The following is a 56,108-nucleotide window of genomic DNA, read 5'->3' as shown; positions in this document are numbered from 1 at the left end:
ATGAGAGTTCGAGGATGGGACGTGGCCGACGATAACCGGGACGAAAACCTGGGTGCGCTGTCGCAATTGCAGGCGATGCTCGACACCGTGCCCGACGGCATCGTCATCATCGATGACCGGGGCCGGATCCGGAGCTTCAACCCGGCGTGCGAGCGGCTGTTCGGCTGGACCGCGGCGGAGGTGGTCGGCCGCAACGTCAGGATGCTGATGCCGCCTCCCTATCGGGAGGAGCATGGCGGCTATCTCGAGCGCTATCACCGGACGGGGGAGCGGCGGATCATCGGCATCGGCCGCGAGGTGACCGGCCAGCGCAAGGACGGCTCCTGTTTCCCGATGGATCTGTCGGTCGGCGAGGCGAAGCAGGACGGCGCCCCCGTCTATATCGGCATCATCCGCGACCTGACCGCGTCCCGGCAGGCGGAGGCGGCGCTGCGCGAGCGCGAGGCGCGGCTGACCTCCATCCTGCAAACGGTGCCGGAGGCCATCATCGTCATCGACGAGACGGGCCTGATCGAATCCTTCAGCCCGGCGGCCGAACGGCTGTTCGGCTACGCGGCGGCGGAGGTGGCGGGCCGCAACATCAGCATGCTGATGCCGTCCCCCTACCGCGAGCAGCATGACGGCTATCTCGAGCGCTACCAGCGGACGGGGGAGCGGCGGATCATCGGCATCGGCCGCGTCGTCTCCGGCCAGCGGCGCGACGGCTCGGTCTTCCCGATGGAGCTGGCGGTGGGCGAGGTGCTGCTCGGCGGACGGCGCTGCTTCACCGGCTTCGTCCGCGACCTGACCGAACGGCAGGCCACCGAGCGGCGGTTGCAGGAATTGCAGTCGGAGCTTCTGCATGTCAGCCGGGTCAGCGCCATGGGTCAGATGGCCTCGACGCTGGCGCATGAGCTGAACCAGCCGCTGACCGCCGTCATCAACTACGCCAAGGCCGCCAAGCGCCTGATGGAGCGGCCGGAGACGGTGGCCAAGGCGATCGACATGGTCGACAAGGCCAGCGCCCAGGCCACCCGCGCCGGGCAGATCATCCGCCATCTGCGCAGCTTCATCGAGAAGGGCAAGACGCACCGTTCCGTCGACTCCCTCAACAAGGTGGTGGAGGAGGCGAGCGCGCTCGCCCTGGTCGGCGCCAAGGAGCGGGGGCTGCATGTGCGCTTCGACCTCGACGCCACCGATCCGCAGGTGATGATCGACAAGGTCCAGGTCCAGCAGGTCATCCTCAACCTCGTCCGCAACGCCATCGAATCCATGGCGGGGGCGGGCGCCGCCGGCCCCGGCGTCCAGCGGGTGCTGACCATCCGCACCGGCCCCGAACCGGGGGAGGCGGCGTTCCGCCGCGTCCTGGTCGGCGACAGCGGCCCCGGCGTGCCGGAGGAGGTGCGGGCCCAGCTGTTCCAGCCCTTCGTCACCACCAAGGCCGGCGGCATGGGGCTGGGGCTGTCGATCTGCCGGTCGATCATCGAGGCCCATGGCGGGCGCCTGTGGCTGGAGCCGCCGCCGGCTCCGCCGGCGACCGGCGCCAGCTTCGTCTTCACCGTTCCGCTGGCCGATCCCCCGGCGGACGCCGTGGCCGATCCTCCGGACACCTCCCCGGACGCTCCGGAAATCGACGATGCCCGCTGACACCGGACCACAGATGACCACCGACCTCACCGTCTTCATCGTCGACGACGACGACGCCATCCGCGATTCCGTCCAGGTCCTGCTGGAATGCGCCGGCTTCCGGGCGGAAGGCTACTCCACGCCGCTCGCCTTCCTCGACTCCGACGCCCCGTCGCGGCCGGGCTGCCTGCTGGTCGATGTGCGCATGCCGCAGATGAGCGGCCTCGACCTCCAGGAGCGGCTGGTGCGCGACGGCCATGCTCTGCCGGTGGTGGTGATGACCGGCCATGGCGACGTGCCGCTCGCCGTGCGCGCGATGAAGGCGGGGGCGGTTGATTTCGTCGAGAAGCCCTTCGAGGAGGAGGCCCTGCTCGCCGCCGTGCGCTCCGCCCTGGCCCGCGTGGCGGCCGGCGGGGCGCCGGCTTCGCCGTCGCCGCCCGTCGCCGCCGAAGCGCCGTCCCCGCCGCCCTCCGCCCCGCCGGAGGTACTGGCCCGCCTGTCGGCGCTGACGCCGCGGGAACTCGACGTTCTGCGCTGGCTGGTGGCCGGCAGGTCGAACAAGGTCATCGCGTTCGAGCTGTCGATCAGCCCGCGCACCGTGGAGATCCACCGTGCCCGCGTGATGGAGAAGATGCGGGCCGACAGCCTGCCGACCCTGGTGCGCATGGCGATCGCCGCCGGGGTGGTTCCGGGCGGCGCGTGATCTGCATCAAAAGCGCGCCGCATACGCAATCGTCCTTATATCGGCACTCCCCGCCGCATTTTATCTTCCATGACGCGCCGCTTCGTCGGCGCCGTCGTGTTTGCAGGGAAGTGCGGAGGCCGTCATGGATCACCTGGACAAGGGACCGGGCACTGGACCGGCCGGAGAGCCGGGTGCCGGCATCGTCCACATCGTCGACGATGACGAGCCGGTCCGCGACTCCCTGAAGGCCCTGCTGGAGGCGTTCTCCTTCGATGTCAGGGATTTCTCCTCCTGCCGCGAGTTCCTCGACGGCTTCGACGGCGATCCGCGCGGCTGCCTCGTGCTCGACCTGCACATGCCGGTGATGAGCGGGCTGGAGTTCCTGGAGCGCCATCGCGGCGACCTGCACGGGATGCCGGTGATCATGGTGTCCGGGCGCGGCGATCCCGCGACCTTCGCCCGGGCGAAGGAGGCCGGCGTCGTCGCCGTGCTGGAGAAGCCGTTCGACGAGGACCAGCTGATCGACATGCTGACCGGCCTGCTGCCTGATTCCGTCTGATTCCGTCCGACATGGCGGGCGCCTGCGGCCTTATACGTAGGTACAGTTACGTACGCAAACTTCCTTAGGTACATCACCGCACTGCACAGGATGGCGGGGGAGCGGTAGCGTCGGGCCATCGGATGCGGACCGAACCGGACCGCATCGCTCCGTCAAGGCCGAGGTTCCGATGTCCACGCACGCCGCCATTGCCGCCCACGCCAGCCGCGCCGTTCCTGGTTATCTGGTTTCCGCCCTGGCGTCGTCGCCGGCCGCCGGTCCGGGGGCCATGACCCAGGATCTGCTCCCGCAGCCGGCCACCCAGCCGGCTACTCCCGCCGACCGCTTCGCCAGCCTGGGCCATGCCAAGGTCCATGAGCGCGAGACCACGCTGTTCCGCGAGGGCGACGCGGCGGGGTCGGTGTTCCGCGTGCTGAGCGGCATGGTCCGTCTCTACAAGATGCTGCCGGACGGCCGGCGCCAGATCATCGGCTTCCTGCAAGCCGGCGAGATGATGGGGCTGGCCTTCGCCGACCAGTATCTCTACACCGCCGAGACGGTGACGGCGACCACGATCCAGCGCATCCCGCGCCTGGAGCTGGACGCCCTGATGGATGCCCAGCCCGCCTTCGCCCGCCGGCTTTTGTCGACGACCACGTCGGAGCTGATGGCGGCGCAGGACCAGATGGTCCTGCTCGGCCGCAAGACCGCCGCCGAGAAGGTCGCCACCTTCCTGATGCGGCTCGGCGACCGCAAGGGCGCCGGCAAGGGAGATGGCAAGGGAGACGGCCGCACCATCGATTTGCCGATGAGCCGCGGCGACATCGCCGACCATCTGGGGCTGACCACCGAGACGGTGTCGCGCACCCTGACCAAGCTGAAATCGACCCGCCTGATCCGCATCCTCGTCGGCGGCAAGCTGGAACTGCTGGACCGCGACGCGCTGGCCGACCTCGCCGGCGGCTTCTGACCTCCCACACCCGCGAAAAATCCCCTCCCCCCTTTCGGGAAGAGAGGATTTTCCCTCACTCAAGCCTTCGGTCCACCGCCCTCACTCCGCCGGCTGCGCCCCGGCATGCGCCGGCGCCTCCGCCCGCCGCTCCGCTCCGGCCAGCTTGCGCAGCAGCACATAGAACACCGGGGTCAGCACCAGGCCGAACAGCGTCACCCCGATCATGCCGGCGAACACCGCGACCCCCATGGCGTGCCGCATCTCGGCACCGGCGCCGCTGGAGGTGACCAGCGGCACCACGCCCATGATGAAGGCGATGGAGGTCATCAGGATCGGCCGCAGCCGCATCCGGCTGGCCTCGATCGCCGCCTGCACCACGCCGCGCCCCTCATGCTCCAGCTCGCGGGCGAATTCGACGATCAGGATGGCGTTCTTCGCCGACAGGCCGACCAGCACCATGAAGCCGATCTGGGTGAAGATGTTGTTGTCGCCGCCGGTCAGCCACACCCCGAACAGGGCGGACAACACGCTCATCGGCACGATCAGCAGGATGGCGAGCGGCAGGGTCAGGCTCTCATACTGCGCCGCCAGCACCAGGAAGACCAGCAGCACGCTGATCGGGAACACCCACAGCCCCGCATTGCCGACCAGGATCTTCTGATAGGTCAAATCGGTCCATTCCAGCTTGACGCCGCGCGGCAGCACGTCGGCCGCGATGCGCTCCGCCGCCGCTTCCGCCTGTCCCGACGAATAGCCCGGCGCCGGCCCGCCATTGACGTCGGCGGCGGTGAAGCCGTTGTAGCGCACCACCATCTCCGGCCCATAGCCCGGCTGCACCGTGACCAGCGACGACAGCGGCACCATGGTCCCCGCCGCGTTGCGCGTCTTCAGCAGCCCGATGTCGTCGGCGCTGTCGCGGAACGGCGCGTCGGCCTGCACCCGCACCTGGTAGACGCGGCCGAAGGCGTTGAAGTCGTTGACATAGAGCGACCCCAGATAGATCTGCATGGTGTCGAACACCTCGGCGACATTGACGCCGAGCTGCTTGGCCTTCACCCGGTCGAGATCGACGTCGAGCTGCGGCACGTTGATCTGGTAGGCGGAGAAGGACGGCCCCAGCTCCGGCGTCTGCGCCGCCCGTTTGACGAAGGCGTTCACCGCCTCGCTCAGCGCCTCGTAGCCGAGATTTCCCCGGTCCTCCAGCTGCATCTTGAAGCCGCCGAGCTGCCCCAGCCCCATCACCGGCGGCGGCGGGAAGATGGCGACGAAGGCTTCCTTCAGCCCGGCATAGCGCCGCTGCAAATCCATGGCGATGGCGCCGGCCGCCAGCGACGGGTCATGGCGTTCGGCGAAGGGCTTCAGCGTGACGAAGACGATGCCGGCGCTGGAGCTGTTGGTGAAGCCGTTCACCGACAGCCCCGGAAAGGCGACGGCGCTCTCCACGCCGGGGCGTTTCAGCGCGATGTCGGTCATCTCGCGGATCACCGCCTCCGTCCGGTCGAGCGAGGCGCCGTTGGGAAGCTGGGCGAAGCTGATCAGATACTCCTTGTCCTGCATCGGCACGAAGCCCGACGGTACCGCGCGGCCGAGCAGAACCGTGGCGCCGATCAGCAGGGCATAGACCGCCAGCATGACGCCCTTGCGCCGCACCACCCCGCCGACGCCGCGGCCATAGCCGTCCGACGCCTTGTGGAACACCCGGTTGAACAGCCGGAAGAAGCCGCCGAAAACCCGGTTCATCCCACGGGTCAGCCAGTCCTGCGGCTGGTCGTGGCCGCGCAGCAGCACCGCCGACAGCGCCGGCGACAGGGTCAGCGAGTTGAAGGCGGAGATCACGGTGGAGATCGCGATGGTCATCGCGAACTGCTTGTAGAACTCGCCGGTCAGGCCGGTCATCGCCGCCAGCGGCACGAAGACGGCGACCAGCGTCAGGGCGATGGCGATGATCGGGCCGCTGACCTCCTGCATGGCGCGGATGGTGGCGTCGCGGGCCGACAGGCCCGACGCGATGTTGCGCTCGACATTCTCGACCACGACGATGGCGTCGTCGACGACGATGCCGATGGCCAGCACCATGCCGAACAGCGACAGCGCGTTGATCGAGAAGCCGAAGGCCAGCAGCAGCGAGAAGGTGCCGACGATGGAGATCGGCACCGCCAGCAGCGGGATGATCGACGCCCGCCAGGTCTGGAGGAAGACGATCACCACCAGCACCACCAGCGCCACCGCTTCCAAGAGCGTGTGCACCACCGCCTCGATGGAGGAGCGGACGAACTGCGTCGGGTCGTAGACGATGGAATAGGCGACGCCGTCGGGCATGTCGTCCTTCAGCTCCGCCATCACCTTGCGCACCTCGTCGGAGATGGCGAGCGCGTTGGCGTCCGGCGTCTGGGTGATGCCGAGCGCCACCGCCGGCTTGTTGTCGAGCAGCGAGCGCAGGCCATACTGCGCGGCGGCCAGCTCCACCCGCGCCACGTCGCGCAGGCGGGTGACGCCGCCGTCGCCGCCGGTCTTCAGCACGATGTCGCCGAATTCGTCGGCGGTCTTCAGCCGGCCGCGCGCGTTGATCGACAGCTGCAACGGCACGTCGGGCGGCGAGGGCGAGGCGCCGATGACGCCGGCCGCCACCTGGACATTCTGTTCGCGGATGGCGTTGACGACGTCGGTGGCGGTCAGCCCGCGCTGCGCCACCTTGCCGGGGTCGAGCCAGACCCGCATGGCGTAGTCGCCGGCCCCCCACACCTGCACCTCGCCGACGCCGGCGATGCGGGTCAACCGGTCCTTGACGTTCAGCACCGCGTAGTTGCGCAGATAGGTCATGTCATAGCGGTCGTTGGGCGACAGCAGATGCACGACCATGGTCAGCGTCGGCGAGCTCTTGACCGTGGCGACGCCCAGCCTTTGCACGTCGGCCGGCAGCCGCGGCATCGCCTGGGCGACGCGGTTCTGCACCAGCTGCTGGGCCTTGTCGGGATCGGTGCCCAGCTTGAAGGTGACGGTCAGCGCCAGATTGCCGTCGCTGTTGGCCTGCGACTGCATGTAGAGCATGTTCTCGACGCCGTTGATCTGCTCCTCCAGCGGAGAGGCGACGGTCTCGGCGATCACCTTGGGGTTGGCGCCGGGGAACTGGGCGCGCACGACGACGGATGGCGGCACCACCTCCGGATATTCGGAGATCGGCAGGCGGAACACGGCGATCGCCCCCGCCAGGAACAGCGCCACCGACAGCACGCCGGCGAAGATCGGCCGGTCGATGAAGAATTTCGAGATGTTCATCTGGGGTCTCCCAGGGTGCACGCTTCGGTTCCCTCTCCCGGGGCGGGAGAGGGCTGATAAAGGCGCACGCCCGTCTTGTTCGTGTCTTAGCGGGCCGCCGTCTGGGTCTTTTCCGTCCCCATGGCGACGGTCTTCGGCGTCACCGTCATGCCCGGCCGGGCGTGCTGGGTGCCGTTGACGACGACGCGCTCGCCGGCCGACAGGCCGTCGGTGACCACGCGCAGCCCGTTCTGCGCGGTGCCGAGCTTGACCGGCCGGTATTCCACCTTGTTCTCCGCCGTCACCACCAGGACGAACTTCTTGTCCTGGTCGGTGCCGATGGCGCGGTCGTCGACCAGCAGCGCGTCATAGGGCTTGGTGCCCCCCACCGTCACCCGCGCATAGAGCCCCGGCACCAGCGTGCCGTCGTCATTGTCGAAGCGGGCGCGCACGCGGATGGTGCCCGACACGCTGTCCATCCGGTTGTCGACATGCTCCACCATGCCGGAGCGCGAATAATCCTCCTCGTTGGCGAGGCCGAGCCGGACCGGGATCGTGCCGGAATCGCGCATCGGCGCGATGTGGCGCAGATAGGTCTGCTCGTCGACATCGAAGGAGGCGTAGATCGGCGACTGCGACACCAGCGTCGTCAGCGGCTCCGCCGCCGCCCCGGCCGCCACCACGTTGCCGACCGTGCGTTCGGCCCGCGACACCCGGCCGGACACCGGCGCCGTCACCCGCGTGTAGCCGAGATTGAGCCGCGCGATGTCCAGCGCCGCCTGCGCCGCCTTCAGGTTGGCGGCGGCCTCGCGGGCGGCGTTGTCCTTCTGGTCCATGGTGCTGCGCGAGATGGTGTCGTCGCGCACCAGCTTCTGGGCGCGGTCGAGGTCGGCGACGGTCAGCCGCACCCGCGCCTGGGCCGCCGCCACCTGCGCCTCGGCCCGCGCCACCTCCGCCTCATAGGGGCGGGAATCGATGGTGAACAGCACATCGCCCTGTTTCACCAAGGCGCCGTTGCGGAAATGCACGGCGACGATGGTTCCGGGCACCTGCGGCCGGATGTCGACGCGGTCGACCGCCTCCAGCCGCCCGGAATAGGACTGCCAGTCCGTCACCGGCCGGGCGAGCACGGTGGCGACATCCACCTCGGCCGGCGGCGGGGCGGGCGATGCGGTTTGCGCTTCGGCCGGGCTGCGCAGGGTGGCGGCGCCGGTCAGCGCCGCCACCGAAACACCGGCCGCGATCAGGAGGGAGAGTGTCTTGCGGGACATGGCCTTTACCTTTGGCTCGAAGTGTCGGGACGGGCGCCGGTCAGGCGGCGCCGGAAGAAATCGGCGGCGGCGGCGAGCGCCGGCGGGTGGTGGGCGAGGCCGGCATGGCTGACCCCCTTGAAGCGGGTGACCTCGGTCGGCACCCCGGCGTCGATCAGCCGGGCGGCGTAGCTTTCCGCCTCCGGCCGCAGCGCGTCGTTCTGCGCCGTGGCGATCAGGACCGGCGGCAGCCGGCCGAGCCGGCGCGATTCCAGCGGTGCCGCATAGGGATGCAGCCGCAGCGCCGCCTCCGGCAGATAGGCGCGGTAACAGCGGGCGCAGTCCGTGGCGCTGCCCTCGCCGTCCTCTTCGCCATGGGCGAGCCGCGTCAAGCTGGGATCGAGCATCGGCCCGAGCAGCGCCTGCGCCGCGATCTCCGGCCCGCCGCGGTCGCGGGCGAGCAGGGTGAGCGACACCGCGACATGCCCGCCGGCATCATGGCCGGCGACGCCAAGCGGCCCGGCCCGCTCCGCCAGCCAAGTGGCGGCGGCATGGGCATCCTCGATGGCGGCGGGAAAGGGATGGGCGGGGGCCAGCGCATAGCCGACCGCCACCACCAGCGCCGGAATGCTCTCCGCCAGCGTCGCGGCCGTGATCTCCACCTCCTCGACGGAGCCGGAGGTGAAGCCGCCGCCATGGAAATACAGCAGGCCGGGCAGCGGCCCTTCCCCTGCCGGCCTGAACAGGCACAGCGGAACCTCGCGGCCCTCCACCCTCAGCGACGCGCGTGAACGATCCATCCCGATCCGGCGACCAGCGCCCCTCCTGCAATGCGGTAAGAGGGATAGTGGCTAACCGACCGGCCAGGATAAAGCCGCCGCGCCTGGGAACAGAATTCAGCCGGGACGAACAATCGGGGCGGGGCGGGGGTGGCTGTTTGTGGGGGATGGGCTATTCGGGTGGGGCGCCGTCCTGGCGCGAAGGGAGCATGAGCCCTCTCCCCCTCGGGGAGAGGGTGAACCGCACCGGGTTTGCTGGGATAGTGTCCGCGAACGTGGTGGAAATTCGGATGCGCGCTGAGGTGGCCATTGTTCAGGCGGCCTTTGGTGGAAAGGTGATGGCCGGTTGGCTTTCACTGGCCGGCGTCAGCTCGGCCATGGCCTCGACCTGCATGTAGCGGTTCTGGGTCTGCCATTCGTCATTCTGTTCGAGGAGCACCGCGCCGATCAGTCGGATGATGGATGCCTCACTTGGGAAGATGCCGACGACGTCGGCGCAGCGTTTGACCTCCTTGTTCAGGCGTTCCAAGGTGTTGGTGCTGTGCAGCTTGGTGCGATGCTGGGCGGGAAAGCCCATGTAGGCGAGCACGTCATGCTCGCTGCTGTCCATGAAGGAGGCCAGCTTGGGCCATCGGTCGCGCATCTGCTCGGCGATATGTCGGAAGGCTTGGTGAGCGGCTTCGGCGTCGGGCTGGAGAAAGGCCTGGCGCAGAGCGGCGGCGGCCATGGAGTTCTGGGCCTTGGGCACATAGGCGAGCGCGTTGCGCATCCAGTGGACTCGGCAGCGCTGCCAAGTGGCGCCCATGACACGGGCGATGGCGGCCTTCAGCCCTTCATGGGCATCGGAAATCACCAGCTTCACGCCCTTCAGGCCGCGGGCCTTGAGTTTCTTGAGAAAATCGCTCCAGAACACCTCGGCTTCCGACGGGCCGATGTGCAGGCCGACGATCTCGCGCTTGCCCTCGGTGTTGGCGGCCACGGCGATTATGGCGGCGACGGAGACGATGCGTCCCCCCTCGCGCTGCTTGAGGTAGGTGGCGTCCAGCCACAGGTAAGGCCAGTCGCCCTCCAGCGGACGGTCGAGGAAGGCGTTGACCCGCTCGCCGATGTCTCGGCACAGCTTGGAGACCGTCGACTTCGAGATCCCCGACAGCCCCATCGCCTGGGCCAACTCGTCAACGCGGCGGGTCGAGACACCGCCGATCCAGGCTTCCTGGATCACCGCCACCAGGGCTTTCTCGCTGGTCTTGCGGGCTTCGAGAAAGGGGGGGAAGTAACTGCCCTGACGCAGCTTGGGGATGCGCAGGTTCAGCGTGCCCAGGCGCGTATCCAGCGCCCGGTCGCGGTAGCCGTTGCGGTAGGTCTGCCGCTCGGCGCTCCGTTCGTGACGCCCGGCGCCGATCTGGCCTTCGACGTCGGCTTCCATCAGCATCTGCAGCACCGTCTCGGCGACGGCGCGCAGAAAATCGCCGTCGCCGGCCTTCTGGAGCAGGTCTGCCAGTGCCATACTGTCCTCGGTCATTGGGGTGGTCCTTCGGGCAAGAGGAAGTGCGCAACTCCACTCTAGCCGACCGGCCCAATGACCACCTCTTTCGCGCAAGGCGCCGCCCTGGGGGTGGGGCATGCCCCACCCCCAGGGCGATCACCAAATTTCCACCACGTTCGCGGACACTATCGGCGCTCGCGGTCCAGGAGCGCCAGACGGTGCTCGCCCTTCTGCGCGAGCCGCGCTTCGTCGATCTCGCCCCGGCGGAAGTCTACGCCACCCTGCTCGATGAAGGCGTCTATCATTGCTCCATCCGCACCATGTACCGCCTGCTGGCGGAGCATGACGAGGTCCGCGAACGCCGCGACCAGCTCCGTCATCCGGCCTACCGGAAACCCGAATTGCTGGCCAAGGCCCCGAACGAGGTCTGGTCCTGGGACATCACCAAGCTGATGGGGCCGATGAAGTGGTACTACCTCTACGTGATCCTCGACATCTTCAGCCGCCGCGTTGTCGGCTGGTGCGTCGCCGATGCCGAGAGCGCCACCCTGTTCAAGGCGCTGTTCGAGGAGACGCTGGCCAAACACACCGTCCCGCCCGGCCAATTGACCCTGCACGCCGATCGAGGCGGCCCGATGAAGGCCAAGGCCACCGCTCTCCTGCTCGCCGACCTCGGCGTCACCAAATCGCACAGCCGGCCACACACCTCCAATGACAACCCGTTCTCGGAGGCCCACTTCAAGACCATGAAATATCAGCCGCAATTCCCCAAGCGCTTCGGCTCCATCGAGGATGCCAGGGCCTTCTGCCGGGACTTCTTCACCTGGTACAACCGGGATCACCACCATGCCGGCATCGGCCTGATGACCCCAGACCAAGTCCATTACGGCCAAGCCGACGCCGTCCATGCCGCCCGCCAGCAAACCCTCGACCGTGCCTTTCGCCGCACACCGGAGCGTTTCGTTCGCAAAGCGCCTCAACCACCCGCAAAGCCAATCGAAGTCTGGATCAATCCGCCGCAAAAGCCGGAGAGCATCCAAGCCTAACCGGGAAAATTCATGAGGGTTGGCGGGTGTAGCGGCATCCGTTGAGCGGCCGTAGGATTTGGGTGCTGACGCCAACTCCTGCCGTTTCCGGAGCGCCCACCCGCCATGGTTGATCATACCCTGCCGCTGCCCGGCCTGTCACCCGTTGCTGGAAAGCCGGTGATCGGGCGCTTTGATGGCGGCCGCCTGTCCTCCGATGGCGGGCTGCTGGTGCTGCGGGAGGTGGCGAAGCGGCTGCGGATTGCCGATCGGCTGGCCGCCTGTATTGAGGACCCGCGCGATCCAACGCGCACCGTGCATTCGCTGGCCGACATCATCGGCTTTCGCCTGCTGGCCATCGCGGCGGGCTACGAGGACGGCAACGACGCCGGCAGTCTACGCTCCGACCTGCTGTTCAAGATGGCCCTGGAACGCCTGCCGTCCGAGCGTGACCTTTGCTCGCAAGCCACCATCTCACGCCTGGAGAACCTGCCGGATACCCGCGCCCTGCTGCGCATGGGCCGGGCTCTGGTCGATCTCTACTGCGCCTCGTTCCGCCAGGTGCCCAAGCGCATCGTGCTGGATGTGGACGACACCTTCGACGCGGTGCATGGCGGCCAGCAGTTGCGCCTGTTCAACGCCCATTACGACGAGTACGGCTTCCAGCCCATCGTTGTCTTCGACGGCAACGGCCGCTTTGTCACCGCTGTGCTGCGCCCAGCCAAGCGGCCCAAGGGGACGGAGATCCGGACCTTCCTGCGTCGCCTGCTCCGCGCCATTCGGGCAAACTGGCCCAAGACCGAGATCCTGCTGCGCGCCGACGGCCATTACGCCTGCCCGGAGGTGCTGGACTGGTGCGAGGCGGAGGGGCTCGACTACGTGCTCGGTCTGCCGACCAGCAGCACACTGCGCCGTCACGTCACCACGCTGGAGGCCAGCACCGCGGCGCGCTTCCAGGCCATGCCCGGAGCCGACAAGGTGCGCCGCTTCAAGGAATTCTATGACGGGGCCAGCACCTGGAGCCGGGTCCGCCGCATCGTCGCGCGCGTCGAGGCAGGAGACCAGGGCACCGACAGCCGCTTCATCGTCACCAACCTACGCCACGGCACGGGTCGCTGGCTGTATGCCGGCCTGTATTGCGCGAGGGGACAGGCGGAAAATCATATAAAAGCCTGGAAATCCCACCTTGCCGCAGACCGGACCTCCTGCACCAAGGCGACGGCCAACCAGTTCCGCCTGTTCCTGCACGCCGGGGCGTACTGGCTGCTGTGGAGCCTGCGCTCGCTGATGCCGAAACGCTCCCGCTGGCGCACGGTGCAGTTCGACACCTTGCGATTGCGCCTGGTGAAGATCGCCGCGCGCATCGTGGAGATGAAGGCGCAGATCAAGGTTCACCTGCCGACCAGCGCGCCCGATCAGGCGATCATCCACCTCGCCCTCGGCCGCATGCCCCGGCTCATCTGCTGAGCACCGGGGCAGCGTGCCCCAGCCGTCACCCAATCCCCTCCACCACCAACTCCGACACCGTCACGCCGCCGTCAGCGCGGCGGCCGACGACGCGCGCCCATACAGCCCAACGTTGATCATCTCAACGCGGCGACCAGACCGCTCGCCACCCTGGTGAATAAAGGCGGCTAATTCATAACTCGGGCTGTCTCACAGTCGTTGACACGTTCCGGACGGTTCGGTGTCGGACGGTAGCGAACACGCTCTCGATGGGATTGCTGGTCCGGATGTGATCCCAGTGTTCGGCCGGGAAGTCGTAAAAGGCGAGCAGCTCGGCGCGGTCCTTGGTCAGGCACTCCACCGCCTTGGCGTACTTGATCGCGTATTTCTTCACAAACGTCGCCATGGCGGTTTCCGCGGCGGCGCGGTCCGGCGCCATCCAGATCTCGCGCAAGTCCTGCTTCATCGCCGGCTGCACCGTTTTGGCCACCTTGTTCAGGACGTTGGCGGTTTTGTGCACCCAGCACCGTTGCTGCCGGGTGGTGGGGAAGATCTCCTCCAGCGCCTTCCAGAAGCCGAGCGCTCCATCGGCGATGGCGAGTTCCGGGGCGATGGTGAGGCCGCGCGCTTGGATGTCCACAAGCAGTTCGCGCCAGCTTTGCGCGCTCTCACGCACGCCGACCTGGAAGCCGACCAGTTCCTTCCGGCCCTCCGGGGTGGCGCCGATGATCACCAGCATGCACTCGGCCACCGGCTCCATGCGGGCCTGCAGGTAGACGCCGTCGGCCCAGATGTAGACGTAGCGCCGGGCCGACAGGTCGCGCCGTTGCCAGCGTGCGTAGTCGGCCGCCCACTCCTCCTTGAGCCGGCCGATCACCGAGGCTGACAGGTTCGGGGCGTCCTTGCCGAGCAAGGCGCTCAGCGCCTCCTGGAAGTCGCCGGTGGAGATGCCGCGCAGGTAGAGGATGGGCAGCAGCGCGTCCAAGCTCTTGGTACGCCGTGCCCAGCGCGGCAGAATCCCCGAGGTGAACCGGATCCGCTCGCCGTCATCATCGGCCCCGCGGTCGCGCACCTTGGCCCGCCGAACCTCCACCGGCCCAATGCCGGTCTGGATCGCGCGCTCCGGGCCGTAGCCATGTCGGACGACCCGCTCGCGGCCGTCCGGCAGCTTGAGGTCGTTGACACGTTCCGGGAGGCCAGGAAGCTTTCCACCTCCGCCTCAATGGCCTGTTCAAGCAATCGGCGCGCTCCCGCGCGCAGGATGGCCGTCAGTGGATCGCCGATCTCCTCCGGCTGACGTAACCGGACAACCTTGCTATCCTCGGTCATGGCGTATCGCTCCTCTGGAGGTTCGGGCAGGCTCGTCACCCGCCTCGATACGCCGCCTTCCTCACACCGTCATCACCCACTTTCCCGCATAGCTCGGGCATGCCCCACCCCCAGGGCGATCACCAAATTTCCACCACGTTCGCGGACACTATCGGCTTTCTCAGCAAATTGTTCGCAAAGCTTACTTTTCTATTGAAGCGGTGCCCCGATTCAGGCACTCTCGCTAAATAAGGCGAGTGCCTGAATTCGGGTTGTGGGCTGGCCATTCTCATAACCGCTAAGAATCCACTGAAAAATACGGAGCGGGCAATGGTGCACGATGCACTTGCAGTGTTCGGACTCAGCGGCAAAACGGCGATCGTTACAGGAGCCGCGTCCGGCATCGGTCGAGCCACCGCCACCTTGTTCACCGAAGTCGGGGCGCGGGTTCTGTTCGTCGATCTGGACGGCGAAGGAGCGCGTCAGGCGGCCGAGGAGGTCGGCGCCGATTGGGCGGCCTGCGACATCGCTGACGAAGCGGCCATCCGCAGCCTTTACGATCTTGCGGCCGAACGGCTCGGCCACGTCGATATCCTTGCCAACGTCGCCGCCTATCGGCGCAAGGCCGACACCATGACTATGCCGGCATCGGAATGGGACATCATGCATGCGGTCACCGCGCGGGGCACCTTTCTGATGATGCGCTCGGCGATCGACGCGATGCGCCGGCAGGGGACGGGAGGCTCGATCGTCAACGTGTCCTCGGTCAGCGCCAAGCACCCGACCATCTTCAGCAACACCCATTACGATGCGGCCAAGGCCGGGGTGGATGCGATGACCCGCGCTGCGGCCATCGAATTCGCCAGCGACGGCATCCGGGTCAATTCAGTGCAGCCGGGCGGCACCGCCAGCGGCGGGGCCAAGGCGATGACGGTGGAGCAGTTGCCGACGGGGCCAATGACCCAGCCGGGCAGGATTCCGCTCCGCCGCATTTCCGAGCCGGTGGAACAGGCCCGTGCCATTCTGTTCCTGGCCAGTCCGGCGGCCAGCTACATCACAGGGCATCATCTGACGGTCGATGGCGGCTACCACGTATCGTGACGCCTTTTCGTTGCCGCATGCCCTTGCCTCATCAAAGATGGAGGTGTTTCCGATGATCGCCGAAGCCGCACTCGGCCTGTTGCCTGATCCCAGCCTGCTGATCGGCGACCGCAGACTTGCCGAAGCGAGCGGCGGCCGGTATGAGCATATTTATGCTGCGACCGGCCGGCCGACCGGCACGATTCCTCTGGCCGGCGAAGCCGAGATCGATCTGGCCGTGGCCGCCGCCCGTGCTGCGGCGCCCGGTTGGGCGTCTCTCCCTGGCGACCAGCGCCGCAACTTGCTTCTGCGGTTCGCCAGCTTGCTGGAGCAGGAAGCCGACACGCTGGCCCGACTGTCGGTGATCGACAATTCGATCGCCATCGGCATCGCGAAATACGGCCCCTACGTCGCGGCGGATTCGTTCCGTTACAATGCCGGCTGGGCCGACAAGATCGGCGGCGAGGTCATCTCGACATGGCCGGCGGCGGCGCTCGACTACACCCATGACGAGCCCTATGGCGTCGTCGCGGTGATAGTGCCGTGGAATGGTCCGGTCTATGCAATGGGAATGGTTCTGGGGCCGGTGCTGGCGGCGGGCAATACGGTGGTGGTCAAGCCGCCCGAACTGGCCCCCTACGCGGTGCTTCGGTTGGGCGAGTTGTTCCTTCAGGCGGGGTTCCCGCCCGGCGTGGTCAACATCGTGCCCGGCGGGCCGGCGGCTGGCGCGGCGCTGACTGCCCACCCCGACGTCGACAAGATCCACTTCACTGGCAGCGGCCACACCGCCCAGCACATCCTGGCGAACGCGGCGAAGCGGATGACGCCGGTGCAACTCGAACTCGGTGGCAAATCGGCCTCCCTGGTGTTCGACGATGCCGATCTCGATGCGTTTTCCGGGCAGGCGCTGGCCGGCATCGTCAACAATTCCGGCCAGGGCTGCATCAACCCGACACGGCTGCTCGTGCAGTCCGGCATCTATGATGCGGTGATCGAACGGCTGCGTGGAATTGCCGACGTCCTGACCGTCGGCGATCCGACCGATGAGGCCACGGTGATGGGGCCGGTGGTGGACCAGAGGGCGGTCACCCGGATCATGGGCATGGTCGGTCGTGCGGGGGCCTGCGGCGCGCGGTTGCTGACCGGCGGGCACCGTCTGGGTGGAGCGCTGGCCGACGGTTATTTCATCGCGCCAACCGTGTTCGCCGATGTGCCGCCCGATGCCGAATTGGCACAGACCGAAGTGTTCGGCCCGGTGCTGGCGGTCACCCGTTTCGACACCGAGGAGCAGGGGGTCGCCATCGCCAATGGAACGGTGTTCGGTCTGGCTGGCTATTGCTGGACTCAGGATCTGAAACGTGCCCACCGCGTCGCCCGGTCGCTGACGGTCGGAAACGTCTGGATCAACGGGTTCACTGGCATTCCGGCCTCGGTCCCGTTTGGCGGTAACCGGCAGAGCGGCTATGGCCGTCTCGGAGGGATTCATGGCATTCGTGAGTTCCTGCGGCCGAAAAATGTGTGGATTGCCCTGTGACCGGGGAGCTTGTGCCCGACGTCATCATCGTCGGCGCCGGCAGCGCCGGGTGCGTTCTGGCTGCCCGGCTGTCGGAGGATCCGCGCCGTACCGTGATCCTGCTCGAAGCCGGTGGGAAAGGTGGTGGTCTGCTGGTCACCATGCCCGCCGGAAGCTTTGCCCTGATGGGCAGGGCCAACGCGGATTGGAATTACCGAACCGAGCCGGACCCGACGATCGACGGGCGGACTCTGACCTGGTCGGGCGGGCGCATGCTGGGCGGATCCAGCGCGATCAACGGCATGGTTTATTCGCGCGGTCAGCGCCAGGATTACGACCGATGGGTGGCCGATGGCGCTGCGGGCTGGAGCTGGGATGAGGTATTGCCTTATTTCCGCAAGTCGGAACGCATCGCCGGGCCGGACCGGATGGTTCGCAACGCTGAGGTTCACGGCTCCTCCGGCCCCCTTGTGGTCGGGCCGAGCGCGGTTCGCCATCCTTTGACCGATGCGGTGCGGGATGCTTTCGTGGCGGTCGGGATCCCCAGACGGGACGAGTATTGCGCAGGCGATCAGCATGGCGTCTATGATATCCTGACAACGGCGGTCGGTGGGCGGCGTTGCAGCACGGCCATCGCCTTTTTGGAGCCGGCGCTGAAGCGGCCGAACCTGCGCGTCATCACCGGCGCCATCGCCGACCGCGTGCTGGTGGAAGACGGGCAGGCTGTCGGCGTCGCGGTCCTGCGCGACGGCATGCCGATGGAACTGCGCGCCCGCGAGGTGGTGGTGAGCGCCGGGACCATGGGCTCCCCCGCCATCCTGATGCGTTCCGGCATCGGGCCGGCCAGTCATCTTCGCGAGTTGGGGCTTACCGTTCACGCCGATTTGCCGGTTGGGCGCAATCTTCAGGAACATAACGGCTTCGCCATCAGCAAACTGGTCGACCGGCCGACCTACAACAGCCCTGCGGGGCCGCTGACCATTGCTTCCAATCTCGTGCGCTGGCTTGTCGCGAAGAATGGGCCGATGGCTTCGGCGGCGGTGCATCTGATGGCCGGGTTCAAATCGAAACCGGATCTGTCGGAGCCGGACATTTCCTCCAGCTTCCTACCGCTGGCCATCGATCTCAGCACCGGGCGGCCGCGCCTGCATCCCAAACCGGGCATCACCGTCGGGGCCAACTGCATGCGTCCCGACAGCCGCGGCGAAATCAGGTTGCGCGACACGGATCCGCGCAGTCCGCCGGTGATTGAGCACCGGCTGCTCGGTGACGAGCGCGATGTCCGGCGTCTAGTCGCGGCCGGTCGGATACTGGCCACTGTCTTTGCCGCCGCTCCGCTGGCGAAGCATGTCGTAGGCGCGTGCAACCCCTCGCAGATTCCGGAGAGTGACGCGGATTGGATCGCCTACATCCGATCTTCCGCTGTTATTGGCTATCACCCGGTCGGCACCTGCCGGATGGGTGGTGCCGGATCGGTCGTCGATGCGGCATTGTCGGTGCATGGGATACGCGGATTGCGGGTGGCTGACGCCTCCGTGATGCCGACCCTGGTTTCCGGGAACACCAACGCCGCGGCGATCATGATCGCCGAACGGGCCGCCGACTTCATCGCGGGACGCGCCACCGCCTGATGGTGCCGTCGCCCCTCCCGTATATGGGATTATTACTGTTAAGGCAACTGCCCTAATCCCATCTTTCAACCGATCGATCTGGAGTGCGATCATTTTGCTCAATGCCTTCGATCTTTCTGGACAGACGGCGCTGGTTGTCGGCAACGGGAAGATTCCCCATGCTATCGCCCGGCTGTTCGCTGAAGCCGGCGCCGTGGTCACTCACGAGCCGGAACCCGCCTTCGACGAAGCTGCCATAGCCTCGCTGGTCGGGGCGCATGGCACCCTTGATATTCTGGTCAACGGCGCGGTGCGGACCGGGTTCTGGCCGCTCGACGGGTTGACCATGGAGGAATGGGATCGCGTGCATGCGGTCAATGCACGAGCGGCGTTTCTGCTGATGAAAGCTGCGGTGACAGTCATGCGCGCGCATGGTCGTGGTGGCCGCCTCATCAACATCTCCACCATCGGATCGGTGCATCCCGTGCTGAACGGCAACTACGCCTACGGAGCTTCGCGAGCGGCCACCAACGCCTTGACCCGCCAGTTCGCGCTCGACTTCGCGGCCGATGGCATCCTCGCTAACGCGATCCTGGTGGGTGCCGTCCTGTCCGATCCGTTTCCGGACGGATGCCAGATGCCACCGACCGGGCCGGGCGCGACGCCCGGCCGGATGTTGCGGGGCCTCGGTTCGCCCGAGGATATCGTACCGACCGCCTTGCTGCTCGCTTCTGCGGCGGGCCGCTACATCACCGGGCAGACCATCGCGGTGGATGGCGGGTTCCTGGTCTCCTGAGTCGCCGCTTCATTCATCGCAATCCAGTTCGTCGCGGCCTTTACAATAAGCGAGGACAGATCATGGCAGAGTCCGCAGAACAGGGACCTTATGTCGACGCCAATGCGATTTTCAGGCGTGTGCCAGCGCCGCCCCACATTCCCGCCGACCGGATGATCGATTTCGACTACCGGCATCCTGCCGGACTGGAGGAGGGGGATGTCTACACCGCGCTGAAGCGGTTGCAGGACGGGCCGGAGATCGCCTGGACTCCCCACAATGGCGGACATTGGATCGTCACTCGTGGCGAAGATATCAAGTGGGTACAGGAAACCTATGAGATTTTCAGCCACGAGGAGTTTACCATTCCGCGGGGTGCCGCGCCGATCAAGATGCCGCCGCTCACCACCGATCCGCCCGATCATGGTCGTTTCCGGTCGGTTCTCAACCCGGCGTTCACGCCCGTTCAGGTCAACAAGATGCGCGACAAGGCGCGTACGCTGGCCATCGATCTGATCGAAAGCCTGCGACCGGAGGGGACATGCGAATTCGTCGGCGACTTCGCCAGGGTCATGCCGGTCACGGTGTTTCTCGGCATCGTCGACCTGCCGCTCGATCGCCGCGAGGAATTCGTGGAGTGGGCCCTCACCTTTATGGTCGCCGATGACATGGCGGATCGGTTGGCGGCCCAGGGCAAGATCGTCGCCTATCTAAGGACCGTGCTGGACGAGCGTGAGCGCAATCCCGGCGACGATCTGTTGAGCCGCATCGTTGCCTGGCGGAAGGATCCTCGTTTTGGCGGCGAGCATGAAGTGATGGGCATGGCGCTGCTGGTCTTCTTCGGCGGGCTGGATACCGTGGCGAGTATGCTATCTTTCGTCGCGCACCATCTTGCCAGCCATCCCGGCCATGTCCGTCGGCTGCGGGAGGAACCCGGCATCATTCCACGCGCTGCGACAGAATATCTGCGGCGATTCGGTCTGTCCAACACCGGCCGGCTCATCAAGAAGGACACCACGTATAAGGGTGTCACCTTTCTGAAGGACGAGATGATCATGGTGCCGATCGGGCTGTCGAGCATCGATGACCGCCTCTACGATGACCCGTTCACTGTGAACTTCGACCGCGAGGTATCGGTGCTCAACACCTTTGGCAACGGCCCCCATCGCTGTGCCGGGGCGCCTCTGGCGCGGGTCGAGCTGGAAATCTTTCTGGCGGAATGGACCAGCCGTATGCCCGATATACGTCTGGATCCCGATCGCCCCGCCATCACCCACGCCGGTGTGGTCAATGGTGTTGAACGCCTGCATCTTCTCTGGGATGTTTGATCCGTAAGGTTGCCCGCCATTTGGTGGTGATGGGCGACGGCGGGCGGTTGGACGGTGGCCGAGGATGCTGGGAACGCGATGAGCAAAGCGCGCTGGAACATTGCCTCCACATCGACTGCTCTGGTCGATACGGCGGAGGTCCTTTTTGCCCGTCATGGATTCGAAGGGGTTTCCCTTCGCAGCATCTACAATGCCGCAGGGGTCAGCAACAAATCAGCTGTCAGTTATCATTTCGGCAGCAAGGACGACTTGGTCATGGCGATTTGGAAGCAGAGGCTTCCAGAGCTTGAAAGGCGGCGCAAAATTCTGTTCGAGGAAGCCCGCGCGGCTGGTCGTCTGGACGACCCCGTCACCTTGATGACGCTGCTGTTCCAGCCCTTCTGTGATCTGACCGACTCTGAGGGCCGGCACACCTACGCCGGCTTTTTCCGTCATGCCTTGCGTTCTCCGAAGGTATGGTCCCAGCGGATGGCGATAATGGATCCGTCGGAAACCGGCGGTGAAGTCCTGGCTCGTCTCGAGCGCCAATTGCATGTGCCGAGGTATGAATTGTTTCTCCGGCTCCGGCTGTTGTCCTGCGCCTTCTGCGATCTGCTGGTCGAACGCGATGACGACATCGTGGAAGGGAGGCCAGTGAAGACCGACGATGACTTCCTTCGCGATGCCATCGATATGGTGGTGGGTGGATGCAGCTTTCAGCGCAAGGCCGATGTGCGGCCATAGACAACGGTTCTGCCGCTTCAGGACACGGCCCGTGCTGTGACGTTCAACCCCCGGGCAACAACCTCCAGCGGCTCATCGCGCAGCAGGCGCGTGACAGCCGCCACCTTGCTTGCGTGCCGCGGAGAAGCGTTGGGGCGTGCTGGCGTCCGCGTTCGAGGGGGCGCCTACGCCAGCGTTTTGGGCGCGCTTCGGCGCCCCCTCAGGCTTACGTTCCTGTTCCTTGTCCATCTCGAAGCCTTCCGGCTGCGGTGCAATCTACCACAGCCGGGTGTCCCACCGAACCGTGCCGCTCCCCAATCTGCTGTTCAGTGGTCGATACCGTAGGGGGTTCCTGTGTGAGCCCGCAACGTGACGGCGGAGATCTCGGCAAGATATTCTATTATGTGAACGACATTCGTTTTTCTTGACATACCGATGTGCCGATAGTTAGATGATGCTGATAGTTTGGCATTGGCTCTGTAAGCGCTCTTATGAGCTCAGTTTGATAAGAGCGCTGCAAAACTTCAAAAAATGCAAGAGCTGGAAGGGGAGGCCGGTAATGGGTGATCGATCAAACAAAAATGAACAAAAAATGAGGAGTGACATTGCTCTCTGGGTTTTTCTAGTCGGGACGGTGATCAGCCATTCCGCAAGCGCACTGGAATTTGAAACTGGAAATTCCGATTGGTCCATCCGATTGGATAACACCATCAAGGGCAGTTCCGGGATGCGGGTGGGCGGGCGGCAAAGTGCGATCGCAAACAACCCAACATTCGACGAAAGTGATTACAAATTTGATCGCGGCGATTTTGTAACCAACCGCATTGATTTGCTCAGCGAGTTGGACATCACGTATCAGCGTGTCTATGGAGTGCGCGTCAGCGGCGCGGGGTGGTATGATGCCGCCTATAATAACAAGACCAGCAAGCAGAATCCTACTTTGGCTGCGGCTGGGTACAGCGGAAGCTATTTTTCGAACAAATACTCTAAAGAAGTCGAGCGTTTCTATAATGGGCCGTCTGGCGAACTGCTCGATGCTTTTGCTTTCGGAAAGATCGACGTGGGCGATTCACCGATCAATTTCAAGATCGGTCAGCATGCGATCTCATGGGGAACCTCGACCTTCGATTTCTTCCAGAACGGCATCGCCTATGGTCAGGCACCGATCGATGGTCGGAAGGCCCAGGCGGTTCCAGGGTCCACGCTGAAGGAAATCCTTCTTCCCGTTGCTCAGGCCAGCGCGCAATGGAGTGCCACGCCCAGCCTGTCACTGGCTGCCCAGGTCATGCTCCATTGGCGCCCGTCACGTTTTCCCGAGGGAGGCACCTATTTCGGTTCGGCCGACTTCCTGTTTAGCGGACCTGATCAGTTTCCCCTGGCCCCTGGTTTGAATGTACCCCGCCAGTCGCCGTTGACTCCCAAGAAGGCCTTCAATGGCAGCTTCGGGACCAGTGTGGCTTGGTCGCCGGAGATTCTTGAGGGTGGCACTCTGACCGGTTATTATCGTCAGTTCGATGATCCGACGCCTTGGCTCGCTCCGCAGGTTCTTCTCAGAGGGGTACTGCCCACCGGCTATCGCATGGTCTATCCGAAGGATATTCGGATGGTCGGCACGAGCCTAAACGTCGATATCGGGGGTTACAGCGTCGGCACCGATATTTCCTTCCGCAGCAACGCGCCTTTGTTGGCCTCCGGGATAAGCCCCGTCGACAATGAGGGGCCGCGCGGCGATACTGCCCACGTCAACCTCAACGCCGTCGGCGGTCTGACGCCTACTGCGCTCTACGACACAGGTACCTTTATCGCGGAACTCTCCTATGAGCGCCTGATGTCCGTGACCAAGCACGCCGAACTCTTTAACGGAGTTGGCTACGGCGGCTGTTCGAATGGAACCCGCACAGGGCCGGGTAGCAAACGCGACGGTTGTGCCAGCCGCGACTTTGTGGGTATTGGCGTTCAGTTCTCGCCGCAATGGCTTCAGGTTCTGCCTGGTATCGACCTGACGATGCCGCTCACCGCGAGCTACGGCCTTTATGGCAACGGCGCCACTTCTCTCAGCGGTAGCCAGGGCTCCTATACCTACTCGGCATCGCTGAAGGCTGACATTCGCCAAGCCTACACCGCGACGCTGACCTATGCCAAGAGCCATGCCGACATCAACCAAATCGTGAACGGAGTCGCCATCAGTGGCAACGGGAACTATGCCGGCAATGACCGCAGCTGGGTTTCCCTGTCCGTGCAGACCACTTTCTGATCAAGCTCGGAGTGAGCCAACCATGTTTTCCCGGATGTTTCTAAGCATGGCTTTCACCGCAGCTCTCGCGAGCTCGGCGACGGCGGCGGTAACGGCTGAAGAAGCCAAGGCGCTGGGCGCCACCCTGACGGAATTCGGCGCTGAAAAGACTGGGAATGCCGATGGTAGCATTCCCCCTTACAGTGCGGAGGCGGCCAAGATCGCTCCGCCTTCCGGTTCGGATCCCGCCAAGGGAGTGCTGCCCAATCCATTCGCCGATGACAAGCCCCTGTTCACCATTACCCAGCAGAATATGGCCCAGTATGCCAAATCCCTCGATGAGGGGGCACAAACGCTTCTTAAGCGCTGGCCCGATTTCAAGATCAACGTTTACAAGACCCGCCGGACGACGACCTATCCGGACTGGGTTTTGAAGAACACGGTGGCGAACGCCACCCGCGCGTCGCTGGTGAACGTCGGCGGCGATGGGGTGCAGGGGGCTTATGGCGGTATTCCGTTTCCGATTCCCAAATCAGGACTGGAGGTTTTGTGGAACCACCTGTTGTCGTGGCAGCCGCTTGCCACCGAATTGACGGTGGATGGTTATATGGTGGATGGCGCGGGCATGGTGACGGAACTCAACGTCTCTAACACCTATTTCGAAACGCAATATTACAACCCCGACAAGACTGCACTTGAGGGTGCCTATAACATGATGAAGGCTTCGACGATCGCTCCGCCGCGATCCGTCGGAGAAATCAATGTCGTCTGGTACTCCGGTGATTACAAAAAGATCGATCAGAAAGCCTGGGTCTATTCACCGGGACAGCGTCGTGTCCGTCTTGCTCCGGAGTTCGCATATGACACGCCCGCCGCGCCTTATGGCGGGGTCCTGTTCTATGATGAAATCTACATGTTCTCCGGCCGTCCCGACCGCTTCGACTGGAAGCTGATTGGGAAGAAGGAGCTTTATGTTCCTTACAACACATACGATCTTTATAACGGTTCCGCAGACAAGACCTTCGGGCCGCAGCACCTCAACATGGACCGGGTGCGCTACGAGTTGCATCGTGTCTGGGAGGTAGAGGCAACCCTGAAGCCGGGTGCGCGGCATGCGATGTCCCGCCGGAAGTTCTATTTCGACGAGGACAGTTGGAAGATTTTGGCGACGGTCGGTTACGACCAGGCGGGGCAGACCTATCGCATCGGCAACCAGTACTGCGCCCAGATTTACGATCCGAAGACGCCCTTCCTGGATTGCAGTTTTGCGATCTATGACCTGGCCAAGAACCAGTATATGCTGACGCCGCAGTATGGGGATCGCGGAGGGATCAAGCATGTTGCCCCTCTGCGCTCTCCGTCCGAGACGACGGCGGCCGGCATGCAGGGCGGCGGCGTGCGGTGAGCCAGGGTTTTTCTCCGGCTGATAGCGTCCACGGACGTGGTGGAAATTTGGTGATCGTCCTGGGGGTGGGGCATGCCCCACCCCCAGGACGACGGCCTGTTCGAAAGAGATGGTCATTGGATTGGTCGGCTAACCTGGAAAATTCATCAGGGCTGGCGGATGTAGCTTAACCCTCTGATTTGGCATAAGATTTGGTTGTCGAAGCCAATCCCCGCCATTTCTGGACGCCACACCCGCCATGATTGAGACTACCCTACCGCTGCCAGGGCTGTCATCCGTCGGCAGCAAGACTGTTGTTGCCCGGTTCGATGGCGGAGAGCTTTCGTCGGATGCCGGGGTGCTGGCCGTGCGCGAGATCGAATCCCGGCTTGGCGTGGCGGCTCGGCTGGCCGCCTGCCTGGACGATCCGCGCGCCCCGGATCGGGTGGTGCGTACGCATCCGGTGAGTGACGCGGGTGCGGATCGAATCGTTCAGCGTGCTGCTCGGTGGATTTGGATGAGTTCCTTAAGGCTTTCGACGCCATCTTCGGTCAGGGCATGGAACCACTGCTCGCCTGGGCCGAACACGGCCAGGCAACCGTCCTCCGGCTCCAGCTCGATGGCAATGTCGATCAGCCATTCGACGTCCTCGCCGAGGATCTCGGCGACGCGCTCCATGGTCACGAGGTTGCGGGTTCTGGCCATGGTTCCTCAGATCGCCGTGGTCGCCTCGTGCAGCCGCTTCCATTCCCAGGGCAGCAGTTCGTGCAGCTTGGTCTGCGGCAGATCGTTGATGCGGGCCAGGACGTCGGCCAGCCACGCCTGGGGATCGATGTCGTTCATCTTTGCCGTCACGATCAGGCTGTACATGGCGGCGGCGCGCTGCCCGCCTCGATCCGATCCGCAGAATAGCCATGCCCGTCTGCCCAGTGCGATGCCGCGCAACGCTCGTTCGGCGGCATTGTTGGTCAGGCAGACCCGTCCGTCGTGCAGGAAGCGGGTGAAGCCTTCCCAGCGGGTCAGCATGTAGTCCATCGCCTTGGCCACCGGCGCGTGCTTCGTACCCCTCCGCCGAGCGCCGCCTTGTGACCGAGCGGGGAAGCTGAATCATTGTGCCTGTCCCTATGGCTATCCCTATGGCAGTCCCTATGACTATCCAACGCGTCGAGGTGATCACGGGCCAGGAGCGGCGGCGGCAGTTCAGCGACGAGGAGAAGCTGCGGCTGGTCGAAGAGGCGTTCCAGCCGGGCGTCAAGGCGACCGAAGTCGCCCGGCGCCTGGGCGTGGACGTCAGCCTGCTGTACCGCTGGCGCCGCCAGTTCTTCGGTCAGCAGCCCCGGCTGCCCGCCTTCATGCCGATCACCGTCGCCACCGACGCTCCGGCACCGGAGGAGGTGGCAGAGCCGACAGCGGCGCCAGCGGCCCCACCAGCCGGTCTCATCGAGGTCGAATTCGCGACGGCGCGCTTGCGCATCACCGGCCCGGTCGATCCGGCCCTGGTCGGCACGGTGATCGCCGCGCTGTCGGGACGGTCGGCATGATCCCGGTCCCCTCGGGCGTTCGGGTCTGGCTGGCGGGCGGGGTCACCGACATGCGCTGCGGGATGAACTCTCTGGCGCTGAAGGTCCAGGAGGGTCTTGGCCGCGATCCCCATGCCGGCGATTTATACGTCTTCCGTGGACGTCGCGGGGATTGAGCGTCATTCAGCATACAGTTTCGAGTCGGCTCGCGTGGAGTATCCGTGGCACCCGCTGTACGGGAAGACATTGAGGGTGGTGAGCCGGACAGTACGTGGTGGTCACTCCGTCCTGTGGCTCGAGGAACGCCCTGATACCGCCCGGGAATTGCCGGCCTGGATGTGCGACGCGGCCTACTGCCTTGATATGGCGGCATTGTGTCCGCCGCAGACCACAGTCGCAGCCCTTAGCGCATTGGCGGCAGTTCTCTCGGATCTGCGGGACTCGATCGGCGACGGCGCAGCATCGGACAACTCACCCACGGAGGAGGTTGCCGATGACCAGACGACCGCGGCCGACGTCCCAACTCTCGCTCGCTCTCTCTGTTCCGCTTCAGGACATCGCCGTTCCGGACGAAGTCGTGCAAGTACTGGCGGATCTCCTCTTGGAAGCTGTGGGCGCCCATCTCGACATGGAGAACAGGGAGGAGGCCCATGAGCACCAAGATCACCGTTGATCATCTGGGCCGCGGTGCCGCGATCTATGTTCGCCAATCCACACCTGGTCAATTGATCAACCACACGGAAAGCCGTCGCCGACAGTATGACTTGGCTGATGCCGCACGGGCGGCTGGGTTCGTCGATGTCATGATCATCGATGAGGACCTTGGCCGCTCCGGTTCCGGCCTCGAATGCCGTCCTGGCTTTCAGAAGCTGGTGGCGGCGGTCTGCGCCGGCACCGTCGGTGCCGTCTATTGCATCGAGGCATCGCGGCTGGCCCGCAACGGCCGGGATTGGCACCACCTCATTGACCTTTGTGCTCTGGCTGGGGCGTTGGTCGTCGACCCAGATGGGGTCTATGATCCAAGGCTGCTGAACGACCGCCTTCTGCTCGGCCTGAAGGGAACAATGTCGGAGTACGAACTCAGCCTGCTGCGTCAACGCGGCATCGAAGCCCGAGACGGAAAAGCCCGTAGGGGCGAACTGCGGTTCACGCTACCGCCCGGCTACTGCTGGAACGAGGCCGGACGGATCGAAATCGATCCTGACGCGCGCGTTGCCGGCGCGATCCGGATGCTGTTCAGCAAGTTCCGCGAACTGGGCAGCGCCCGCCAAGTTTTTCTCTGGGCGCGCGCCGCCGAGCTGTCACTCCCCGTCGTGCGGCGCAACCTCATCGCCTGCAAAATCCTTTGGCAGCCGCCGGCCTACCACACGGTGATCCAGGTCCTGCAGAACCCGATCTATGCCGGCGCCTACGTGTTCGGCCGACGGGGTAATCGGACTCGCGTTGTCGAGGGTCGGGCTCGGAAGACGAGCGGGCATAAACGAGAGCGCACCGACTGGAATACCCTGCTGCGCGACAACCACGAGGGCTACATCACCTGGGCCGAGTTCGAGGAGCATCAGCGCATGCTCGAGGAAAATGCCCACATGCAGAAGCGTGCCGCCCGCAAAGCTGGCCGTGGTGGCCGTGCTCTGTTGACCGGGCTGGTCCGGTGCGGGCACTGCGGTCGCAAGATGCGGGTCTTCTACGGCATGCAGTCGGGGCATGCCCACCGGTACCAATGCCGAGGTGACGATGCCCATGTCGGTGTCGGTCTGTGCATCGGCATCGGCGGTATTCGTGTCGACCGGGCGGTCGTGGCGCAGATGCTGGAAGCCGTCTCTACCAGAGCGGTGGAGGCTGCCCTGCTTGCCGCCGACCAGGCGGCTGCGGCGGGGGCGGAAGAGCGGGCAGCGCTGGAGCGCGAGTTGGAGGCGGCCCGCTATGATGCCTCGTTGGCGGCTCGCCGGTACGACCTCGTGGAGCCGGAAAAGCGCCATGTTGTGAGAGAACTGGAAGCGCGCTGGAATACGGCTCTGGAACGGGTGGCGCAGATCGAACGTCGGATTGCCGAGGCCGAGGCGCGCTCATCGGCGCGCCCAAGGGTGAACAGGGCGGCTCTTCTGGGGTTGGCTCACGATCTGTCGGCGGCCTGGAATGCACCGACAGCGGACACGCGAACTCGGCAACGTCTGACCCGGCTACTCGTGGAGGAGGTGGTGATCGACCTCGACGACACAGCGCACGAGGCGGTGCTGCGGATCCACTGGGTAGGTGGCCGACACACCGAACTGCGTGTCCCACGGGCCAGGACCGGGCGTCGAGCGAACAAAGCACATCCAGGAGCGGTGGAGGTCGTGCGCAAGCTGTCCGGGCATTGGCCGGATCATGAGATCTCCGTCACGTTGAACCGCATGAAGTGCCGAAGCGATAACGGAGAGACCTGGACGACCGTGAAGGTTCGGTTGTTGCGGGAGCGACTTGGCCTTTCCGATTTCGACCCGACTGTACCCCGTCCCGAGACGCTGACGGCCGACAAGGCAGCGAAGCGGCTCGGCATCTCGATTCCCTCCGTACACCGCCTTATTCAGCGTGGGATCCTGCCGGCAACGCAGCTTGTCTCATCGGCCCCGTGGCACATTCCCGTGGCAGCCTTGGACACGGACGCCGTGCGAACGGGCGTGAACGAGATTAAGGCGCGGCGCCCCAAGAACCTCATTGATTATCAAAGAGATGAGACGATGCCGCTGCCAGGATTGTGAAAGGAGGGATGCACTATGTCACGCGATTTGGTGACATGGTGAAGTGCCTGTGGCATGACGGGCTCGGCATGTCGCTTTACGCCAAGAGGCTTGAACGGGGCCGTTTCATCTGGCCCAGCCCGGCCAGCGGAGCCGTGGCCATTTCCGCGTCCCAGTTCGCGTATCTGCTCGACGCCATCGACTGGCGCAATCCGCAGCAGACTTGGAGACCGCGCTCGGCCGGATAGGCTGCGGCACAGTGAATCAACCCGCCGCTCTCCGGCGGGAAGAGCGAGGATCGGTGCGGGTTTCCGGGTACAATCCGGCCCCATGGACGCCCTGCCCGACACCATCGACGCCCTGCGCGCCGCGCTGATCGAAGCGCGTGGCCGGGCTGCGTTGGCCGAGGCGGACGCCGCCCAGGCGCGGGCCGAACGGTCCGGCGACCAGGCGCTGATCGCCACCCTGAAGCTCCAGATCGAGAAGCTCCAGCGCGACCTCTACGGCCGGCGCTCCGAACGGACCTCCCGACTGCTCGACCAGCTCGAATTCCAGTTGGAGGAGGCGCAGGCAAGCGTCGGCGAGGACGATCTGGCGGCGGAACAGGTGGCCGAGGCGACCGGCGCGGCCCGCATCACCCGCAAGGCGCCGTCGCGCAAGCCGTTCCCGGCGCACCTGCCGCGCGAGCGCGTCGTGATCCCGGCGCCGGCGGTGTGCCCATGCTGCGGCTCGACCCGGCTGTGCAAGCTGGGTGAAAGCGTGACCGAGACGGCCGAGCGCATTCCCGCGCGGTGGAAAATCATCCAGACGGTGCGCGAGAAATTCTCCTGCCGGGACTGCGAGACGATCAGCCAGCCGCCGGCACCGTTCCACACCACGCCGCGCGGCTGGGCGGGGCCGAACCTGCTGGCCACGCTGCTGTTCGAGAAGTTCGGCCAGCATCAGCCGCTGAACCGCCAGTGCGAGCGCTTCGCCAAGGAGGGCATGGAGATCAGCCTGTCCACCGCGGCCGACCAGGTGGGGGCGGCCTGCGGCGTGCTGAAGCCGCTGCTCGACCGGCTCGCAGCGCATGTGCTGGCGGCGGAGCGGTTGCACGGCGAGCCCGAAGGGCCAGCGAAGCTACGACACGACCGTGCCGGTGCTGGCGAAGGGCAAGACCGACACCGGCCGCATCTGGGTCTATGTGCGCGACGATCGCCCCTTCGCGGGCGCGGCGGCACCGGCGGCGCTGTTCCACTACTCCCGCGACCGTGGCGGCGGGCATCCCGAGGCACATCTGGCCGGTTGGGCCGGAGTGCTGCAGGCCGACGCCTATGCCGGATACAACCGCCTCTACGACGCGAGCCGCCAGCCGGAGCCCGTGGCCGAGGTCCTGTGTTGGGCGCACGCGCGTCGGAAATTCTTCGAACTCGCCGATATCGCCGCCAACAAGCGGCGCGGCAAGGGGGCGCCCCCGATTTCTCCGCTGGCGCTGGAGGCGGTGCGGCGCATCGACCCGCTGTTCGACATCGAGCGCGAAGCCCTCGGGCGCTCGGCAGCCGACCGTCTGGCGGTGCGCACAGAGCTGTCCAAGCCCCAGGTCGAGGAACTGGAAAACTGGATGCGAACGGCCCGGGCCGGGATGTCGAAGCACGCGCCGGTGGCCAAGGCGATGGACTACATGCTGACCCGCTGGGAAGGCTTCACCCGCTTCCTGCGTGACGGACGGGTCTGCCTGACCAACAATGCTGCCGAACGAGCGTTGCGTGGAATCGCCCTTGGCAGGAAGGCATGGCTATTCTGCGGATCGGATCGAGGCGGGCAGCGCGCCGCCGCCATGTACAGCCTGATCGTGACGGCAAAGATGAACGACATCGATCCCCAGGCGTGGCTGGCCGACGTCCTGGCCCGCATCAACGATCTGCCGCAGACCAAGCTGCACGAACTGCTGCCCTGGGAATGGAAGCGGCTGCACGAGGCGACCACGGCGACCTGAGGAACCATGGCCAGAACCCGCAACCTCGTGACCATGGAGCGCGTCGCCGAGATCCTCGGCGAGGACGTCGAATGGCTGATCGACATTGCCATCGAGCTGGAGCCGGAGGACGGTTGCCTGGCCGTGTTCGGCCCAGGCGAGCAGTGGTTCCATGCCCTGACCGAAGATGGCGTCGAAAGTCTTAAGGAACTCATCCAAATCCACCGAGCAGCACGCTGAACGATTCGATCCGCACCCGCGTCACTCACCGGATGCGTACCCACCACCAGCCGTCTGGTCCTCGGCCAGGAGGCCGTCGAGGACAAAGCCAGCGAACTGGCGGCCATTCCGGTTCTGCTGGAGCGCCTGGCGACCGAGGGCGGGCTCAAGGGCGCGATCGTCACCATCGACGCCATCGCCTGCAACGCCACCATCGCCCAGGCCGTTCGCGACGCCGGGGCCGACTATCTGCTGGCGGTCAAAGCCAACCAGCCCACCCTGCGCGACGAGATCGAGAGTTTCTTCACCAGCGCACCGCCGGAGACGCTCGATCACGCCGCCGATATCGACAAGGGCCATGGCCGGATCGAGCAGCGCGCGGTCACGGTCGCGCGCGAGGTCGATTGGTTGAGCGGCGCGCGGCGTTTTCCCGGCGAAGTCCGCCTGCCCGCCGTCGCCGCCATCGTTCGGGTGGTCGGCAAGACCGAGCTGAAGGATCGTTGCCGCACCGACACGCGCTATTACATCACCTCCGCCCCGCTCGCCGCCCAGGCGGCGGCCGAGGCCGTGCGCGGCCATTGGCGCATCGAGAACCAACTGCACTGGCTGCTCGACGTCGTCTTCAACGAGGACCGGTCCCGCTTGCGCAAAGGCCACGGCGCCCTGAACATGGCCGTCGTCCGCCACTTCGCCATCAACCTCGTCCGCAAGGCCGCCGAACCCGCCCGGCCGCGCTCCGGATTACGGCGCGCCACCAAAAAGCCGGCCGCCACTCCCAGACCCACCAGCATCAAGCTCCGCAGGAAGCTGGCAGGCTGGGACACCGATTACCTAAACGCTATCCTCGACGTTAATATCCGTTAACCCGGATTCGGAGCCCTGGCTTCCAATTGTCACCACCTTGACGGACGTGACCCACCGGCAGTCGGGCGGGCAGCCCGATCGGGTTGGCTGGACCACTGCCACAATGACGATGAAAGGAGTCTGCCGGATTGTCCGAAACCGCCCGGTTCGCCGATCCCAAACATCAGCCGGCAGCGGCGTGCGGCTGATCGATGACCAATTTCACCCCGGAGAGGAAATCGGCAACCTCTGCCGAAAGCCGTTCGGAATGGACAGACAGGGCTCCTGCGGCCTCGCTGACCTGTAGCGCTGCATTTCGTGCGGTTTCTGCGGCCGCGTCGACCTGACAGATGGCGTTGGCCGCCTCCTGGCTACCCATAACGGCTCGCTCCGCATTGGCGGTAATGACCTGTGCCGCCCCCGCCTGGGTTCCGGCCGTGATCATCACCTCGCCAATAATGCCGTTGACGTCGCGAATGGTGCCGCCGATCGCGCGGATCGCCTTGACCGCGCCGCCGATCGCCAATTGCAATGATTGAATCTGACCAGCTATGTCGTCGGTCGCCTTGGAGGTCTGGTTGGCCAGACTCTTCACCTCGTTGGCGACTACCGCAAAACCACGGCCGGCCTCGCCGGCGCGGGCTGCTTCGATGGTTGCGTTCAGCGCCAGCAGGTTGGTCTGCGAGGCGATGCCGTTGATGAGCTGGACGATTTCTCCGATTCGTTCCGCCGCAACCGACAAGGCGCGCACGGTGGCGTTGGTCTGCTCTGCTTCAAGAGCCGCCCGTGCGGCGATCGATTGGGAATGGGTGATGCGGTTTTCGATGTCACGCGTCGAAGCCGTAAGGTCGGTGATCGCCTCCGCCACCATCTGGACATTCAGCGAGGCCTGTTCGGAACCCTCGTTGGCGACCGTCGATTCCCGGCTGGCCTGATCGGCACAGGTCAGCATCGCCTGTGCCGTCGCCTCCAGCTCCGTCGCAGCGGCGGCCAGCATTCCGACGAGCCCGCCAGCCTTGCTTTCGAAGCTGCGGGTCAGCGTTTCCAATTCCGTGCCGCGCCGCTCCCGCTGGGCAGCGTCAGCGGCCAAAGTCAAGTCGGTCTCCCGCTTAGCGATGAGCGCGTCCTTGAAAATCTGCAAAGACCTAGCAAGACGCCCGACCTCGTCGGCTCGCTCCGTCCCCGACACCTCCGCATTGAGATCGCCGGCAGCCAGCCGCTCAACCGCGCGGGTCACGCCAAGCAATGGGCGGATTACGAACAAAACCAGAATGGTAACAAGCAGGCCTAGCGCCATGGCCAGACCGACGACGGCGCCGATCAACAGGCCAGATCGCATCACCCCGACATCGTTCACGATGTCGCTCTTGGCGTCAGCCATTGTAGAGCGGGCTTCGGCGACCACCTGCGCCATGTTCTTGATCAGAGCATCAAGCGCGCTCCGACCGGCCGCGACGTTCTGAACGAGAGCACCCTCGCGGTCGCCACGCTTCATGACGTCGAAGATTCCATCCATGGCGGACTGATATATGCGAAGCGTCTCTTCAGACTCGGCGATCGACGCCCGCGACCGCACCGAAGAGCTGATATCTTTCAACTTTGTAAAGCTCTCCTTCGTACGATCGAGAGACGCCCTGAATTCGCCGGTGAAGAAGGTCACGTCGTCGGGTTCGACGGCCGCAAGAATATCTCGCTGATTGATCGCGACATCCAGGATCTGCGCCTGAAGGGTCAGAGCCAGTTCGAGCTGGTGCAGCGGCGCCGACGTCAACTCATCGGCTTTGCGCAGGAGAAAGCCAAATCCGGCATTCGCTGTCACGACAATGCCGCTGATCACCGCCAAAAGAAGAAAATTGGGAATCCACATCTTCCACATGAGCGGCATGTTACCGACAATCTTCTTCACTGTTCCCTCCCGATTGCGGATGCGATCCCGCCCGCCTCTCGCCTTACAAGACGGCCGATTTGCACGCTCGCCTTTACCTCGGCTGTGCGCGGAGCCGTCCCGTCATAGCTGCGCCATCATCGGCCCCTTGTCCCAAAGCCAGACAATGGAGTTGAACCGTAACTCTCGGCATCGCTCCGGAACGTCGCCGCACGTAACGGAACTCATTCGTTCACGCAGTTTTGGTAACCAGTCCCATCACCCAAAACCACAAGATCCGGAACCAAACGAAAGCCAAGCCCCTCGGAAACCTCAATCTTTGATTATTTTTCCACCACCCCCAGTTCCATAGACGATCTTGTTCCGCAGGCGCGCTTATATATGAACTATATTCCTATATGCGAACAGAGCTTACTGTGCGGCTCTGCCAGCACGCAAGGGCTTTTTATTGGAAGCCGCCACGGGTCACGTCTGTCAAGGTGGTGACAATTGGAAGGTGGTCAGGAGCGTCGTCGGTCAGGCCGCCTTTGCTGAGGGGAGCGGTGTGATGGCGGGCTCATCGGCGGCGGCGATCCCGACCATGGTTTCGAGCGTCACGGAACGTGTCAACGATTGTGAGACTGAACCGCACCGGGTTTGTCGGAGGCCCCGTTTCTTGAGAGAGAGTGGGATAGTGTCCGCGAAGGTGGTGGAAATTTGGTGATCGCCCTGGGGGTGGGGCATGCCTGCGGGAGCTATGCAGGAAACTGGGTGACGGTCTGGTCAGGCGGCGTTCTGTGACGCGGGCTCGATGACCTCGATACCGTTGCGGAATGTGACGCCCCGGATGACCTTGGGCAACTGGTTTTCGCCCTGCAAGCGGCGCCAGGTCTTCGAAGCGGCGGTGATCAGTTTGAAAACCATCAGCTTGGCGGTTTCTTGCGAGAGCGCGCCCTTGGTGCGGACGGTTCGGTGTCGGACGGTAGCGAACACGCTCTCGATGGGATTGCTGGTCCGGATGTGATCCCAGTGTTCGGCCGGGAAGTCGTAAAAGGCGAGCAACTCGGCGCGGTCCTTGGTCAGGCACTCCACCGCCTTGGCGTACTTGATCGCGTATTTCTTCACAAACGTCGCCATGGCGGTTTCCGCGGCGGCGCGGTCCGGGGCCATCCAGATCTCCCGCAAGTCCTGCTTCATCGCCGGCTGCACCGTTTTGGCCACCTTGTTCAGGATGTTGGCGGCTTTGTGCACCAGCACCGTTGCTGCCGGGTGGTGGGGAATATCTCCTCCAGCGCTTTCCAGAAGCCGAGCGCCCCATCGGCGACCGCGAGTTCCGGGGCGATGGTGAGGCCGCGCGCTTGGATGTCCACAAGCAGTTCGCGCCAGCTTTGCGCGCTCTCACGCACGCCGACCTGGAAGCCGACCAGTTCCTTCCGGCCCTCCGGGGTGGCGCCGATGATCACCAGCATGCACTCGGCCACCGGCTCCATGCGGGCCTGCAGGTAGACGCCGTCGGCCCAGATGTAGACGTAGCGCCGGGCCGACAGGTCGCGCCGTTGCCAGCGTGCGTAGTCGGCCGCCCACTCCTCCTTGAGCCGGCCGATCACCGAGGCTGACAGGTTCGGGGCGTCCTTGCCGAGCAAGGCGCTCAGCGCCTCCTGAAAGTCGCCGGTGGAGACGCCGCGCAGGTAGAGGATGGGCAGCAGCGCGTCCAAGCTCTTGGTACGCCGTGCCCAGCGCGGCAGAATCCCCGAGGTGAACCGGATCCGCTCGCCGTCATCATCGGCCCCGCGGTCGCGCACCTTGGCCCGCCGAACCTCCACCGGCCCAATGCCGGTCTGGATCGCGCGCTCCGGGCCGTAGCCATGTCGGACGACCCGCTCGCGGCCGTCCGGCAGCTTGAGGTCGTTGACACGTTCCGGGAGGCCAGGAAGCTTTCCACCTCCGCCTCAATGGCCTGTTCAAGCAATCGGCGCGCTCCCGCGCGCAGGATGGCCGTCAGTGGATCGCCGATCTCCTCCGGCTGACGTAACCGGACAACCTTGCTATCCTCGGTCATGGCGTATCGCTCCTCTGGAGGTTCGGGCAGGCTCGTCACCCGCCTCGATACGCCGCCTTCCTCACACCGTCATCACCCACTTTCCCGCATAGCTCGGGCATGCCCCACCCCCAGGGCGGCGTCTTGCGCGAAAGAGGTGGTCATTGGGCCGGTCGGCTAGAGTGGAGTTGCGCACTTCCTCTTGCCCGAAGGACCACCCCAATGACCGAGGACAGTATGGCACTGGCAGACCTGCTCCAGAAGGCCGGCGACGGCGATTTTCTGCGCGCCGTCGCCGAGACGGTGCTGCAGATGCTGATGGAAGCCGACGTCGAAGGCCAGATCGGCGCCGGGCGTCACGAACGGAGCGCCGAGCGGCAGACCTACCGCAACGGCTACCGCGACCGGGCGCTGGATACGCGCCTGGGCACGCTGAACCTGCGCATCCCCAAGCTGCGTCAGGGCAGTTACTTCCCCCCCTTTCTCGAAGCCCGCAAGACCAGCGAGAAAGCCCTGGTGGCGGTGATCCAGGAAGCCTGGATCGGCGGTGTCTCGACCCGCCGCGTTGACGAGTTGGCCCAGGCGATGGGGCTGTCGGGGATCTCGAAGTCGACGGTCTCCAAGCTGTGCCGAGACATCGACGAGCGGGTCAACGCCTTCCTCGACCGTCCGCTGGAGGGCGACTGGCCTTACCTGTGGCTGGACGCCACCTACCTCAAGCAGCGCGAGGGGGGACGCATCGTCTCCGTCGCCGCCATAATCGCCGTGGCCGCCAACACCGAGGGCAAGCGCGAGATCGTCGGCCTGCACATCGGCCCGTCGGAAGCCGAGGTGTTCTGGAGCGATTTTCTCAAGAAACTCAAGGCCCGCGGCCTGAAGGGCGTGAAGCTGGTGATTTCCGATGCCCATGAAGGGCTGAAGGCCGCCATCGCCCGTGTCATGGGCGCCACTTGGCAGCGCTGCCGAGTCCACTGGATGCGCAACGCGCTCGCCTATGTGCATATTTCGGCGGAAAGCACCCAGCGGGAACGGCGGAAAGCGCCCGGGCAGAACGGTGAAAGCGCCCAGCCGTTTCGGTGAATTCGCCCACCCGTAGGAGTGGTGGTATCGGGGTCCGAACCAGCCTTTGGCATCCCCATGATCTTTCCACGGCACAGGCCAAGGAGGATCGGGATGCCCCGAGCGAGGTCGGACATGCGGCGGATCAGAGAAGTCCTTCGTCTGCGGGATGAGTTTGGCGCCAGCCAACGGCAGATTGCCGATGCCTGCCGGCTGCCGCGCAGCACCGTGCGCGATTACCTGGAGCGGCTACGGGCCTCCGGGCTGCAGTACGCGGATGTGCTGGGCTGGACGGACGTCGAGCTGGAGGAGCGGCTGTTCCCGCCTCCGGTCACGTCGGCGCGCCCGGTGCCCGACTGGCGGCACATCAGCCGGGAACTCGGCCGCCGTGGCGTAACGCTGCGGCTGCTGTGGGAGGAATACCTGGAGGTCCATCCCGGCGGCTATCGCTACACCCAATTCGTCCAGCATTTCCGGGCATGGCAGGGTGCTCATGCCGAGCCGCGTCTGCGCCGGGAACATCGGCCGGGGGCGGCGATCGAGGTTGATTACGCTGGGATGACGCTGACCGTCGGGCTCGGCGCTGAGGCGCGGCAGGCCCAGGTGTTTGTCGCCTGCCTGCCGTATTCGGGCTACGTCTATGCCGAGGCGACCTGGACCCAGCAGGCGGAGGAGTGGCTGGCCTCCCACGCCCGGCTGTTCGAACATCTGGGCGGCGTGCCGGGCAAGCTGGTGCCGGATAACCTCAAGGTCGGCGTCAGCCACGCCTCCTTCTACGATCCGGCGATCAACCCGGCTTATCACGATCTCGCCCGGCACTACCGCACCGCCGTCCTGCCGGCCCGGGTGCGGCGCCCGCGCGACAAGCCCAGCGCCGAGAACGGCGTGCAGCAGGTCGAGCGGCGGGTGCTGGCCCCGCTGCGCGATACGCCCTTCGCCACGCTGGACGCCGCCAACGCGGCCTTGCGCGACAAGCTGGCCACCCTCAATGCCGCTCCCTTGAGCCGCCGGCCGCAGGACACGCGCGCCGGCCTGTTCGCCGCCGAGGAGCAGCCGACCCTGCGCCCCTTGCCGCCGGACCGCTTCGTGCCGGGCACCTGGGCGCGCCACAAGGTCCCGCCCGACTATCATCTCGCTCTCGACGGCGGCGTCTACTCGGTGCCCCACACGCTGATCGGCAAGACGGTCGACGTGCACAGCACCGCCGGCGTGATCAGCGTCTTCCTGCGCGGCAAGCGGATGGCCTGCCATGTCCGCCGGCAGGACGGCGCCACCGTGACGCTGGACGCCCATCGCCCCGCCAACCACCGGGCCGTCGCCCGCTTCACCCCCGATGCCATCCAGACCGAACTGGCCGCCATCGGCCCGGCCGCCGCGCTGCTGTTCGAACGCATCCTGGCCGGCGCCGATCACCCCGAACAGGCGGTGCGGGCCGGGATCGGCCTGATCCGCTTGGCGGCCACCCACGGCACCAGCCGGCTGGAGCAAGCCTGCCAGGCGGCGCTGGAGGCCAACGTCGGATCCTACCGCTACGTCCAGCGCTGGTTGACCGCTCCCCCGGCCACAACGGCGGACGCGGCCGGTGCCGGCGAGCACACCAATCTGCGCGGCCCTTCCTACTATCACTGACGGAGATACGATGATGAAGCACGTCAACCACGAGCGGCTGCGCCAGTTGCGGCTGTACGGCATGGCCAAGGGGTTGGAGGCGCTGGAACGCCTGCCCGATCGCGGCCAACTGGCCTTCGACGAGCAGTTGGGCACGCTGATCGAGCGGGAAGCGGCAGAGCGCGCCAACACCGCACTCGCCAGCCGACTGAAACGTGCCCGGCTGCGCCAGACGGCCTGCCTGGAGGACCTCGACCTGCGCACCCCGCGTGGGCTCGATCGCGGTGTTGTGCGCGAGCTGGCCACCGGGCGCTGGGTGAAGGAGAACCGGCCGGTTCTGATCACCGGCCCGACCGGGATCGGCAAGACCTGGCTGGCCTGTGCACTCGGCAACCAGGCGGCGCGGGAAGGCCACAGCGTACTCTACACCCGGCTGACCCGCCTGCTGGACGATCTGGCCACCGCCCGCCTGGACGGTTCGCTCGCCCGGCTGCTGCGACGGATCGCCCGGCTCGACCTGCTGATCCTGGATGACTGGGCGATGACCGAGCTGACCGCGCCTCAGCGCCTGGACCTGATGGAGGTGATCGATGACCGCCACGACCGGGCCGCAACCATGCTGGCCACCCAAGTTCCCGTGGCCAACTGGCATCGGCTCATCGGCGATGCCACCTACGCCGACGCCATCCTCGACCGCCTCGTGCATCGGGCCTACCGCATCGACCTGCATGGCGACTCCATGCGCCGCACCAAGGCCGATGCCGCCAGCGAAACCCCCGACACCTAAGGCCGGTGCTTGGCAACCAAACCCACAACCTTCATAACGTAAATCCAGGGTTCGGCCCCGGCTCCCACCAGCTTGCAATTCGGGTGGGCGCTTTCGCCGAAACGGTGGGCGCTTTCAACCGAAACGCCTGGGCGAATTCGCCGAAATACGCACCTATGTGCCCAAGGCCCAGAACTCCATGGCCGCCGCCGCTCTGCGCCAGGCCTTTCTCCAGCCCGACGCCGAAGCCGCTTACCAAGCCTTCCGCCATATCGCCGAGCAGATGCGCGACCGATGGCCCAAGCTGGCCTCCTTCATGGACAGCAGCGAGCATGACGTGCTCGCCTACATGGGCTTTCCTGCCCAGCATCGCACCAAGCTGCACAGCACCAACACCTTGGAACGCCTGAACAAGGAGGTCAAACGCCGCGCCGACGTCGTCGGCATCTTCCCAGGTGAGGCATCCATCATCCGACTGATCGGCGCGGTGCTCCTCGAACAGAACGACGAATGGCAGACCCAGAACCGCTACATGCAGGTCGAGGCCATGGCCGAGCTGACGCCGGCCAGTGAAAGCCAATCGGCCATCACCTCTCCACCCAAGGCCGCCTGAACAATGGCCATCTCAGCGCGCATCCGAATTTCCACCATCTTGACGGACGCTATCTCGGCAATCCGACGTTCGATCTGCGCCACCCGTTCCAGAGCCGTATTCCAGCGCGCTTCCAGTTCTCTCACAACATGGCGCTTTTCCGGCTCCACGAGGTCGTACCGGCGAGCCGCCAACGAGGCATCATAGCGGGCCGCCTCCAACTCGCGCTCCAGCGCTGCCCGCTCTTCCGCCCCCGCCGCAGCCGCCTGGTCGGCGGCAAGCAGGGCAGCCTCCACCGCTCTGGTAGAGACGGCTTCCAGCATCTGCGCCACGACCGCCCGGTCGACACGAATACCGCCGATGCCGATGCACAGACCGACACCGACATGGGCATCGTCACCTCGGCATTGGTACCGGTGGGCATGCCCCGACTGCATGCCGTAGAAGACCCGCATCTTGCGACCGCAGTGCCCGCACCGGACCAGCCCGGTCAACAGAGCACGGCCACCACGGCCAGCTTTGCGGGCGGCACGCTTCTGCATGTGGGCATTTTCCTCGAGCATGCGCTGATGCTCCTCGAACTCGGCCCAGGTGATGTAGCCCTCGTGGTTGTCGCGCAGCAGGGTATTCCAGTCGGTGCGCTCTCGTTTATGCCCGCTCGTCTTCCGAGCCCGACCCTCGACAACGCGAGTCCGATTACCCCGTCGGCCGAACACGTAGGCGCCGGCATAGATCGGGTTCTGCAGGACCTGGATCACCGTGTGGTAGGCCGGCGGCTGCCAAAGGATTTTGCAGGCGATGAGGTTGCGCCGCACGACGGGGAGTGACAGCTCGGCGGCGCGCGCCCAGAGAAAAACTTGGCGGGCGCTGCCCAGTTCGCGGAACTTGCTGAACAGCATCCGGATCGCGCCGGCAACGCGCGCGTCAGGATCGATTTCGATCCGTCCGGCCTCGTTCCAGCAGTAGCCGGGCGGTAGCGTGAACCGCAGTTCGCCCCTACGGGCTTTTCCGTCTCGGGCTTCGATGCCGCGTTGACGCAGCAGGCTGAGTTCGTACTCCGACATTGTTCCCTTCAGGCCGAGCAGAAGGCGGTCGTTCAGCAGCCTTGGATCATAGACCCCATCTGGGTCGACGACCAACGCCCCAGCCAGAGCACAAAGGTCAATGAGGTGGTGCCAATCCCGGCCGTTGCGGGCCAGCCGCGATGCCTCGATGCAATAGACGGCACCGACGGTGCCGGCGCAGACCGCCGCCACCAGCTTCTGAAAGCCAGGACGGCATTCGAGGCCGGAACCGGAGCGGCCAAGGTCCTCATCGATGATCATGACATCGACGAACCCAGCCGCCCGTGCGGCATCAGCCAAGTCATACTGTCGGCGACGGCTTTCCGTGTGGTTGATCAATTGACCAGGTGTGGATTGGCGAACATAGATCGCGGCACCGCGGCCCAGATGATCAACGGTGATCTTGGTGCTCATGGGCCTCCTCCCTGTTCTCCATGTCGAGATGGGCGCCCACAGCTTCCAAGAGGAGATCCGCCAGTACTTGCACGACTTCGTCCGGAACGGCGATGTCCTGAAGCGGAACAGAGAGAGCGAGCGAGAGTTGGGACGTCGGCCGCGGTCGTCTGGTCATCGGCAACCTCCTCCGTGGGTGAGTTGTCCGATGCTGCGCCGTCGCCGATCGAGTCCCGCAGATCCGAGAGAACTGCCGCCAATGCGCTAAGGGCTGCGACTGTGGTCTGCGGCGGACACAATGCCGCCATATCAAGGCAGTAGGCCGCGTCGCACATCCAGGCCGGCAATTCCCGGGCGGTATCAGGGCGTTCCTCGAGCCACAGGACGGAGTGACCACCACGTACTGTCCGGCTCACCACCCTCAATGTCTTCCCGTACAGCGGGTGCCACGGATACTCCACGCGAGCCGACTCGAAACTGTATGCTGAATGACGCTCAATCCCCGCGACGTCCACGGAAGACGTATAAATCGCCGGCATGGGGATCGCGGCCAAGACCCTCCTGGACCTTCAGCGCCAGAGAGTTCATCCCGCAGCGCATGTCGGTGACCCCGCCCGCCAGCCAGACCCGAACGCCCGAGGGGACCGGGATCATGCCGACCGTCCCGACAGCGCGGCGATCACCGTGCCGACCAGGGCCGGATCGACCGGGCCGGTGATGCGCAAGCGCGCCGTCGCGAATTCGACCTCGATGAGACCGGCTGGTGGGGCCGCTGGCGCCGCTGTCGGCTCTGCCACCTCCTCCGGTGCCGGAGCGTCGGTGGCGACGGTGATCGGCATGAAGGCGGGCAGCCGGGGCTGCTGACCGAAGAACTGGCGGCGCCAGCGGTACAGCAGGCTGACGTCCACGCCCAGGCGCCGGGCGACTTCGGTCGCCTTGACGCCCGGCTGGAACGCCTCTTCGACCAGCCGCAGCTTCTCCTCGTCGCTGAACTGCCGCCGCCGCTCCTGGCCCGTGATCACCTCGACGCGTTGGATAGTCATAGGGACTGCCATAGGGATAGCCATAGGGACAGGCACAATGATTCAGCTTCCCCGCTCGGTCACAAGGCGGCGCTCGGCGGAGGGGTACGAAGCACGCGCCACGACCCGGTGTTCAAAATGGCGCTCGGCCAGCAGCCCGGTTCGGGCCGGGCGGCGTGCTCACAATCGACCATCTCGCGGATGGAGAACCTGTCCGATGTCCGGGCGCTGCTGCGCATGGGCCGGGCCATGGTCGATCTTTACTGCGCGTCGTTCCGCAACGTGCCCAAGCGGATCACGCTCGACATCGACGACACCTTCGACGCGGTGCATGGCGAGCAGCAGTTGCGCCTGTTCAACGCCCATTACGACGAATACGGTTTCCAACCCATCGTGGTGTTCGATGGCGAAGGCCGCTTCGTCGCCGCCGTGCTGCGTCCCGCCAAGCGGCCGAAGGGCGTGGAAATCCGCGCCTTCCTGCGCCGTCTGCTGCGCGCGATCCGCGCCAATTGGCCCAAGACCACCATCCTGTTGCGCGCCGACAGCCATTATTGCTGCCCGGAGGTGCTGGACTGGTGCCGCGCCAACGGCATCGACTTCATTTTCGGCGTGGCCCCGACCACCACCTTGCGCCGCCATGTCGAAACCCTGGAGGCCAGCACCCAAGCCCGGTTCGGCGCCGCCCCCGATGGCGAAAAGCTGCGCCGCTTCAAGGAATTCCACGACGGTGCCGCCAGTTGGAGCCGGGTCGAGCGCATCGTCGCCCGTGTCGAAGCCAGGCCGGGCGGCACCGACAGCCGCTTCGTCGTCACCAGCCTGAAAAGCGGCAACGCCCGCACGCTCTATCAGGACATTTACTGTCGGCGCGGTCAGGCTGAGAACCACATCAAGTCCTGGAAAACCCATCTGGCCGCCAACCGCACCTCTTGTTGCACGGCCACCGCCAACCAGTTCCGCCTGTTCCTGCACGCCGGAGCTTATTGGCTGATGTGGTCCTTGCGTTCGATGATGCCCAAGCGCTCATCCTGGCGCGTCGCCCAATTCAACACCTTGCGCCTGCGCTTGATCAAGATCGCTGCCCGCGTCATCGAGATGAAGACGCAGATCAAGCTGCATCTGCCCTCCGCCGCGCCTTATCAGGACATCCTGCGCCTCCTCCTCAGCCGCCTGCCGCGATTGGTCACCTGACCGCCGGGGCAACCTGCCCACAAGAAACCCCGCCGCCTCAACCCGCCAAACCAATCGCACAAAGCCGTGCCGTTCTCGGCAGGCAACGGAAGGGCATGCCCGCCGACAACCTTAACGGGAGTGACTGCCGCAAGCCAGTCTCCCCGCCGAAGCGCGGTGCATAATGGCGGTTAGCTTTCAGACGCGATTGCCCTGGGTGAGCGCGCATTCGACGGTCAGCGCACAAAAATGTGGCGCAACGCCCTCGCAGGCGCCAAAAAGCGGGCGACCATTCACCCACCGGCGCCATCGCCGTTCCATCCCCTCTTCGGACCAAACCTCCATGGCAGATTTCTTCCCGCGCTGGCCGCTCGCGACCGGCCCCGTCGTCCAGCCTGACGAGCGGCTTCCCTGGGGCGCGACGCTGACACTCGGCATCCAGCATCTCGTCGCCATGTCGGGCTCGACCATCCTCGGGCCGCTGCTGATGGGGTTCGATCCGAACCTCGCGGTGCTGTTCTCCGGCATCGGCACCCTGCTGTTTCTCCTGCTCACCGCCGGGCGGGTGCCGAGCTATCTCGGGTCCTCCTTCTCCTTCATCGCCGTGGTGATCGCGGTGACCGGCTACAGCGGCCAGGGGCCGAATCCGAACATCGGGCCGGCGCTCGGCGGCATCATCGCGGCCGGCGTCGTCTATGTCCTCATCGGCCTGCTGGTCAGCCGCACCAGCACCGGCTGGATCGAGCGGCTGATGCCGCCGGCGGTCACCGGCGCCGTCGGCGCGGCGATCGGCCTCAACCTGTCGCCGGTCGCCGTCAAGGGCATCGAGGGGACGGGGCCGCACACCCTGGTCGCGCTGTTCACCCTGGCCGCCACCGCCCTCATCGCGGTTTACGCCCCGCTCGCCATCCGCCGGCTGTCGATCCTCGCCGGCATCGCCGCCGGCTACGCCTTCTATCTCGTGCTCGCCAACGGCCTGGGCCTGCTGCCGCCGGTCAGCTTCGCCGAGCTCGACGCCGCCCCCTGGTTTGGCCTGCCGGCCTTCCGCAGCCCGACCTTCGATGCCGGCGCCATGGCGCTGGTCGCCCCGATCGCCTTCATCCTGGTCGCCGAGAATCTTGGCCACATCAAGGCGATCGGCGCGATGACCGGGCGCAACCTCGACCGCTTCATCGGCCGCGGCTTCATCGGCGACGGCATCGCCACCATCATTTCGGGCAGCGGCGGCGGCACCGGCGTCACCACCTATGTCGAGAATATGGGCGTGATGGCGGTCACCCGCGTCTTTTCCACCCTGATCTTCGTCGTCGCCGCCATCGCCGCCATCCTGCTGGGCTTCTCGCCGAAATTCGGCGCCCTGCTGCGGACGATCCCGGCGCCGGTGCTGGGCGGGCTGGCCACCGTCGTCTTTGGCCTGATCGCCGCGGCGATGGTGCGGCTGTGGGTCGACAACCGCGTCGATTTCTCCGATCCGCGCAACCTCATCACCGTCGGCGTCACGCTGGTGCTCGGCGCCGGCAACTTCACCGTTTCGGCCGGCGGCTTCGCCATCGGCGGCATCGGCACCGCGACCATCGCCGCGCTTGGCCTCTACCAGCTGCTCGGCATCGGGCGGGCGCGCGAGGCCACCGCCGCCGCCGCCCAGCCGTCGGGCCCGACGCTCCACTGACCCGCCGTCCCGGCCTTTTCGCAAAACCCATCGCGAAAGGACCAGAATCCTATATTCTCTCCGCAAGACCGTCCCTCCCTCCCCCTCCGGGGAGAGGGTCGGGGTGAGGGGGATGCACCAGGTGACTTTCCCGAAGGTCCCGCCGCGCCCCCCACCCAACCCTCTTCCCGTGGCGAAAGAGGCCGCCCCCCTTGAACCGCGTCCGCCCGATCGCTATTCGCCTGTCATCGGCGGACCGTCTCCCCACCGGCGGGGGGCATGGCTGAAAGGGATGGGATCCGGTATGGACAAGCTGCATGCGATGCGCGTCTTCATCCGCGTGGTCGAGGCGAACAGCTTCTCGAAGGCGGCGGAAACGCTGGGGCTGCCGCGCGCCTCGGTGACGACGACGGTCCAGAATCTGGAAGCGGCGCTGGGCGTGCGCCTGCTCCAGCGCACCACCCGCAAGCTCAGCCTGACGCTGGACGGCGCGGCCTATCTGGAGGGCGCCAGCCGCATCCTGTCGGAGATCGACGAGATCGAATCCACCTTCACCAGCGCCCGCAAGACGCCGCGCGGCCGGTTGCGGGTGGATATGCCGGGCTCCATCGGCCGGCTGGTCATCATCCCCTCGATCCATGAATTCCACGCCAAATACCCCGACATCGACCTGATGCTGGGGCTGGGCGACCGCGCCGTCGACCTGATCCAGGAGGGGGTGGACTGCGTCGTCCGTGTCGGCGAGCTGGCCGATTCCAGCCTGCTGGCGCGGCGCATCGGCGCCATCCAGCAGATCACCTGCGCCAGCCCGGCCTATCTCGCCGAGCATGGCGAGCCCCGGACCATCGAGGATCTGGAGCGCCACATCGCGGTGAATTATTTCCACAACCGCACCGGCCGCAATCTGGAGCTCTGCTTCCAGCGCGACGGCGTGCTGGAGGAGGTCGCCATGAAGGGCGTCATCGCCGTCAACGACGCCGACGCCTATGTCACCTGCGGGCTGGAAGGGCAGGGCATCCTGCAACCCGGCCGCTTCATGGTGCTGCCGCACCTGCGCAGCGGCGCCCTGCGCGAGATCCTCGCCGATTGGCGGCCGCCCCGGATGCCGATCTCCGCCGTCTACCCGCAGAACCGCCACCTGTCGCCCAAGGTGCGGGTGTTCGTCGACTGGCTCGCCGAACTGTTCGAGCGCTGCCCGCTGCTCCAGGGCGAGGAGCTGCCGGGCGACCTCTGCGAGCAGCGCAAGGCGCCGAAGGAGCGGGAAGAGCTGCGCGACTGCGTGGCGTGAGACGGCCCTCTAACCGGCCTGCTCCATCAGGCCGCGATAGGCCATCTGGTCCTCGTGCAGGCGCAGGAACACCGCGTATTTGGCGTCGTGATAGGCCCGCAGCGCTCCGCCGGCCGGCTCGATGCGGCGGCCGGCGCGGCTCATCCCGGCCATGACGGCGGCGATGTCGGGAAAGGCGCCGCCCGCCACCGCCCCCAGCATGGCGGCGCCCAGCAGCACCGCCTGCGGCTCCTCCGGCAGGACCAGGGTGCAGCCGGTGGCGTCGGCATGCGCCTTCAGGAACACCGGATTCCTGGTGCCACCGCCACAGGCGAGGATGGTGTCGATGGCATAGCCCCGCCCGTTCATCGCCGCGACGATGTGCCGGGTGCCATAGGCCACCGCCTGCACCGTCGCCAAATAGAGCAGCGCCAGATCCTCCAGCCCGTCGGACAGCCGCAACCCGCTGATCGCCCCGCGCAGGCTGGCGTCGGCGCGGGGCGAGCGGTTGCCGTGGAAGTCGGGCAGCACATGCAGCTCGCGGGTCAGCAGAGCCATCGGAACGCCGCTACGCTCGGCCAAGCGCGCCAGCTCCTCGTTCAGCAGCTGGTAGATGGTGGTGTCGTGCCGCCGCGCCTCCGTTACCAGCTCGGCATGGCGGGGATGGCTCCGCACCACATGGTCGATCAAGGCACCGGTCGCCGACTGCCCGCCCTCGTTCAGCCACAGCCCCGGCAGCATGGCCGAATGGTAGGGGCCCCAGACGCCGGGGATGAAGCGCGGCGCCGCCGCCGGGCTCATCACCATGTGACAGCTCGACGTGCCGCCGATCAGCGCCAGCCGCCGGTCGAAATCGATCGGCTCCCCGGCGGAGACCGTCGCCCCGATCACCCCGATCCCGCCGGCATGGGCGTCGATCATCGAGGTGCCGACGGCGATGCCCGGCGTCAGGCCAAGCTCGCGCGCCGCCTCGGTACTCAGCCCGCCGGCGATGGCGCTGCCGACCGCGCCGACCTCGGTGCCGATGCGAACATGCCCCTCCACCACCAGATCGCCGAGCCCGATGGCGCGGAGATAGCCGTCGTCCCACCGCCCCTCATGCCCCAGATAGGTCCATTTGCACACCAGCGAGCACAGCGACCGCCGCGCCGACCCGGTGGCCCGCCAGGTCAGGAAGTCCGGCAGATCGAGGAAATGGGCGGCCCTGCTCCAGCTCCGCGGCAGGGTCTCCTTCAGCCACAACAGCTTGGGCGTCTGCATCTCCGGCGACAACCGGCCGCCGACATAGCGCAGCACCTCATGGCCGCCGGCATTGATGCGGCCGGTCTGGTCGATGGCGCGATGGTCCATCCAGACGATGACGTTGCGGGAATCGTCGCCCTCCGGATCGACCGTCACCGGCCGCCCGGCGGCGTCGAGCACCACCAGCGAACAGGTGGCGTCGAAGCCGATGCCGACCACCTCCGGCGTCTCGGCGCAGGCCGCCAGCGCCTCCCGCACGGCGGCGCAGACGGCGGCCCAGATGTCGTCGGAGGATTGCTCCGCCCACTCCGGATCGGGCTTCCACATCCGGATTGGGCGGGAGGCGGCGGCCAACCGGTGGCCGGCAAGGTCGAAGATGCCGGCCCGCGCGCTGCCGGTCCCCACATCCACCCCGATCACGGCGCGTGTCATGGCGTCTTCTCCTCCGTCCAACGGTCACAGGCTGGCGCAGAACGCCTCGAACGCCTCGCGGCTGGCGTAGGATTTCTGGGTGCCCGGCCGGGTGATGCTGTCGGCGGCATAGCGCACCGCCTTATGCAGGGCGGCGTCGAGGTCGCGGTTCTCGACATAATAGCGGGCGAAGCTGCCGATGAAGGCGTCGCCGGCCCCGGTGGTGTCGACCGGCGTCACCCGCACCGGCTCGATCCGCCGCGTCTCCTCGCCCTTGGTCACCAAAAGCGCGCCACGGGCGCCCAGCGTGACGATCACCGTGCGGATGCCGCGCCCGATCAGCGCGCGCGCCGCCGTCTCGGCTTCCGCCTCCGACGTTACGGCCAAGCCGGAGATGGTCGCCAGTTCGGTCTGGTTCGGCACCAGGAAGGTGACCTGTTCGATCCGCTTGGGGTCGAGATCGGCGGGGGCCGGGGCCGGGTTCAGCAGGGTCTCGATGCCGTGCCGCGCGCCAAACGCGATGGTGTGATAGATGGTCTCCAGCGGGACTTCCAGCTGCATGACGATCAGGTCGCAGCCCTTCAGATCCTCGGCCGCGCGGTCGATGTCGGCTGGCGACAGCAGGGCGTTGGCGCCCTTGATGATCAGGATGCTGTTCTCGCCCGACGGCTCGACGAAGATCGGGGCGACGCCGCTGGAGGTGCCGGGCACCCGCTCGACATACCGGGTGTCGATGCCCGACTCTTTGAGGTTGCGGATGGTGTTGTCGGCGAAGATGTCGTCACCGACCTTGGTGACCATCATGACCTCGGCCCCCAGCCGGGCGGCGGCGATGGCCTGGTTGGCGCCCTTGCCGCCGCAGCCCATTTCGAAGCGCGGCGCCTCGATGGTCTCGCCGGGGGCGGGCATGCGGTCGGTGTAGGTGATCAGGTCGACCATGTTGCTGCCGACCACGGCGATCTTGCCCATCTTCTGCGACTCCTCTCACAACACCCCAAATCACAGCGCCCGGATGGCGCATTCCTCGGCTTCGGCCTCGTCGGCGGTCAGATAGCCCAGCCGCACCGAGAAGCGCCGGGTCTCGCCGCCCGCCAGCGTCTGGACATTGCCCTTGGCGCTCTCCGCCTTGTGGCCCTCCGGCTCGCAGGTGGCGGGCAGGGCGAAGGCGCAGACCTTCTGGTCGCTGTTGACCAGAACCCAGCGCACCGTCTTGGGAAACTCCCGCGTGCTGTAGGCGATGTGGAAGGCGTCGCCCTCGCGCCGCCGCATCATCACCGCGGTGCCGCCTTCCTGGTCGGTGCGCAGCCCACGGATGTAGAAGACCTGCTCCGGGTCGTAGCGCTGCGGCTCGTCCAGCACCTCCATCACCGCCGGATCGCGGGCGAGGTCGGACAGCAGCGCGTCATAGGCCGGGCCGCGCGGCACATGGGCCGGCACCACCGTGCGCACCGCCGTCGCCTCCGGCGTGAAGGGGGCGGGCTGGACGATGCGCGCGCCCTCGGCGAAGGCGAAATTGACATGGCACATGTACATCAGGTCCATCGCCGCACCCGACAGGTTCTCCACCGCCATCGCGATGTCGAACAGGGCGGAGCCGGGGCGCAGCACCACGCGCGGACGGGCGACATAATGGGCGCCGAAGCCCATCACATACTCGCGCCGGCCGGTGACGGCCATGTAGGGGCCTTCGTCGTCCTCCCCCACCTCCAGCCCGGCGGCATCCATCGGGGCGCAGGGCATCTCGCCATGCAGCGGATGGCTGTCCTGCGGGCCGGGGCAGCCGTTGCGCAGCAGCCCGGAATGGAAGGCGAAACAGCCATAGGTGCCGACGATCTCGCTGGCGGGGCGCGGCATGTCGAACATGTTCGCCATCGTCAGGTCGATGCCGTCGAACACCGCGTCCCACACCATCTGGCCGTAATAGGGCAGCACCACCAGATGGCCGCGCCGGTTGGACAGCCGCACCGCCTCGATCCCGCTATCATAGCGGAACAGGCTGGCGGTCATGCCGTGCGCCTCGGCGACCGGGCGTTCGGCCTCGCCGAAGAAGCTTTTGCGGAAATGGATCGCGGTTCGGACGCTCATGGGATTTCCTCCCTATCGGAAGCCGGTCTGGAAACCGGCTAGCGGGTGCGGTTCTTGTAGGCGTTGATGGCGATGACCAGCAGAAGGAACGCTCCCCAGATGAAGTCGATCAGGTGGTTGGAGAAGCGCAGGATCTGGAAGCCGCTCGACAGCAGCATCAGCGCCGCCACCGCGATGGTGATGCCCAGCACGGTGCCGCGTCCGCCGGCCGGGTTGGTTCCGCCCAGCACCGCGATCAGCACCGCCTGCAACAGGTAGGAGTTGCCGTAATCCGACTTCGCCGCGTTGGTCCGCCCCGACAGGATGATCCCGGCGACCGAGGCCAGCACGCCGGTCAGCATGTAGCTGTACAGCACCATCCGCTCCCGCTTCAGCCCGGCGAACAGCGCCGCCTTCGGGTTGGTGCCGATCAGCATCAGGTTGATGCCGAGCGCGGTGCGGGTCAGCATGAAGGCGATCAGCGCGGCGATCACGATGAACAGCACGAAGGGCGTCGCCAGCCCGAGGATCTTGCCGTTGCCGAGAAAGGCCCAGGCGGTGGGGAAGCCGACGATGGCCGGTCCGCCGGTCAGCACGATGGCAACGCCGGTGAAGACCTGCCCCGTCCCCAGCGTCGCCAGGATCGGCGTGATGCCGAGGCGCGTGATCAGCAGCCCGTTGACCGTTCCCGCCACCAGCCCGGTGCCGAGCGCGATGACGCCGCCGAGCAGGACGGTCAGGAGGCTGCTGTCGGCGATGCCGGCCGCTCCCGCCATCTTGTGGAACAGCACGCCGGCCAGGATGCCCGACAGGTTGGCGACCCCCACCACCGACAGGTCGATGCCGCCCGTGAGCATGGCGATCATCATCGCGATGGAGAGCAGCCCCAGCTCGGGGAAGATGTAGGTGATCGATTCGAAGTTGTAGTAGCGCAGGAACTTGTCCGGGCTGAGCGCCGTCATCACGGCGAAGATCAGCACCGTCATCACCAGCAGCTGGACGATGTTGTTGTCGCGGTTGATCAGGCTGCGGATGTTCATTTGGGTTTTCATGCTCCCGCCTCCTCACGCCGCCCGGCGGCGGTCGCGCCACGCCGACAGGGCGGTCGCGGCAATGACGATCAGACCCACGACGACGAGCTGCCAGGTGGTGTCAACGCGCATGATGATCAGGCTGTTCTTGACCATCACCAGCATGAAGACGCCGAGCATGGTGCCGAGCACGCTGCCGCGCCCGCCGAAGATCGACGCCCCGCCCAGCACCACCGCGGCGATGACGTCCAGCTCGAGACCCACGAAGTCGCGCGGGTTGGCCAGCCAGATCATGCCGCTGTGCAGAAGTCCGGCGAAACCGGCGAGCGCGCCGGCGACGCAGTAGATGAAGAAGATGGTCTTGCGCAGGTCGAAGCCGGCGCGGCGCGCCGCCTCCGGATCGCCGCCCAGCGCGTAGGCGCTGCGGCCGATCATGGTGTAGCGCAGCACCAGATGCATGGCGAGCGCCAGCCCCAGATAGATCAGCACCATCGCCGTCAGGCCATAGGTGGTGCCGTCGGCCTTGGTGACGCTGACCACGTCGGTGCGGGCGAAATCGATCAGCGCGGTCGGCATCTTGTTGATGTTGATCATGCTGGTGCCGACGACGCCCAGCAGGAAGCCGCGCACCATGGCGCTGGTGCCCAGCGTCACGATCAGCGGGATCATGCGGAACTTGTAGACGAAGAAGCCGTTCACCGCGCCGAACGCCAGCCCCATCAGGGTGGCGGCCAGCAGCGGCAGCACGACGCCGTTGTATCCCAGCGCCAGCATGCCCTTGATCGTCAGATACATGGCGGCGACGGCGAAGGCCGGGAACGACACGTCGATGCCGCCGGAGATCAGGACCAGCAGCACGCCCATCGCCATGATGCCGATGATGACGTTGCTGCGCATCAGGCTGAACAGGTTGTCGAGCTGCCAGAAGGCGGGGTTGATCGTGCCGATGAGGACCATGGCGAGCAAAAGGATGCCCGCGATGACCGTTTCCGACCGGCGGAGCAGGGCCATCGGTTCCTCCCTCAGGTAAAGGTCTTGAGCCGGTCGCTGACCGACTCCTCGGTGACGGCGGCGGCGGGCAGATCCTCGATGAAGCGTCCGCGATGCATCAGCACGATGCGGTTGCAGTTCTGCACCAGCTCCAGCACGTCGTCGGAGATCATCAGGACGGCGAGGCCGTGATGCTGCGCCAGCTCGCGGATCTTGGCGTGGATTTCCGCCTTCGACCCGACATCGACGCCGACGGTCGGACCGTTCAGGATCAGCACGCGGGCGTCGGTCAGCAGCCAGCGGGCCAGGACCACGCGCTGCTGGTTGCCGCCCGAAAGCTGCATCACCGGCTTCTCGGCGGTGGGGGTGGCGATCTGCATGGCGCGGACCATGCCCCGCGTCATCTCGTCGGCCCGCTCGCGGTCGATCACCAGCTTGGGCGCCAGCCGCTCATAGGAGGTGGCGAGCATGTTGCGCTTGATGCTTTGTGGCAGGAACAGCCCTTCGGTCAGCCGGTCCTCCGGCACATAGGCGATGCCGGCGTCGATCGCCTCCTGGGTCGTGCGCAGCCGCACCGGCGCGCCGTCGATCAGGATTTCGCCCTCGTGGCGCGGCACCATGCCGAAGAGCGCCAGCGCCAGATCGGTGCGGCCGGATCCCAGCAGGCCCGACAGCCCGACGATCTCGCCCGGCCGGATGGCCAGATCCAGCCCCTCGCATTTGCCGGGCACGGTCAGGCCGCGGATCTCCAGCCGCGGCGGCACCGGCGCGCCGGAGGGCGGGGTCCAGACATAGGGTTCGTTGAGGATGTCGCTGCCGGTCATGTGGCGGGTGATCAGCGCCTCGTCGAAGTCGCCGGTCGGCCCCTCCGCCACCTTGCGGCCGTTGCGGATGACGGTGATGCGCTCGCTGATCTCCAGCATCTCGCGCATCTTGTGGCTGACGAACAGGATGGCGATGCCGCGCGCCTGGATGTCGCGGACGATGCGGAACAGCGTCTCGACCTCCTTGCGGGTCAGGGCCGTCGTCGGCTCGTCCATGATGATCAGGCGGGCGTCGGACATCAGCGCGCGGGCGATGGCGACCAGCTGCTTGCCGGCGGTCGGCAGCGACGCCACCTCCGCATCCAGGTCGAGCTCGACGCCGAGCCGGTCCACCGCCTCGCGGGCGATGGCGCGGGTGCGCCGCCAGTCCATCAGCCGCCGCTTTTCGCCGAGATGGACGTTCATCGCCAGATTCTCGGCGACCGTCAGGTTCCCGAACAGCGAGAAGTCCTGGTAGATGACCTGGACGCCATGGGCGATGGCCTCGATCGGCGACATGCCGGGCATCGTCCGGCCGTCGATCAGGATCTCGCCGCCGTCCGGCTGGTAGACGCCGGACATGATCTTGATCACGGTGGATTTGCCCGAGCCGTTCTCTCCGGCCAGGCAATGGATCTCGCCGGGTTTGATGACCAGCGACATGGCGTCCAGCGCGACGACGCCGGAAAACACCTTCCGGATGTTCCGGAGTTCGATGAAACCGTCCGACATATCTTCCGCCCGGCGGTTCGAGGAAAGGGTGAAGACGCGGGCGCCGGCCGCCGCTTCCGGCCGCCGGCGCCCGTCCTCGGATCATCAGAAGTCGTAGGAGCCCATATTCTCCTTGGTGACGCCGACCCAGCCCTGGCCGTACAGCAGGTTGGCCTTGGCCCCCTGCGGCGTGGTCAGGTTGGTGTAGCCCGGCAGGCCCAGGTTCAGACCGGCCTTGATCTGGTCCTTCTTGCCGTTCAGCGCCATAACCGCCAGCATGTTCATGGCATAGCCGGCGACCGCCGGATCCCAGAACTGGATGTACTGGATGTCGCCCTGGGTCAGATACTGGCCGGCGACCGACACCAGACCGGTGCCGGAGAAGAACAGCTTGTTCTTCAGACCGCGTTCGGCCACCAGACGGCCGGCGCCGGCCGAGGTCGGCATCGGACCGCCGACGATGCCCTTCAGGTCCGGATAGGTCGTCAGGACCTCCTTCAGCTTGTTGTAGTCGGTGTTGGCGTCGTCATAGGTCTCCAGACGGTTGGTCACCATCTGCATCTTCGGGAAATGTTCCTTCTGATAGGCGATGGCGCCGTCGATCCACTCGTTCTGCGACTTCGAGGTCAGGCTGCCGACGGTGCAGACATATTTGCCCTCGCCGCCCATCGCCTTGCCCAGAACCTCCATCAACTTGGCGCCGTAGGCGAAATTGTCGAAGGCCTCCAGCACATAGTCGGCGTTCTGGATGTTCGACGCCTCATGCGCGATCACCACGATGCCGCGGTCGCGCGCCTTCTTCAGCACCGGCTCCACCGCCTCGACCGAGAAGGGGACGATGGCGATGGCGTCGACGCCCTGGGCGATCAGGTTCTCGACGAGCTGGACCTGGGCGGCGGCGTCGGCCTGGCTGGGGCCCACCATCCAGGTGTCGTGGCCGGTGTCGGCGGCGAACTGCTTCACGCCGTCGCGCATGCGGTCGAACCAGGCGATGCCGTCGACCTTCACCACGGTGGCGATGGTGTATTTCTTCTTGGTGGCTTCGGCCTTCAGCGTCTTGACGGCGTCCGGGGTCGGGACCGGATCGGCGGCCATCGCCGGTCCGGCGACCAGCGAAGCCGTGACGATGAGCGAGGACAGCAACTTCTTCATGTCGGCGTGACTCCCTTGAGAGGCGATAGGCGCCCTGCGGTGGGAGAACTCCTCGACCCACCGCCGGCACCGGGGTGTTTGCCACCCGCTGCGCGTTCCGTTTTTGGTGATGCCGTGCCGGGTGGGACGGACGGAACCCCCGCCCGACCGGCACGCCGTGCAGCGTGCGCGACGCCCGCGGCCTCAGCCGCCGACGATCGCCACGCTGGCGCTGGCGCCGATGCGCGAGGCGCCGGCCGCGATCATGCGGCGGGCATCCTCGGTGGTGCGCACGCCGCCCGACGCCTTGACGCCCATGCCGTCGCCGACGGTGCGGCGCATCAGCGCCACGTCCTCGACGGTGGCGCCGCCCCCGGCGAAGCCGGTGGAGGTCTTGACGTAATCGGCCCCGGCCTCCCGCGACAGGCGGCAGGCCAGGATCTTCTCGTCATCGGTGAGCAGGCTGGTTTCGATGATGACCTTCAGCAGGGCGTCGCCGCAGGCCCGCTTGACCGCGGCGATGTCGTCGAGCACCGCCGCCGTGCGGCCGGCTTTCAGCAGGCCGATGGGGATCACCATGTCCACCTCGCGGGCGCCGTGGCGCACCACCCATTGGGCCTCCTCCGCCTTGATCGCCGTGGGGTCGGCGCCGAAGGGGAAGCAGATCACCGCACAGGGCGCCACCGGGGAGCCGGCCAGCCGTTCGGTCACCAGCGGGATGAAGACGGGATTGACGCAGACCGCCTTGAAGGCGTGCGCACGCGCCTCGTCGCACAGCCGCTCGACTTCGGCGGGCCGGGCGTCCGGGCGCAACAGGGTGTGGTCGATGAACGGAGCCAGACCGGCCGGTTCCGTCGGAACGCTGGGTATCGGCATCTTGGTCCTCCCGGGGAGACCCTTGTCCTTGGGCCTCTCCTCGATTGTCGCAGGGTCGCCAACATCTGCGGTGCGGATGTTAACATCCTAACATTTTCTGAAAGGATAGTTTCATGATGCCGCGCTCTGTGTCAAGATCAATGCATGCGAT

The 56,108-nt window shown here is 66.0% G+C and carries 39 protein-coding genes and 10 pseudogenes; 29 read left to right on the top strand and 20 right to left on the bottom strand.

Going from position 1 to position 56,108, the window contains the following annotated elements:
* From AZL_RS24565 to AZL_RS24550, 4 genes are all read left to right on the top strand, one after another.
* A complete protein-coding gene (locus AZL_RS24565) occupies positions 1-1,626 on the top strand; it encodes a PAS domain-containing sensor histidine kinase (RefSeq protein ID WP_042445232.1) in 1,626 nt (541 codons plus the stop codon).
* Between the two features lie 13 nt (positions 1,627-1,639).
* Entirely contained in the window at positions 1,640-2,308 is a 669-nt protein-coding gene (locus AZL_RS24560; RefSeq protein ID WP_012977125.1) for a response regulator transcription factor, read from the top strand.
* Between the two features lie 124 nt (positions 2,309-2,432).
* Positions 2,433-2,849: a response regulator transcription factor gene (locus AZL_RS24555; RefSeq protein WP_012977124.1), complete on the top strand. Its 417-nt coding sequence runs from the start codon at positions 2,433-2,435 to the stop codon at positions 2,847-2,849.
* Between the two features lie 169 nt (positions 2,850-3,018).
* Entirely contained in the window at positions 3,019-3,798 is a 780-nt protein-coding gene (locus AZL_RS24550) for a helix-turn-helix domain-containing protein (RefSeq protein ID WP_012977123.1), read from the top strand.
* An 81-nt stretch (positions 3,799-3,879) separates the two neighbouring features.
* Here AZL_RS24550 and AZL_RS24545 read toward each other — a convergent pair whose 3' ends face one another.
* From AZL_RS24545 to AZL_RS24530, 4 genes are all read right to left on the bottom strand, one after another.
* Positions 3,880-7,056 (bottom strand): efflux RND transporter permease subunit, encoded by a 3,177-nt coding sequence (locus AZL_RS24545; RefSeq protein WP_012977122.1) that lies wholly within the window; start codon positions 7,054-7,056, stop codon positions 3,880-3,882.
* 86 nt (positions 7,057-7,142) lie between these two features.
* Positions 7,143-8,306, bottom strand: a complete 1,164-nt coding sequence (locus AZL_RS24540) for an efflux RND transporter periplasmic adaptor subunit (RefSeq protein WP_012977121.1) — start codon at positions 8,304-8,306, stop codon at positions 7,143-7,145.
* A gap of 5 nt (positions 8,307-8,311) precedes the next feature.
* On the bottom strand, positions 8,312-9,085 hold the full coding sequence (locus AZL_RS24535) for an alpha/beta hydrolase (RefSeq protein WP_012977120.1): 774 nt from the start codon (positions 9,083-9,085) through the stop codon (positions 8,312-8,314).
* 292 nt (positions 9,086-9,377) lie between these two features.
* Positions 9,378-10,586 (bottom strand): IS256 family transposase, encoded by a 1,209-nt coding sequence (locus AZL_RS24530; protein WP_012976606.1) that lies wholly within the window; start codon positions 10,584-10,586, stop codon positions 9,378-9,380.
* A 50-nt stretch (positions 10,587-10,636) separates the two neighbouring features.
* Here AZL_RS24530 and AZL_RS24525 point away from each other — a divergent pair.
* Positions 10,637-11,596: pseudogene (locus AZL_RS24525) on the top strand (IS3 family transposase); the annotation flags it as partial.
* 105 nt (positions 11,597-11,701) lie between these two features.
* Positions 11,702-13,042: an IS1380-like element ISAzs3 family transposase gene (locus AZL_RS24520; RefSeq protein ID WP_012977118.1), complete on the top strand. Its 1,341-nt coding sequence runs from the start codon at positions 11,702-11,704 to the stop codon at positions 13,040-13,042.
* A 208-nt stretch (positions 13,043-13,250) separates the two neighbouring features.
* Here AZL_RS24520 and AZL_RS24515 read toward each other — a convergent pair.
* Positions 13,251-14,399 (bottom strand): annotated as a pseudogene (locus AZL_RS24515) (IS256 family transposase); the annotation flags it as partial.
* A gap of 260 nt (positions 14,400-14,659) precedes the next feature.
* Here AZL_RS24515 and AZL_RS24510 point away from each other — a divergent pair.
* The 9 genes and pseudogenes from AZL_RS24510 to AZL_RS34745 all read left to right on the top strand — a co-directional run.
* On the top strand, positions 14,660-15,430 hold the full coding sequence (locus AZL_RS24510) for an SDR family NAD(P)-dependent oxidoreductase (RefSeq protein ID WP_012977116.1): 771 nt from the start codon (positions 14,660-14,662) through the stop codon (positions 15,428-15,430).
* Positions 15,431-15,482: 52 nt separating this feature from the next.
* Positions 15,483-16,943 (top strand): aldehyde dehydrogenase family protein, encoded by a 1,461-nt coding sequence (locus tag AZL_RS24505; RefSeq protein ID WP_012977115.1) that lies wholly within the window; start codon positions 15,483-15,485, stop codon positions 16,941-16,943.
* Between the two features lie 11 nt (positions 16,944-16,954).
* Positions 16,955-18,553, top strand: coding sequence for a GMC family oxidoreductase (locus AZL_RS24500; RefSeq protein WP_247894443.1), 1,599 nt, complete (start codon positions 16,955-16,957; stop codon positions 18,551-18,553).
* Between the two features lie 94 nt (positions 18,554-18,647).
* On the top strand, positions 18,648-19,328 hold the full coding sequence (locus AZL_RS24495; RefSeq protein ID WP_052293765.1) for an SDR family NAD(P)-dependent oxidoreductase: 681 nt from the start codon (positions 18,648-18,650) through the stop codon (positions 19,326-19,328).
* Between the two features lie 62 nt (positions 19,329-19,390).
* Positions 19,391-20,635, top strand: a complete 1,245-nt coding sequence (locus tag AZL_RS24490; protein ID WP_012977112.1) for a cytochrome P450 — start codon at positions 19,391-19,393, stop codon at positions 20,633-20,635.
* A gap of 78 nt (positions 20,636-20,713) precedes the next feature.
* On the top strand, positions 20,714-21,358 hold the full coding sequence (locus AZL_RS24485) for a TetR/AcrR family transcriptional regulator (protein ID WP_042445226.1): 645 nt from the start codon (positions 20,714-20,716) through the stop codon (positions 21,356-21,358).
* Between the two features lie 538 nt (positions 21,359-21,896).
* A complete protein-coding gene (locus AZL_RS24480; RefSeq protein ID WP_012977110.1) occupies positions 21,897-23,591 on the top strand; it encodes a DUF1302 domain-containing protein in 1,695 nt (564 codons plus the stop codon).
* A gap of 46 nt (positions 23,592-23,637) precedes the next feature.
* Entirely contained in the window at positions 23,638-24,975 is a 1,338-nt protein-coding gene (locus tag AZL_RS24475; protein ID WP_052293763.1) for a DUF1329 domain-containing protein, read from the top strand.
* A gap of 238 nt (positions 24,976-25,213) precedes the next feature.
* Positions 25,214-25,399, top strand: a pseudogene (locus AZL_RS34745) (transposase); the annotation flags it as partial.
* Positions 25,400-25,446: 47 nt separating this feature from the next.
* Here AZL_RS34745 and AZL_RS24470 read toward each other — a convergent pair.
* Both AZL_RS24470 and AZL_RS24465 read right to left on the bottom strand, forming a co-directional pair.
* Positions 25,447-25,659, bottom strand: coding sequence for a hypothetical protein (locus tag AZL_RS24470; RefSeq protein ID WP_012973089.1), 213 nt, complete (start codon positions 25,657-25,659; stop codon positions 25,447-25,449).
* A gap of 6 nt (positions 25,660-25,665) precedes the next feature.
* A pseudogene (locus AZL_RS24465) lies at positions 25,666-26,028 on the bottom strand (transposase); the annotation flags it as partial.
* A 74-nt stretch (positions 26,029-26,102) separates the two neighbouring features.
* Here AZL_RS24465 and AZL_RS24460 point away from each other — a divergent pair.
* From AZL_RS24460 to AZL_RS24425, 7 genes and pseudogenes are all read left to right on the top strand, one after another.
* Positions 26,103-26,495, top strand: coding sequence for an IS66-like element accessory protein TnpA (locus tag AZL_RS24460; RefSeq protein WP_012973093.1), 393 nt, complete (start codon positions 26,103-26,105; stop codon positions 26,493-26,495).
* Positions 26,492-26,650 (top strand): IS66 family insertion sequence element accessory protein TnpB, encoded by a 159-nt coding sequence (gene tnpB, locus AZL_RS24455; RefSeq protein ID WP_012977096.1) that lies wholly within the window; start codon positions 26,492-26,494, stop codon positions 26,648-26,650. Before AZL_RS24460 ends, tnpB (AZL_RS24455) begins: the two co-directional genes overlap by 4 nt.
* A gap of 474 nt (positions 26,651-27,124) precedes the next feature.
* On the top strand, positions 27,125-29,215 hold the full coding sequence (locus tag AZL_RS24445) for a recombinase family protein (protein ID WP_012977106.1): 2,091 nt from the start codon (positions 27,125-27,127) through the stop codon (positions 29,213-29,215).
* 35 nt (positions 29,216-29,250) lie between these two features.
* Positions 29,251-29,442 (top strand): IS66 family insertion sequence element accessory protein TnpB, encoded by a 192-nt coding sequence (tnpB, locus tag AZL_RS24440; protein WP_158306013.1) that lies wholly within the window; start codon positions 29,251-29,253, stop codon positions 29,440-29,442.
* Positions 29,443-29,524: 82 nt separating this feature from the next.
* Positions 29,525-31,169, top strand: a protein-coding gene (locus AZL_RS24435; RefSeq protein WP_148219608.1) for an IS66-like element ISAzs20 family transposase whose coding sequence is annotated in 2 segments (ribosomal slippage) — positions 29,525-30,297 and positions 30,296-31,169 — 1,647 coding nt in all. Because the reading frame shifts where the segments join, the coding sequence is not laid out codon by codon here.
* 6 nt (positions 31,170-31,175) lie between these two features.
* A complete protein-coding gene (locus AZL_RS24430; RefSeq protein ID WP_012973089.1) occupies positions 31,176-31,388 on the top strand; it encodes a hypothetical protein in 213 nt (70 codons plus the stop codon).
* Between the two features lie 39 nt (positions 31,389-31,427).
* Positions 31,428-32,231: pseudogene (locus AZL_RS24425) on the top strand (ISAs1-like element ISAzs5 family transposase); the annotation flags it as partial.
* 163 nt (positions 32,232-32,394) lie between these two features.
* On the opposite strand, the gene AZL_RS24420 reads toward AZL_RS24425, so the two are convergent.
* The gene (locus AZL_RS24420; protein WP_012977103.1) at positions 32,395-34,116 is read right to left on the bottom strand and encodes a methyl-accepting chemotaxis protein; all 1,722 of its coding nucleotides are present in this window, start codon (positions 34,114-34,116) and stop codon (positions 32,395-32,397) included.
* 741 nt (positions 34,117-34,857) lie between these two features.
* A pseudogene (locus AZL_RS24415) lies at positions 34,858-36,182 on the bottom strand (IS256 family transposase).
* A 152-nt stretch (positions 36,183-36,334) separates the two neighbouring features.
* Between AZL_RS24415 and AZL_RS24410 the strand changes: the two are divergent.
* The 4 genes and pseudogenes from AZL_RS24410 to AZL_RS34730 all read left to right on the top strand — a co-directional run.
* Positions 36,335-37,111 (top strand): annotated as a pseudogene (locus tag AZL_RS24410) (IS256-like element ISAli7 family transposase); the annotation flags it as partial.
* Between the two features lie 174 nt (positions 37,112-37,285).
* Entirely contained in the window at positions 37,286-38,800 is a 1,515-nt protein-coding gene (gene istA, locus AZL_RS24405; RefSeq protein WP_012973785.1) for an IS21-like element ISAzs2 family transposase, read from the top strand.
* 10 nt (positions 38,801-38,810) lie between these two features.
* Complete coding sequence (istB, locus tag AZL_RS24400; protein ID WP_012972684.1) at positions 38,811-39,566, top strand: IS21-like element ISAzs2 family helper ATPase IstB; 756 nt, start codon at positions 38,811-38,813, stop codon at positions 39,564-39,566.
* A gap of 154 nt (positions 39,567-39,720) precedes the next feature.
* A pseudogene (locus AZL_RS34730) lies at positions 39,721-40,158 on the top strand (transposase); the annotation flags it as partial.
* On the opposite strand, the pseudogene AZL_RS24390 reads toward AZL_RS34730, so the two are convergent.
* The 3 genes and pseudogenes from AZL_RS24390 to AZL_RS24375 all read right to left on the bottom strand — a co-directional run.
* A pseudogene (locus AZL_RS24390) lies at positions 40,122-41,615 on the bottom strand (recombinase family protein); the annotation flags it as partial. The pseudogenes AZL_RS34730 and AZL_RS24390 overlap by 37 nt on opposite strands.
* A 474-nt stretch (positions 41,616-42,089) precedes the next feature.
* Positions 42,090-42,248, bottom strand: coding sequence for an IS66 family insertion sequence element accessory protein TnpB (gene tnpB / locus AZL_RS24380; RefSeq protein WP_012977096.1), 159 nt, complete (start codon positions 42,246-42,248; stop codon positions 42,090-42,092).
* On the bottom strand, positions 42,245-42,637 hold the full coding sequence (locus AZL_RS24375; protein ID WP_012973093.1) for an IS66-like element accessory protein TnpA: 393 nt from the start codon (positions 42,635-42,637) through the stop codon (positions 42,245-42,247). The genes tnpB (AZL_RS24380) and AZL_RS24375 overlap by 4 nt, the downstream gene beginning before the upstream one ends.
* A 96-nt stretch (positions 42,638-42,733) precedes the next feature.
* Here AZL_RS24375 and AZL_RS24370 point away from each other — a divergent pair.
* From AZL_RS24370 to AZL_RS24360, 3 genes and pseudogenes are all read left to right on the top strand, one after another.
* Positions 42,734-43,804 (top strand): annotated as a pseudogene (locus AZL_RS24370) (IS1380 family transposase); the annotation flags it as partial.
* 322 nt (positions 43,805-44,126) lie between these two features.
* Positions 44,127-45,452, top strand: a complete 1,326-nt coding sequence (locus tag AZL_RS24365) for a solute carrier family 23 protein (RefSeq protein ID WP_042445216.1) — start codon at positions 44,127-44,129, stop codon at positions 45,450-45,452.
* A gap of 283 nt (positions 45,453-45,735) precedes the next feature.
* Positions 45,736-46,719 (top strand): LysR family transcriptional regulator, encoded by a 984-nt coding sequence (locus AZL_RS24360; RefSeq protein ID WP_012977093.1) that lies wholly within the window; start codon positions 45,736-45,738, stop codon positions 46,717-46,719.
* A 9-nt stretch (positions 46,720-46,728) separates the two neighbouring features.
* On the opposite strand, the gene AZL_RS24355 is transcribed toward AZL_RS24360, so the two are convergent.
* The 8 genes from AZL_RS24355 to deoC all read right to left on the bottom strand — a co-directional run bounded on the left by AZL_RS24355 (position 46,729) and on the right by deoC (position 55,957).
* Entirely contained in the window at positions 46,729-48,372 is a 1,644-nt protein-coding gene (locus tag AZL_RS24355) for an FGGY-family carbohydrate kinase (RefSeq protein WP_012977092.1), read from the bottom strand.
* A 24-nt stretch (positions 48,373-48,396) separates the two neighbouring features.
* Positions 48,397-49,320, bottom strand: a complete 924-nt coding sequence (gene rbsK, locus AZL_RS24350; protein WP_012977091.1) for a ribokinase — start codon at positions 49,318-49,320, stop codon at positions 48,397-48,399.
* A 30-nt stretch (positions 49,321-49,350) separates the two neighbouring features.
* Complete coding sequence (locus tag AZL_RS24345; RefSeq protein ID WP_012977090.1) at positions 49,351-50,436, bottom strand: aldose 1-epimerase family protein; 1,086 nt, start codon at positions 50,434-50,436, stop codon at positions 49,351-49,353.
* Between the two features lie 38 nt (positions 50,437-50,474).
* Positions 50,475-51,467, bottom strand: a complete 993-nt coding sequence (locus AZL_RS24340) for an ABC transporter permease (RefSeq protein WP_012977089.1) — start codon at positions 51,465-51,467, stop codon at positions 50,475-50,477.
* Between the two features lie 12 nt (positions 51,468-51,479).
* Positions 51,480-52,457: an ABC transporter permease gene (locus tag AZL_RS24335; protein ID WP_012977088.1), complete on the bottom strand. Its 978-nt coding sequence runs from the start codon at positions 52,455-52,457 to the stop codon at positions 51,480-51,482.
* An 11-nt stretch (positions 52,458-52,468) separates the two neighbouring features.
* A complete protein-coding gene (locus AZL_RS24330; protein WP_012977087.1) occupies positions 52,469-53,971 on the bottom strand; it encodes a sugar ABC transporter ATP-binding protein in 1,503 nt (500 codons plus the stop codon).
* Positions 53,972-54,055: 84 nt separating this feature from the next.
* On the bottom strand, positions 54,056-55,102 hold the full coding sequence (locus AZL_RS24325) for an autoinducer 2 ABC transporter substrate-binding protein (RefSeq protein WP_012977086.1): 1,047 nt from the start codon (positions 55,100-55,102) through the stop codon (positions 54,056-54,058).
* 183 nt (positions 55,103-55,285) lie between these two features.
* A complete protein-coding gene (gene deoC / locus AZL_RS24320) occupies positions 55,286-55,957 on the bottom strand; it encodes a deoxyribose-phosphate aldolase (RefSeq protein WP_012977085.1) in 672 nt (223 codons plus the stop codon).
* Positions 55,958-56,108: the final 151 nt, after the last annotated feature.

Origin of the sequence: Azospirillum sp. B510 (genome assembly GCF_000010725.1) — a bacterium.
Classification (GTDB): Bacteria; Pseudomonadota; Alphaproteobacteria; order Azospirillales; family Azospirillaceae; genus Azospirillum; species Azospirillum lipoferum_B.
This window is presented reverse-complemented; position numbering and strand designations above follow the sequence as displayed.

Bases quoted from the DNA above. Each gene is read 5' to 3' on its own strand.
- AZL_RS24535 (WP_012977120.1), bottom strand. From the start codon at position 9,085: ATGGATCGTTCACGCGCGTCGCTGAGGGTGGAGGGCCGCGAGGTTCCG.
- AZL_RS24430 (WP_012973089.1), top strand. From the start codon at position 31,176: ATGGCCAGAACCCGCAACCTCGTGACCATGGAGCGCGTCGCCGAGATC.
- tnpB (WP_012977096.1), top strand. From the start codon at position 26,492: ATGATCCCGGTCCCCTCGGGCGTTCGGGTCTGGCTGGCGGGCGGGGTC.
- AZL_RS24520 (WP_012977118.1), top strand. From the start codon at position 11,702: ATGGTTGATCATACCCTGCCGCTGCCCGGCCTGTCACCCGTTGCTGGA.
- AZL_RS24555 (WP_012977124.1), top strand. From the start codon at position 2,433: ATGGATCACCTGGACAAGGGACCGGGCACTGGACCGGCCGGAGAGCCG.
- AZL_RS24540 (WP_012977121.1), bottom strand. From the start codon at position 8,306: ATGTCCCGCAAGACACTCTCCCTCCTGATCGCGGCCGGTGTTTCGGTG.
- AZL_RS24365 (WP_042445216.1), top strand. From the start codon at position 44,127: ATGGCAGATTTCTTCCCGCGCTGGCCGCTCGCGACCGGCCCCGTCGTC.
- AZL_RS24545 (WP_012977122.1), bottom strand. From the start codon at position 7,056: ATGAACATCTCGAAATTCTTCATCGACCGGCCGATCTTCGCCGGCGTG.
- AZL_RS24480 (WP_012977110.1), top strand. From the start codon at position 21,897: ATGGGTGATCGATCAAACAAAAATGAACAAAAAATGAGGAGTGACATT.
- istA (WP_012973785.1), top strand. From the start codon at position 37,286: ATGCCCCGAGCGAGGTCGGACATGCGGCGGATCAGAGAAGTCCTTCGT.
- AZL_RS24345 (WP_012977090.1), bottom strand. From the start codon at position 50,436: ATGAGCGTCCGAACCGCGATCCATTTCCGCAAAAGCTTCTTCGGCGAG.
- AZL_RS24325 (WP_012977086.1), bottom strand. From the start codon at position 55,102: ATGAAGAAGTTGCTGTCCTCGCTCATCGTCACGGCTTCGCTGGTCGCC.
- AZL_RS24565 (WP_042445232.1), top strand. From the start codon at position 1: ATGAGAGTTCGAGGATGGGACGTGGCCGACGATAACCGGGACGAAAAC.
- istB (WP_012972684.1), top strand. From the start codon at position 38,811: ATGATGAAGCACGTCAACCACGAGCGGCTGCGCCAGTTGCGGCTGTAC.
- AZL_RS24490 (WP_012977112.1), top strand. From the start codon at position 19,391: ATGGCAGAGTCCGCAGAACAGGGACCTTATGTCGACGCCAATGCGATT.
- AZL_RS24485 (WP_042445226.1), top strand. From the start codon at position 20,714: ATGAGCAAAGCGCGCTGGAACATTGCCTCCACATCGACTGCTCTGGTC.
- tnpB (WP_012977096.1), bottom strand. From the start codon at position 42,248: ATGATCCCGGTCCCCTCGGGCGTTCGGGTCTGGCTGGCGGGCGGGGTC.
- AZL_RS24475 (WP_052293763.1), top strand. From the start codon at position 23,638: ATGGCTTTCACCGCAGCTCTCGCGAGCTCGGCGACGGCGGCGGTAACG.
- AZL_RS24360 (WP_012977093.1), top strand. From the start codon at position 45,736: ATGGACAAGCTGCATGCGATGCGCGTCTTCATCCGCGTGGTCGAGGCG.
- AZL_RS24470 (WP_012973089.1), bottom strand. From the start codon at position 25,659: ATGGCCAGAACCCGCAACCTCGTGACCATGGAGCGCGTCGCCGAGATC.
- AZL_RS24560 (WP_012977125.1), top strand. From the start codon at position 1,640: ATGACCACCGACCTCACCGTCTTCATCGTCGACGACGACGACGCCATC.
- AZL_RS24530 (WP_012976606.1), bottom strand. From the start codon at position 10,586: ATGACCGAGGACAGTATGGCACTGGCAGACCTGCTCCAGAAGGCCGGC.
- AZL_RS24330 (WP_012977087.1), bottom strand. From the start codon at position 53,971: ATGTCGGACGGTTTCATCGAACTCCGGAACATCCGGAAGGTGTTTTCC.
- AZL_RS24550 (WP_012977123.1), top strand. From the start codon at position 3,019: ATGTCCACGCACGCCGCCATTGCCGCCCACGCCAGCCGCGCCGTTCCT.
- AZL_RS24355 (WP_012977092.1), bottom strand. From the start codon at position 48,372: ATGACACGCGCCGTGATCGGGGTGGATGTGGGGACCGGCAGCGCGCGG.
- AZL_RS24445 (WP_012977106.1), top strand. From the start codon at position 27,125: ATGAGCACCAAGATCACCGTTGATCATCTGGGCCGCGGTGCCGCGATC.
- rbsK (WP_012977091.1), bottom strand. From the start codon at position 49,320: ATGGGCAAGATCGCCGTGGTCGGCAGCAACATGGTCGACCTGATCACC.
- AZL_RS24335 (WP_012977088.1), bottom strand. From the start codon at position 52,457: ATGGCCCTGCTCCGCCGGTCGGAAACGGTCATCGCGGGCATCCTTTTG.
- AZL_RS24460 (WP_012973093.1), top strand. From the start codon at position 26,103: ATGACTATCCAACGCGTCGAGGTGATCACGGGCCAGGAGCGGCGGCGG.
- AZL_RS24340 (WP_012977089.1), bottom strand. From the start codon at position 51,467: ATGAAAACCCAAATGAACATCCGCAGCCTGATCAACCGCGACAACAAC.
- AZL_RS24505 (WP_012977115.1), top strand. From the start codon at position 15,483: ATGATCGCCGAAGCCGCACTCGGCCTGTTGCCTGATCCCAGCCTGCTG.
- AZL_RS24375 (WP_012973093.1), bottom strand. From the start codon at position 42,637: ATGACTATCCAACGCGTCGAGGTGATCACGGGCCAGGAGCGGCGGCGG.
- tnpB (WP_158306013.1), top strand. From the start codon at position 29,251: ATGGTGAAGTGCCTGTGGCATGACGGGCTCGGCATGTCGCTTTACGCC.
- AZL_RS24510 (WP_012977116.1), top strand. From the start codon at position 14,660: ATGGTGCACGATGCACTTGCAGTGTTCGGACTCAGCGGCAAAACGGCG.
- deoC (WP_012977085.1), bottom strand. From the start codon at position 55,957: ATGCCGATACCCAGCGTTCCGACGGAACCGGCCGGTCTGGCTCCGTTC.